We start from the raw sequence: 46,432 nt of genomic DNA on the forward strand, positions 1-46,432 counted from the left end.
CGATAACGCCTGGTAGGTGGCGCATATATTCTTGAACGCCCCACAGGCAACCACCTGCAAAATAGATTTCTTCCACACTTATTCTCCGGATAGCGATGCAAACATCGGGCTTGATGGCACTGAGGGGTGACAGTAACGCTGAAAAAGAATGAAAGTCAAATTTGGGGTAGGGGAGTACGAAATGAAACAGGCAGGACAGACCTGCCTGTGGAAGGGCATGTCGGAGTTACATCACCTTTTGGACCAAGATAGCTTCCTTAGCCACGACCTTATCCTGATAGATCACTTCGAACAGCCACTTGCCTTCAACTAACTCCCAATTTTCGGTGAATTGCCACATCGCCAAATTGTAGTCGTTGAGGTACATATTATCGCCCCAGCTACTGACGGTAAAAGGCTTGCCACCATTGGGTGGGGTGATAGTCGGGTGGGTCACACGAACCGTGATGGCGAACTGGCGAGGCAGTTGTTTTTTGCCATCAGCATTTTGGGGCAAGCGTACCGAGTACTGCATGCCGACATAGTCACCGATATCAGCCAGAACCAAGGCTGGGCCTACGACTTCAAACCGCCCGTTGTGTTGGGAGATAAAACCTGCCCCTAGTACTTCAATTTCAGGGTTTTCTGCGGGCGCGACAGCATGGTGTTGTGCCCACGGTGTATTGTCAGCAGACAGCGTATTGCGGTTGAAGTCGATAGGTAGCTTGATGGTTTCCAATGGGTTGTTGAACAGCACAATGGATTCTGGATTGGTGAGTGAACTAAGATCCAGCTGGGTTAACTGGTTGTGATTCAGGCTGATTGTTTTCAGGTTATCGGCCGTGCCGAGGTTGACGCTGGACAGCTTGTTCTGGCCGGCATGGAGCTCAGTCAAGGCGCTGACGGTACTTGTATCAAGTGCGGTAAGGTTGTTCTTCTGCACATTGATATAACGTAGGGATGCGCTTGTAGGTAACGTGATGCTGTCGAGGGTGTTGTTTGACGCTCGAAGATCCAACAGTTTTGGATTATGGCTAAGATCCAGTGCCTGCAATTCACCGGTTGTCACATTGAGTGAGCGCAAGTGTGGATTATGACTGAGATCCAGCTCTGTGAGGTGATGGCGGCTGATCCCAAGATCTTTTAACGCAGTATTGCCCGAAACATCCAATGCCGAAATTGGATTTTTGTAGGCATACATTGCGGTGAGTTGGTCTAGCCCTTTCAGGTTCACCGATGTGATTTTATTATCGTCGATGTTAAGTCGTTTCAGGCGCAAATTGTTTGAAACGTCTATTTCGGTTAAATCATTATTGCCCACCATAAGCGCTTCAAGCAGAGGATTGTGGGAAACATCCACGCTGGTCAGCCTAGCATTAGACAAAAAGAGCTTTGTGAGCTGGTGGTTGTGCGATACATCAATGTCCGTGATCGGGTTATCAGACAGTACCAGTTCTTGTAGGTTTTGGTTAGCCGAGGTATCGATAGATTTAATGCGGTTGTTGCTAAGACGCAGTATTTGCAAATTAGGCATCAGGCGAATTTCATCTACCGAATGAATACCCCAGCTACTACAGTCAAGTTGGGTAATATCAGTCAGATCTTTGGCGTTACTGTGAGATATACACTGGGCAAAAGTAGGATCAGTGAACTCGATATCGGAAATAAATGATGGGGAATGCGGAGTCTGGGCGCTGCTACAGCCTTGCAGTAGTGCTGGAATCAGGGCGACAAGGCTTGAGTTTAATAATGGGCGTTTCATTTTTAATTTTTGTTTTAGCAGGAGCAATTTTGGGCGCTGGCTCTCTGATAAGAAGCCAACATGCCCAATCATCTACGCAATGCTAAATTTAACCTATTGTTTTTAGCAAATTGATAAGAGAGTTATTCGCTTCTTATCTCAATAAACAAGCGGGGTATTATTCATTCACCGCTTTAGAATCATGCTTTTTGCTTGAGGCTTTTGAAGCCACTTTATCTTTAGGCGTTAATTCAACCACTGGTTTCTGTTCTGCTGGGTGAGTGCTACCGAAGAACTTACCACCGCGTTCAATGCTCAAATTGTCACTGTAAATAGTGCCAGATACGACCCCTTTCTCTAGGATTTCAATCGTATTGGCATAGCAAGTCCCTTCAACATTACCGTTGACTACGATTTTGTCGGCATAGATTTCGCCTTTCACTTGACCCGTATTGCTGACTACCAGGTTTTTCTCAATACGAAGTTTGCCTTCAATAACGCCATCAACCTGAATATCGCAAGTTAGTTGGAGTTCGCCAGTGATATCGCATCCCTTTGCGATGACAGTTGTAGTTGCATGCTGACTCGCTGTTCCACCTTGTTTATTAAAGATGCCCATTTAATTTTCCTCTCTTTTTCGAAAATATGTTCAAAATTATCCACGCCCCAGTCAACAAAAGAGCTAGGGTTCAGCGCTCGGCCCACGAAGCGAATTTCATAATGTAAATGCGGCCCTGATGACAGTCCGGAATTGCCCGAATAACCAATTAGTTCGCCTTTGTTTACAAAGTCACCGCTGCGAACAGCGAACTTTTGCAGATGGGAGTATGAGGATGTGAACCCGAAAGAGTGCTGAAGCCGCAAAAAGTTACCTGACCCTTTGTTGCTTGGTCGTACAGTTTCAACTACGCCATCCGCAGGTGCATAAATCGGCGTTCCGATATTTACGGCAAAATCGAGTCCTCGGTGCATACGCTTTTCACGTGTAATTGGGTGTATGCGCACGCCGTACAATGATGAACGCCTTGCATCTTTGACCGGGGAGCCGTTTGGTAGACTATCGAGAATTGTTAACCTGACAGCTGAGTTTATTGCAGCAACATCAAGACGTACTTCCAGTCGTGTATCTGCATCGGTGCTGACGCCAAGTAAAGATTCAAGTTCCCCCAAACGGTCGGAAACCGTACTTAAACGTAACTCTCGCTCATCCAAATCACTTTCTAGATCGGATTTAAGTAGTTTGAGTGCGTCAAGCTCTTCATTCATAGAAGAGGACTGTTTTTCCAGCTCTTCTTGTTTTACTTTGGCGAAATCGACCTCATTTACCAGGTACCACATGGTGCCGCCGGTCAGTAACGATGCGATAACGACGATAGAGCACGCCCAACGCAAACCGTTTTGCGATTTTCTTCCTAAGCTAAACTGTCTAGAACCGTTTATCGAGGATACCGAAATTGTGATACGTTCCTTCATGGCACTACATTTATAAGCAAGTTTCTTAAACACAAGGCGACCGTTTGCGTGTTTTCCTTAAGGCAGATCTCGAGTTGTTTTCTGCAATGTTGAAATATTGCTTATGCTGAAGCAGGCTGTAACAGCGTCATATTTTTGTCAGGGATGGATAAGTAGATCAAATATAGTCTAATGCTTTGACTTTAAATGGAATTGGTAAGAGAGTTATTAAGAATAATGGCTTTCAGCGAGATGTAGAGAATGTTGGGGTTGCTTGGCGTTGTAGTTGTTAATGTGTTATTGGCATTGGCCTGTTTTCTTTGTGTTGGTCTCTGGGGCCTTGGTGTTCCTGGGGTAATAAATTATCAATCGCTTTATTTTTGGTTGTGGTTGTCGGCCGGGATGATACTTGGCTGTTATTTTTTATTTTCTCTTTCTTTGTCTTGGTGTGGTATTTCTGCTTTGTTTGCAGCTAATGATGGACAATCATTGTCTGTATCCGAATTATATATTCGTACAGTGGTAGGTCTCGGTGTGTTTGTTGTACTTGAGGCGATAGTTTATAAAATGATCAAGGTTTTCACATCATGATTTTACGGTGTTAGGGGCGGTGTTGAGTTCGATGAGGGCGATAATGAAAAAAATAGCAATATTGTTTTTTAGTATCATCATGCTGGTTGGTTGCAGTAAACCACTGCCTAGTGATAAGTGGTCTTATATCGGGGAGTGGGTCAGTGATGATATGTATTTGTTGATCCTTCCTGATGGCTCTGTGTCTTACGAGCGAGTAAAAGAGGGGGCAAGCACGTCAATAAATGCGCCGTTGCAAGAATTTATCGGTGACGACTTTACGGTTGGTTTTGGCTTTTTGAATACCAAGTTTATTGTTTACTCTCCGCCTTATGAATCTGGTGGTGAGTGGTTCATGGTGGTTGACGGTGTCAAGTTAGTTAAGGTTGATGGCTAGATGGTGATTAACCACCGCGATATGGCACTGGCGGCGTGATTCTGTTCTGGATAGGCATTGACTGACGGGGATAGTGTGCGGGGATGCGAAATTACTTTGGAATAACCCGCATAGTACGAATCAGTTTGGGGTATGATGGACAATTGCGTTTATTGTAGATAGCCATGAATATACCAGTCAAAAATGAAACACCCTCTGAGGTTTTATGCTCTAACTGTAAGGCTTGCTGTTGTCGGTTAGAAGTGATGCTGATTTCTGATACCGGTGTGCCAGAAGAACACATCAAGCGTGATCAGTGGGGGGGAGAAACCATGCTCAGGTTGTCAGATGGGTGGTGCTCGGCGTTAGACCGCGAGACTTTCATGTGTACCATTTATGAAAATCGCCCGTGGATATGCCGCGAGTTTGAAATGGGCTCATACGAGTGCCGTGATGAGCGTGCTGAATTTTTATAGGTTCAGCCAGTAAGTCACATGTAGTGGCCCAATTACCCAAGAGTTTCCGTGTTTATTATCGGAAATGTCAGCTCGGGTATGAGCCACTATAAGTGATGCTTTTGGTTTTTACTTAATAGTGACTTTTTCGATCACAATGGCTTCGCGCGGAACATCGTCGTGGCCGTGTTTTGATGTGGTTTTTGCTCGGCCAATTTTCTTCACAACATCCATACCCGCCGTTACTTTACCAAATACCGCATAGCCCCAGCCATCGTTGGTGGTTGCGGTAAAATCCAAGAAACTGTTGTTTGCCAAGTTAATGAAAAACTGTGCTGTTGCAGAGTGCGGGGCATCAGTACGCGCCATCGCAATAGAGCCGATAACGTTCTTTAGGCCACGGTTGGCTTCATTTACGATAGGATCGTGAGTTGGCTTTTCTGTCATATCAGCAGTATGGCCACCGCCTTGGATCATGAAGCCCTTAATGACACGATGGAAAATGGTGCCTTCATAGAAGCCTTCTTGACAATATTTGATAAAGTTCTTTGATGTGACAGGGGCTTTGTCCATGTCCAGTTCAATTTCGATATCGCCAAAGTTAGTGGTAAAAATAATCATATTGCAATGACACCGTTAAGAGGGATGAATTAAGCGGTGCAGTATACGCAAACCAATGAAAAAAGCGACGGCTATAAAAAAGCTGCTCATAGTGAGCAGCTTTTGGAGAGTATCGGATTAGCAAGGCATCAGCCGCACTTGGAATCACCGCAGTTAAGACAGGTTTGGCAACCGTCTTTGATGATGACCGATTTATTGTGACACTTATAGCAAAGCGTCGCGCTTGGTGGGAAGTTGCCGGTCTCTTCTTCTTTAGCTTCTTCCTGCTGAGCGGCAAGTTCGGCTTTCTTGGCGTCAAGAAATGCCTGCTGGTGTTCGTCAACTTCAGGTTTGCCCAGCATGCCGATTTCAGTGAGGTGCTGTTCGATAACATTGCCGATCTCAGCAATCAGCGAAGGCACATACTTGCCTTTGTTCCAGTAACCACCGCGTGGGTCGAAGACTGAGCGTAGCTCTTCAACAAGGAAGGTACAGTCACCACCTTTGCGGAATACCGCAGACATAATACGGGTGAGGGCGACGATCCACTGATAGTGCTCTAGGCTCTTGGAGTTGATGAATACCTCGAACGGGCGGCGAGTTTCATACTCGGTACCTTCATTAAGCACAACGTCGTTGATGGTAATGAACAGCGAGTGCTCTGAGATGTGCTCAGGTGTTTTTAACTTATAGGTTGTACCCAGCAATTTTTCGGGACGCTGGATATCTTCGTGCATTTGCTCGACTTTTACCTCTGGCTGGGCCGGAGCTGCCTGAGGGGGCTGTTCTTTGCTTTTTACGCTGAAGGCGACAATCTTGCTGTCAATTTTCTTAGCCATGTTTTAAAACCTATCTCGCTTAAAATTTACCGTAGTAGCCTTCTTTTAGGGCATCGTAGAGGTTGGCGGCAGAGTGCATTTCGCCGTCGTATTCGATCTCCTCATTACCCTTGGCTTCAATGGTTGTACCGTCTTCCAGCGTGAACACATAGGTTGTGTTCTCCAAATCTTTTTCTTTAACTAGCACGCCTTGGAACACTTCCGGGTTGAAACGGAATGTAGTGCAGCCTTTCAGGCCTTTGTCGTAGGCATCCATATAGATGTCTTTGAAGTCTTCGAACGGGAAGTCGGTCGGTACGTTGGCTGTTTTTGAGATTGACGAGTCAATCCAGCGTTGTGCCGCGGCTTGCACCTCGACGTGTTGGCTAGGGGTAATATCATCGGCAGTGATGAAGTATTCCGGTAGCTGGCACTCGGCATCGGTGGTGTATGGCATAGCTTTTTGGTTGATCAGCTCACGGTAGGCTAATAGCTCGAAGCTGTATACATCGACACTCTCTTTGGATTTCTTACCCGGTACGATAACGTTACGGGTGTAGTGATGGGCAAAGCTAGGTTCAATCCCGTTACTGGCATTATTGGCCAGAGACAGCGAAATCGTCCCCGTAGGGGCAATGGAACTGTGGTGGGTGAATCGCCCGCCGTGTTCGGCCAGTTGTGCAACGAGCTCTGGTTCGATCTCGGCGACCTGCTGCATGTAACGGCTATATTTGGCGTGCAGCACTTTGCCTTTCACCTTGTCACCAATTTTGATGCCGTCTTGGGCCATTTCCGGGCGCAGGCGCAGCATCTTGGCAGTGATCTCGAACTCTTCGTCCATGATCGGCGCGATGCCTTTTTCCTTGGCAAGACTTAGAGATTCTTTCCAGCCGGTTAATGCCATTTCCTGAGCGACTTGCTCGGTGAAAGCGACAGATGTCGCGCTGCCGTATTTGTGCTTGAGCATGGTGATGGTTGAGCCCAGACCCAAAAAGCCCATGCCATGGCGTCGTTTGTTGATGATTTCGTGGCGTTGCTTTTCAAGCGGCAGCTGGTTGATTTCTACCACGTTGTCGAGCATCCGGGTAAAGATAGCGACAACGCGACGGAATGCCTCCCAGTCGAAACGGGCTTCATCGGTAAATGGATCGCGAACAAACTTGGTTAGATTCACCGAGCCCAGCAAACATGCGCCATATGGCGGAAGTGGCTGCTCACCGCATGGGTTGGTTGCGCGGATTTCTTCGCAGAACCAGTTGTTGTTCATTTGGTTGACTTTGTCGATCAGGATAAACCCGGGTTCAGCGTAGTCGTAGGTAGACGTCATGATGACGTTCCATAGGTTGCGGGCAGGCAAAGTGCGGTAAACCTTGCACGCAACACGGCCTTCACTGTCTTCAACCAGATTTTCCTTAGTTGGCCAGTCGGCCCAGACAATGCTGGCGTCATTATCCAGATCGAGTTTGTCCTGTTTGGCTTCCTTTGCCGTGATCGGGAAAATTAATTGCCACTCTTGATCGTTTTTAACGGCTTCAATGAAATCTTCGGTGATCAGTAGTGATAGGTTGAATTGACGCAAGCGGCCATCTTCTCGCTTGGCGCGAATGAAGTCGATGATATCGGGATGGCGGATATCCATGGTACCCATTTGTGCCCCGCGGCGACCGCCCGCAGACGAGACGGTAAAGCACATCTTGTCATAGATATCCATGAAAGAGAGCGGGCCAGAGGTATATGCCCCGGCTCCCGATACGAAAGCACCGCGAGGGCGTAGTGTCGAGAAATCGTAACCGATACCGCAGCCGGCTTTAAGAGTCAGGCCTGCCTCATGGACTTTGTTCAGGATGTCATCCATCGAGTCATCGATAGTACCGGAAACAGTACAGTTGATGGTAGAGGTAGCCGGTTTGTGCTCAAAGGCACCCGCATTGGATGTAATACGGCCTGCGGGGATTGCACCGTTACGCAGTGCCCACAGGAATTCATTATACCAGTGATCTTTGGCGTTTTTTTGTTCTAGGTCTGCCAATGCACGGGCAACGCGTTTGAAGGTATCGTCAAGCGTGATATCAATAGCTTCTCCATGCTTTGATTTAAGACGATATTTGCTGTCCCAGATTTCCATAGAGGTTGGCTGGTAAGCAATATCAGATGCTTGAGATACGTTCGAAGCCGTTGGGGTTTTCGCCATTATGAATGCACCTTAATGTTGTCGTGTTGTATTGCCGCCGCCGACAGCAGACAGAAAAGCCAAGCTGGTTACAACATGTCTACTTGTTGAGCAAGAAGTTGAGCGGTGGCAGCAAGGCGCTGATCAAACCACTAACCATGATGATCTTCAAGTCTTGACATGGTGATATTCTGACAATGTAACGATTTGGTAATAGCAACATATTTGATAGACGAAATAGTTGTATGACTTGCATCTTTTCGCCATGTGGACGTTGGATGCTTGTGTCAGCATCGGTATTTGAGGTGCGGGTATTGTTTTGTAAATACTGTGATGCGGAGCTGAATGGAAAAAAAAGCAGCTAGAATTAGCTGCTTTTTGAAGGGATGAAACAACGCGATTATTTGTTGTCGATGAGGTAGCGAATAGTGGTAGCAATCTCTTCAACACTTTCGTGCTTGTCGCTTTGAATCATGTACTTACCTTTAACGATAAATACTGGTACGGACGTTACACGGGCATTGTTTTCAAACTCGTTGGCAGTTTTCATCAGGTTGTAGACGGTTTGCTGCTCAGTTTCTGTAAGATCAAACGGGCTCTTGATGTTGTACTTACTGAAAATCTCTTTGATTTTGGCTTCGCGCTGGGTGGCATCTAAGCCCTCAGAACCGCCTTGAATAAAGGCAAACAGATCTTCTTTGATTTCAGGTGATGGCTTGCCGTCCATCTGGAAAGCCGCGGTATAGAACATATAAGCAGCGATTTGCGCACTCTCATTGAAGGTCACGTGCATTTGCTCGACGTCTGTTTTCGCCAACTCTTTTAGTGTCGGCAGTACCTGCTCCATATTACGACAGTGGCCGCAACCGAGCGAAAAGACCTCAATGACATCGGCCACGTTTTCTGTCGGAGTAGGAACAACGGTGTACTGTTCGCCTTCTTTTGGCACATTGCTATCGGAGCAACCGCCAAGCAGGGCGGCAACAAGAGTCAGGGGCGCAAGGAAAGTTAGTAATTTTTTCATCATTCTCATCATGATAAGTCTAAAAGTTCAAGTATGGACGATAAACCTAGTTATGTTGTCATGCCAAATCAAATTTTCAGATGCTAGCGATGCAGTTTCTGAATCAGAAGCGCATCTTTGGCATTTTTCTAATGATGAATGAGCGATTTTAGCTGCTTATTTGTGCGAATAAACGGGTAATCGACAGTGGCTTTGATTTTGTTGGGGAGGGGGACAATCGCGACTTGGCTCGCCATTTAAGTTTCAGTAAGATGGTCGGTTTCGTTGTGAAACAGCGGCTACGGGCTGCGCTCTAACTTAATCCCCGGAGGGAAAATGTTTATCGGCTTTGATTATGGAACGGCGAATTGCTCGGTGGCTGTGATGGAGCAAGGGCAGCCTCGTCACTTGCAGCTTGAAGGTAACAATACCATGATACCTTCCACGTTGTGCGCGCCGACGCGTGAGGCGGTGAGCGAATACCTATTTAAGTTCATGGGGGTTAAGCCAACGGATCAACTTGGCGAGCAAGTGCTGCGCCGGGCAATTGCGGCTAACCGTGATGAAGACATTGAATTGGCAAAAGGCGATATGCTATTTGGCCAGGCCGCGTTGGATTTGTACTTGAGCGATCCGGAAGAGGTGTATTACGTTAAGTCGCCTAAATCTTTCTTGGGAGCCAATGGATTACATGAAGTGCAGATCAGCTTTTTTGAAGATCTGGTCACAGCCATGATGTCTAATATTAAAACTCAGGCAGAGGGTGCGCTTCAACAGTCTATTGAACACACCATGATTGGTCGCCCTATTAACTTTCAGGGTTCTGGTGGTGAAAGGGCGAATGAGCAAGCCGAATCGATTCTGCGCCGTTCGGCGGTAAGGGCGGGTTTTAAGTCGGTTGAGTTTCAGTTTGAGCCGGTTGCTGCCGGGTTGGAGTTTGAGAGTACGCTGACAGAAGATAAAACGGTGCTGGTGGTTGATATCGGTGGTGGTACGACTGACTGTTCGATGATTCAAATGGGGCCAAGCTGGTTTAAGCGAATTGATCGCCAGTCAAGCCTATTGGGTCATAGTGGTTTGCGTGTCGGCGGTAATGATTTGGATATCCATCTGGCCTTTCGCCAATTAATGCCTGAATTGGGGTTTGGGACTCAGACCCAAAAGGGGATTGATATGCCCATTAGTCAGTTCTGGAATCCGATTGCCATTAATAATGTGGTTGCACAAGGTGACTTCTACGCGAATGCCAACCTTGCGGTACTTGACCAGTTGCGCCGTGACGCGGCACAGCCTGAGAAGCTGGCGCGATTGATTAAGGTTTACCACGAAAAGCTGGGTTATCAATTGGTACGCAAAGCCGAAGAGTGCAAGATAGCGCTCTCTGAGCGAACAGCGCAGCAAGTTACATTGCATGAGCTGGCAGATGCACTGTCGGTGGATATTTCGCAGTCGGAGATGGCAGCAGCGATCGAGTCGCCACGGGTTCAGATCAGCCAACTTATTACCGAGGCGGTGGAGCAAAGCGGGGTGCGCCCTGATATGGTCTACATGACTGGCGGTACAGCAAAGTCTCCGGTGCTGCGTGAGACGGTTGAAGCGCTGCTACCAGGTATTCCTGTTGTTAGTGGTAGCTATTTTGGTTCAGTGACTGCTGGTCTAGCTCGTTGGGCTGAGGTCGCATTTAAGTAGTGACGTTATAGTCTAATGATCCCAAGGTTTCGATGAATTGACTGGGGTCGCTAACGATAATGCTGAATGGGGCTCAAAGAGAGCCCCTTTTTTGTTTGCATTTTGGATGTTAGCGAGGAAATTATGGTTTTTTCGCCCATGCACTACACCAACCTTTGGCGTTTACGGCTTTGCCTGGGAAGATGGCGCATGGTCGCCATTCTTTACCATCTTCACCTTGGATGAGTGCGCAGTTCGCACAATTTTTTTCTGCATCTGGTGATTCATGGACATATTGAAGCGCTTTTGCTTGCGGGTCATCCTCACTTAATTGTGGAAGCTCTGCCGCATGAACGGGCTGAGTTAACAGTGTTTTTCCGGCTGTCATCCCAATCAGGCTCGCGAGGGATAGTTTGAGGAATGTTCTGCGGTTCTTATTGTCTTTCATTATTACTTCCTTTTAGTGTCATGACATTGCTTGAATGTATTGTTTTTATCTGGGTATCTTCCCATGATCGATTTTAGTCAAACTATTTGTTATCTACCGTTTGTGTTTACGTTGGCTCAATTCTGGGCGATCAGTTTATGCATCGATAGATATAGCAATATTCCGACATTGATGTTTTTTATTGGCTTGTGAAATATTTCAGAATAAAGCGTCAAAACTAGATGTTTTTATCATTTCGTATTAGTGATCTAAGGCAGGGTTTTGCTGTTTGGGTTCAAGCGGTGCTTGAAACACGCGTGTTACAAGCGCATTATCGCCCCGCACGAAGAAACCATAGGTATATGAAATGACGGATTTATTTTTGATTGATATAGACGGCGCGCTGGTTGAATCTAAAGCGCTTGAGCTGGAGTGCTATTTTCGTGCGGTAGAAGAGGTACTCGGGATAACAGTGGATATCGATCGCAGCCAATTCAAACATTCAACGGATGCTGGCGTGTTGGATGAACTGCTCACTCGTTACCAGACAGCAGGAAATCGCATGCTTAATCACCGCAAGGTTGAGCAACGCTATTTGGCATTGATGAATGAAGCATTGGCCATCACCCCGGAGAAGGTGAAAGTTGCTCCGGGCGTACATGATTTTCTTGCCAATATTGCACCAAGTGAAGATTGTTACTTAGCTATCGCTACATCTGGTTGGGAATCTGCGGCTAGAGTTAAGCTGCGCGCAGTTGGTTTGGATATTAGTACCTTTACGTTTGCCACATCGTCAGATGCGATGAGCCGAACAGAGATCATGGCATTGGCAGCTTTTCGTGCCAAGCAAGATAGCGGCTTGACGTTTGAACGTTGCATTGTGTTGGGCGAGGGGGCACAAAACCGCGATGCGTCGAAAGAGCTGGGTTACGAATATATTGAAATTGGCGGTAGCGATATTAATCAGTCTCATTTGCCAAACTTGTCACATTTCAAGCAAGTATACTCTGAATTAACCGTGCATTGATGGTGAGCTGAAAATACACACGAGATGCACTGATTTTATTTCAGACAACACGAGATCATAATAGGCAAATGGTGAGCGAGAGTGTGAAAGCGCTTCCAGTTTATGGGTGATGACACGGCTCGCTTCCGAGAAATCGATATAGTCACAGGACATATTTATTCATAGATCGGCCAATATCGCTATGCGCGCTCGCCACTTACTGTTTTCTGCTATTGCTGGTTGTTGTTCTGTTTTTTTTGCTGGGCAAGTGACTGCCGCCCAGGAAGATGTTCCATATTGTCATCGCTATATGGATTTCAACTTCCCTGATTACATGGCACTGTGGAACTATGATGATCCGCAGACTACCGCGACGACTTTCTTTGCGATGTTAGATATGGCTGCCGTCAGTGTCGATAAGACATTTTTCAGCGAGCTACTGAGCCAAATTGCCCGTACTTACGTGATGCGCAATGACTTTACTCAGGCCGAGTATTATCTTGCTCAGGCCAAGGCATTTTTGGGCAATGCAGAGCCTCGTGCCGAGGTGTATTACATGCGCGAAAAAGCGCGTATGTTAGCGGCTCAACATGATCGCGAAGGTGCGAAAACACTTCTGGTTGAGGCTTGGACATTGGCAGAGAAAGAACGATACGACCAGTTGGTTCTTGAAACGGCTCTGGATTTAGCTGATGATACTTGGGTGAATCTTCCTGAGCAGGAAAAGCAGCAATGGTTGGAAAAAGCTCGCCAGACCGCTGCAACCACACAAGACGAACGAACCAAGCGCTGGATGCTGGAAAACCCGTCAAGATTGCAATAATTCAAAGGCGCTGATAATCAGCGCCTTTTTTGATCCTCTTCGCTTTTGATGTCATTTCTAAAATCTTCCACAACATGACCGTTATTCTGTGGCACTGTTTATATTTTTGAGTGGTTAGATAGTAGTGTCTAGTATATTTATGTTACTTGTATTTGTGGTTTGTAGCCCAATTGCGCCGGTAGCTGCCAGAAGGGTTTAACCAACATGGATGAAGTAGGAGTTGTTGCACTATGAACAATCAGCAATGGATTTATGATTGGTTTAATAAGGTCTGGGCACAGGCTGACTTAAGTGTGCTGACACAACTGGCCGCAGAACCGTTGAATTTTCACCTACCTGGCGGGAAAATCTACCCGTTATCCCATACTGACTACCTGAATTTTGTTTCTATTTGGTGCCAGCGCTTTCGTGATGTTGCATTTCGTATTGTCGATGTGGTGCAAGAGGGCCATAAGACGGTGGTAATTTATGAGTGCGAGGCAACTTACAGTGGTGGTTGGGCTCGTATTCCGGCAAAGAAGCAGAAAGTGCACATGACCGGGATGCTGTATTTTGTACAGCAGGAAGATGGGAAAATCTGTGATTGCAGGCTTGAAGACAGTAGTTTCGATCTTTACCAGCAGTTAACGCGCTATCTTGATTAAAAAAGCCCCACACCGTTATGGAGTGGGGCTTTGTGCTATTTGCTACTGGCTATTAGAAGCGAGTCGAGCTGCTAGGCTGTTTGCATGTTCGTGTTGTCTGAGCGAAGTTGCTCAAAGTACTGGCGCGTTTCGCTAACAACCACATCACGAAGCAAGATCAGGCCGATCAGATTCGGAATCGCCATTAGGCCGTTGACGATATCGGCAATGAGCCAAATCATATCCAGCTTCATGAACGCACCACCGGCAATCAATGCAAGGAAGAACAGCTTGTAAGGCAAAATAGCCTTTACACCGAATAGGTAGGTAATGCAGCGTTCACCGTAGTAGTTCCAGCCCAAAATGGTGGTAAAGGCGAAGAACATTAGACCGACGGTAACTAGGATTGGGCCAAGGCTTGACTCAAGACCAGAGGCAAAAGCATAGCTCGTCATGGCAGCACCGGCGAGATCACCTTGCCAAGCTCCTGTAACCACCAATGTCAGACCTGTCATGGTACAGATGATAATGGTATCGAAGAAGGTACCTGTCATCGAGATCAAGCCTTGACGTACGCATGAGTCGGTTTTTGCGGCTGCGGCGGCCATTGGAGCACTGCCCAGACCTGATTCGTTAGAGAATACACCTCGCGCAATACCAGACTGGATAGCCAGCATAATACCCGCACCGACAAAGCCGCCAGTTGCAGCATGGCCGGTAAAGGCAGAGCTGATCACTGTATTAATGGCAGCCGGAATAGCGCTGTATTGTGCTCCCAATACCATGACACAGGCAAAGATGTAGAAGAGAGCCATGAATGGCACCACTTTACTGGCTACAGCTGCGATTGACTTCACGCCACCGAGGGTAACGGTTGCAACCAAGCCAGTGAGTACAACAACTGTAATTTCGCGAGAAATACCAAATGACAGTTGTGCGGCATCCACGATCGCATTTGCCTGAGGGAATGTACCGATACCGAAACAGGCTACGCCCAGTGCAAAGATGGCAAACAGTTTTGCTAGCCATTTTTGGCCGGCACCATTTTGCAGGTAGTACATAGGACCACCGATCATCTGGCCGTTGGCATCAGTTTCGCGGTATTTTACGGCAAGCAGGCATTCTGCATACTTTGTTGCCATACCAAACAGGGCAGCAAGCCACATCCAGAATAGGGCACCCGGGCCACCGAGTTTAATTGCTGTAGCAACACCGACAATATTACCTGTACCGATGGTGGCAGAAAGGGCTGTGCAGAGAGCTGCAAAACTAGAAACATCACCACGGGATTTGCTTTTGTTTTCGTCATCTTTGAACAGGTAACGTAACGCAAGCGGTAAGTAGCGGATCTGGATAACACCCAGACGGAACGTCAGGTAAGCACCAGTACCAACAAGTAGAATCAGGAGCGGGGGACCCCAAACAAGGTTATCAATAGTTTGTAGAAAGTTATAAAACGGATTCATTCTCTTTACCTTTAAACATCAAAGTAAGAGATAAAGAACAACAGATCTCTACCGTTGTCGGCTGTAACAGAAGTTAAGGGTACTTCATACTGTTGTCTTATATCTCCTCTGTCCTTTTGCCTGAGAGTTTCACCCTGTGATAACACGGGGTTTGCTCCTTCGGCGCCCGATTTAACGGATCTCTCCAGAGGCTCCTCCAACAACAGTCCATACCTTGTTGAACACAATGTTCAAAAAGGTGCCTGAAAGATTTACTGCTATTGCCCGGACAGACCCGGACGGGATAGGCAGCTTACTTCTTCGGCGGGCGGTGTTTCTCTTATTTGGGTTACCCCAAAAAGTGAGACTTGCCACTCTCCTGCTGTCTTCATAGGAACACGAACAGGGCTAGTGTAAAGGATAAAAATGAGATTGTCCTCAAATTTATGCTGGCTAAATTTAAATATTTAGTGCAATTATTCCGCACTTGCGATCTGAACCGTATCTTTTGTACGAATTTGCAGCAACTTCTAGTGTAATAGAGTCGTTGGTTGGTAGAAAACATAGAGATGAGGAATACGTCGGTGCGAGGCTTACCTATGCCACAAGTTCAAATACATGCCTGTTGAAATGAGCATTGTGGTGGCAGTGAGGAGGCATCTCGGTTCTTGTGATTGTTTTGATGCGACAAGATTATTAGTAACAAGACACATATAAAGTTGTTGAATACTCAGCATCACTTCTAATACCCTTCTTTTTATAGAATATTAAAGAATAAAAAATTTTTTTATATTCCATTGAATTGTCTGTTAGTGCTGTTTTTTTGCCGCAAATAAATGAAATAAATCGCTGAATTAGTGGTATTAGCAGATATATATACTTTGAGTGCATCACAACTGCAACAGTTTGGCTATCTGGATTTATTTGGGTTTATAGGTATTAATTACTGGTGAGTCGTCACTTTTTTGACTGTTTTGTTAAGCAAGTGGCTGCGAGCAACAAGGATCGTTCAAGTATATCTATTAATACGTAATACAGAAGGTAGATGCTTGTGATTTGGGTGAGTTGTAGTCATTTCGATAAGTTGGCAGAAGCAAAGGAAAACTTGAAGCTGTCCCATGATGTGGTTGACGTTTCACCTTTTGAATTACTGTCGACGATGACCGGGCAGGAATTGATCTTTCTTGAGGTGATAGATTCCACCTCTAATGGATTTGAATTGCTTCGCTCGGTAAAGAGCCGGTTTCCACAAACAAAAGTCGTTGTGGTTTACCATAATTTGGATGCTGATTTGGCGCTTAATGTACTGCGTGCCGGAGGGGAAGATGTGATAGCGGCATCTGCGAGCAAGCCTGAAATCGATGAGTGTTTCAGCCGACTGCATACTCATACGATCAGGCCGGAACCCGTGCAAGGTTTCGAGCAACGTGAAGTGTCAATTCGTCCGGCTCTAAAAATTATCGATGAGAATATCAGTGCTCCCCTTAGAGAAGAAGATCTGGCTAATGCCTGCCATTATTCCCCAACGTATTTCTCTCGTTTGTTTCATAGCGTCATGGGGGTAACCCTGAAGCAGTATATCATCAAGAAACGACTCGATTTGGCTTGTGGCTTGTTGAGCTCGGATAAAGAGAAGATTTCCCATATTGCTCACTCGGCGGGGTTTAAAGATGTCTCCTATTTTTCGCGGGTATTTAAGAAGCATATGGGATGTTCTCCCGGTGAATTCAGAATGCGGAAGTTGAACCTTCATGCGCCTTGATGACAACGGATGTGTATTATTTAGAAAGTATGGATTGATCTCAAAAGACGCAAAGGTTCCGATATGATTGGGCATTATTAGTACCAAATACCTCACAGATGTTACATCGCGGGACCTCATAGTTGGTTTTGCAGGTAAGGGGGCTGCTAAGGTGTACAGATACGTCGGGTAGTCTCGAGTAGGAGAATATCTGCGTTGGAAGAGATAATAATCTTACGGCTGGATGCTAAAGCATTCAGCTGCTGTGTCTGTTGTGCAATATAAGGATGATTGGGTGATGGAGCCACTAATGGAAAAGGACGTGATCAGTGCAGAGCAAAAGCTTAAGGCATCGATGATTGCTTCTGATGTTGCGCTGCTTGATGAATTGCTCTCTGATGACCTCGTTTTTATTAATTACTTCGGGTATCGGCTTACTAAGCAAGACGACATAGAGGCTCACCGATCTGGCCTGTTGTCTATTGAGTCGATAGTGTTTAGTGATCTGCAGATAAAACCCCATGGAGATTGCGCTATGGTTTACGTCAATGCTGAAATCAAAGGGCAATATGATGGGGTAAAGGCCAATGGTTGCTTTGCGTTTACCCGGCTTTGGCAGAAGCTGGGCCAAAATTTACAAGTCGTGTCCGCGCATTCGACGCTTCTGTCCAAGCTCCCTTAGGCGAGGGGGCTAGCGCGTTCCTCGCATATTGAATCCTTGTGGTGCTTGGTACAAATTTATATCTAGTTAGTCATTTTGTTAGCCTATTCAATATCCTGCCAAGCAGGTAGTATTAGCTATTGAGCAAAAGTTGTGCTCGTAGGTAAAGTTAAGGATATATGAATGAAACAGGCCCCAATCAAAGATGAAATTACATTTGATGATTTCGCAAAAATTGATATTCGCGTCGGGACGATTCAAGAAGTTAGCGAAGTGGCTAAATCAGATAAGCTAATGAAGCTGACTGTTGATTTTGGCGATCACACTCGAACTATTCTAGCGGGTATTAAACAAGAGCGAGAAAATCCGAAAGAAATAGAAGGTAAGCAGGCTCTGTTCGTTGTTAATTTGCCTGAGAGAAAGATGGCCGGGGAGATCTCTCAGGGAATGCTGTTTGATATTGGCTATGAAGATAAGTTGCAGCCATGCTTAGCATGTCCAGAAACAGCGATGCCAAATGGTGCAAGGGCGGGGTAATAAAATAAGGCGTGACTTATTTTATAGTTATGGCGGTATTGGGCGAATAAATTGTCGGCCTGATACCGTCCTCTCTTCCTCTCTTCCTCTCTTCTTTTCTGCCTCTCATTCTATCATTTTATCCATATTATTGGCTCTTAACGGGCTTTTGCTAACAAGATATTGTTTTGTTCATCATGGTTTTACATTTAGTATGCACAGCTTTGGGTGAGTTTATCTTTCTTACAAAAGGTTATAAATGAAAAAGCTGGTGATGGCCTTTGGTGTACTCGTTGTTTTGGGTGCAGGTGCTTACAATTTGGTGACGAAGGTTAATTTAAATACAGAGATAGAAATAGGCACAGTTGTTGATTCTTTTAATGGTGTCGACGTCTATTTCAATGGTGGGGTTAATCATGTGCTGGAGCGAAATGTTTCTGTGGATGGTTATAATCTCGGTTTGAAATATCAATGTGTCGAGTTTGTTAAACGCTATTACTATGAGCTATTTCAACACAAAATGCCTGACAGTTATGGGCACGCCAAAGATTTTTTTGATGCGGATGTCATTTCTGGAAGCGTTAATCTAAAGCGAGGATTGCTTCAGTTTACCAATGGACAGGGTGAGCTACCTCAAGTGAGTGATATTCTGGTTTATCAGCCAACGCTATATAACCCATACGGGCATGTTGCAATTGTGGCCCATGTCGATTTGGAAGGACAAAAAGTCGAAATCATTCAGCAGAACCCAGGGCCATTTTCTGAATCCAGAGAAGTCTATGCGATTGCTAAGAACGATGATGGCTATTTTATCGATCATCGGCCTATCCTAGGTTGGTTGCGTAAAATGTCAGGGGTGTAGTCGCAAGGTGATTGTTGCGGGTGCTGTCGGAAATGATACTGTGGTGAAATAATCGTTAAGAAATTTCGTCATTGGCCGATATATCTGAAGAGACACATTTAGTGAGTTCGCATTGGCCGTTTTTTATGCAGTTCGCCCTGAGCCGTAAGTGATTTTCCGCAGTATGGATTTTAATTCGCATGACCACTTTTCATGACATTTTAGGTACCAATAGTTCAACACCGATTGAAGAGGTGAAGCGACAGTACAAGTTGCTCTGTAGCCGAAATCATCCTGATAAAGGTGGTTCTAACGCATTGATGCAATTGGTTGTTAACGCTTATGAACAGGTCATTGCCGGAAAAGGGGATGGTGATGCTCTACAAAAAGTGGCTGCTGCAACAGCGGCTCCTCAGGGGCAAGGTCAAGATAACAATGAGCTTTGGCAGAAGCGTTGCAAATTGCTGGAGCTGAAATATACCCAGTGTATGCATGAGAAAAAGCAGCTAGAGGCGAAATTGCAAACCATGGCCGGTGAGCTTGAGGCTGCTCGTCGGCAGGTTGAGTCAAGCAGCCCAAAGAAGGGGGCTAGCGATGGTGAGCTGCAGACGTTGCGCAATGAAAACAGACGCTTGCAAAGTCAGGTGTCCTCTTTGAATGCTGAGCTTGCTGAGTGTAACGCTACGATGCGGATGGGGAATGAGTTTAAGACTGATGAAGACACTAAGCAGACAGAGAACAAAGAGAACAACCGAGAACCTCGACGAGACTCAGCAGCTAAACGAAAAGTATTTGTAGTGTTGGTCGTGTTGCTGGTGGTTAGTGCTTTGGGCTTTTTGAATAAAGACACCTTGTCAGCATGGTTATTCCCATCTCCTGAGTCAAATCAAGAAAAACCGTTGGTAAAAGTAGAGCCTAATCCCGAGGATCTCGCGCGTGAGTTAGCCGAACGGCAGAGATTGGCTGCCAAGAAAGTGGTTGAAAAACCGATTGAGCCTCGTATTCGCCTTGCTAATTCAGTTGGGGTATGGACATTGGCTGAGTTTGAAAATGTGTCGAAGCCGTACATCAGTGTAAGAAGTGAAGATGGTTCGTATATTGTTAAGAGTTGTACGGAAGACTTTAAGTATTATAAAAGTATGACTCGTCGCTCAAGCCGGATGCCATCGAATTTGATTTTTGAACGCCGTGATAGGCATTTTGAAATTTATGGTATTCCTTATGGCAACGGGGCCGCGGCATCAAATTGGACTAACAGTAAGAGTTTGATGGTGAACAACGAATATTTTGCCAATACGGATTTTGAAGCCGTTTATTACGAGCTACAAATGGCGTGTATGTAACTTGTTTGGTTAGCTATTCACATGAAAAGGACGGGTCCCCCCCGTCCTTTTTTATGAGCGGTGATCGGAGCTATCAGCTAGGTTGCTCAACAGTGTTGGCACATGATCGCCAAGGTTTGAATGTTATTGCCAACCGGAACGCCCCGGGGACGAAATAGAATGAAATGATGGTGGTCAGTAATGTTCCTCCGGCGATGGTAATGGCAAAGGGGGGCCAAAAGCCACCGCCAGCAAGAATGAGAGGCAGAAAGCCACCAACGGTTGTGATAGTTGTTGATGTAATATGCCGAGTACAACTCATTACCGCATCGACAATCGCCTCGATATCACCGTGACATGCTCGAGGGCTCGCCTTGAGTTCGGCCAAAATGACAATCGCTGCGTTGATTGCCAAGCCCACGAGACCCAACAGGGCGATAATAACGGTAAAGCCAAACGGGTAGTTGAAGAGCCCGACGGAAAACAGGCCAAGCCCGGCCGCCAAAAAGCCAACGGTAAAGATGATGCCGCTGAGCCTGAAAGAGTTGAATGCCAGCACAACGACCATGAGAAGCAAAGTGAAGACCATGGTGAGATTGGCCATGAGATTAGAGACTGACTCATTGCGCTCTTCCGATTCCCCGCCAAATTCGATGCTGTACCCTGCGGGTAACGTACGTCGATAGTCTACGAGCCGCGTTTCGAAATGATCCAATGCGGTTTGTGGTAATACGCCAGCCCGGAGATAGCCTTCAATCACATTAACTCGTTGCCCATTTCGGTGAGGTATGGCTCCACGGCTAGGTGATAGGCTCAGATCGGCCAGAGCAAATACCGGAAGGCCGATAAGGCTTTGATCAGAGATGACAGGCAGGGGAAGGCTGCTCAGGTGAGTCATATTCTCCCTCTGCTTGTCACCGACTCGGACTCGTACGGGGATCGATTCACTGGCCTCGATCAGGCTGCCGTTTAGCCTTCCTGTAAACGAGGCTTGCAGCAGATCCGCTACGCCACTGAGACTCAGGCCGCTGAGTTGACTGGCTTCTTCATTGACGTTGACCCATATCTTGGGGGTGCCGGGCTGAAGAGTCTCTCGGGTGTGGGTGACATTGGGGGTTTCCGCCATGATAAGCCGGATATCTTCGCCAATGGCTTTGAGCCGATCAAGGTTGGGGCCGGACAAGCGAACCTCAAGCGGTGCATTGAATGGTGGACCTTGTTCAAGTTTTCGTACCAGAACTTGGGCTTCAGGGAGTATTTGATCAAATTGTTGTTGTAATTTAGGGATTAACGCACTGGCTGCGTTGAAGTTGCTGACTTTTACCATGGCTTGGGCGAAATAGGCAGCGCCTTGCTGACGGCTGACCATGTTGTAATAAAACGATGGGAAATTGCTACCAACAATCCAATTTAGCTGCTCTACCTCTGGGTATTGCGCCATGATTGCATCAATCTTCTGGGTTGTTTGTGCCGTTGCGTAAATACTGGATTGGGGAGCAAGGAATACCTGCAGTTCAAACATATCCCGATCCGACGGCGGGAAAAATTGTTCGGTAAGTTGTCCTGCCCCCCAGAATCCCGTAATGGGAAGAAGGCAGACGAGCGCAGTTGATTTAACACGGTGGCGAATAGCAAGGGCAATACTCTTGGCAAAGAGTGTGCTCAGAGCAGGTATTGTTATGCCGGTATTATACCATTGGCTGTTTTGCTTCTCTGCTGGCGTTCCCCGTTGGGAAGGGGCGGGGAGTATACGGGAAGCGAAGCTGGCGATAATGGTATGGGAGATGATATAGGAGCCAATGAGTGAGAAGCAGACCGTGATTGCGATTGCTCCAACAAATTCCCCTGCAGGTCCTGGCATCAGGAATATTGGGGCGAAGGCCAGTACCGTGGTCAGGGTTGATCCTAGAAGTGGGATCCAGAGATGGTTAACCGATTTTATAGCGGATTCCAGTTTACCGTGACCTTGCTGGCGGTGCGACTGGATGCTGTCGACCATGACAATGGCATTATCGACCATGATGCCCAACGCGACAATCAGTCCGGTAATTGACATTTGGTTGATTGGTAATCCGGTGAACTTCATCATAGCCAAGGTGACAAGGCTGGTGAGCGGAAGGGATAGAGCTACCAGCAAGGCTGATCTGAATCCGAGGGTGAGCAATAGGACCACAAGGATAATAGAGAACCCCATAACTAGATTGGCATTAAGTTCCGATAGTCTCGATGCCGTGTACCCTTGTTGCTCAAAAATCGTATCGAGTTGGATATTGGCGGGTATTTCGGCTTGGTAGTTGGCCATAAATTGGTGGATACGAGCTGTCCATTGGTCAACACGCAATTCCGGCTGCATCCGGACCGCAACAATGACGGCGGGTTTGCCATTGACAAAGGCCAGCTCGGCAGGTGGTGTCGCCATAGTCCGGCTCACCTGTGCAATATCTTCAAGCCGGATTTGGTAACCGTTGCTATCAATGGCTACGGGGACTTTGCGAACGCGATCCAGTGAGTCAAGGGAGTCGGCTACCTCAAGAGTAAAGCGGGTCGTGCCATTGACCAACTCCCCGGCGGCGTTCTTGGCATCTGCGGCACCAATGGATTGCGAGAGCGATAATGCTGAACGGCCCAATGCACTGGTTGCTGCCGGGTCGAGTCTTACTAGAATTTCTTCATCAGGCAGCCCATAACTATCGACAAACTCTACGCCGCTTTGTACACGTAGGCGGTTGGCGAGCTCAATGGCGTAGCGTCGCAGGATAAGCAGATCAGGCTCGGACGTGTCATTCCAGGTTAATGCCGTAATCATAGTGAATGCATAACCGTGATCGCTATCTAGCTCAGGTGTTGAGCTTCCTTGCGGTAGTACTGGTTCAACGTCAGTGAGTTTATCGCGTACCCGGGACCATATCGGATCGGCGTCTGTGACGGTATCGATCAATTCAAGCTGGATAACCGATATTCCCGGACGAGAGACCGATTCAATCAGTTTTATTTCATCTAACTGGCGTAACTTGTTTTCTATCTTTTCCGTTATCAATGCCTCGACACGTTCTGCTGTGGCCCCAGGGAAATGGGTGATAACACTGGCAAAACGGTTATGGATAATTGGGTCTTCTGCCCTAGGTAGCGAGCTTAGCGAAGAGAAGCCCGCAACAATGAGAAAGACAGCGGCAAGTACCATGAGCCGGGTATTGCTCAGAATAGCGTGCATTTTCATCATTCTGCCTTATTCTCAGCCGCTGTGATAGGGTGGGGTAATTCAGTTCGATCGGGATGATGAATCAGTGATACCGGTGGCGTTACGATAGGGGTTACCTGTTGGCCGGGGACAAGTCGGTGGAGGCCGCTGGCGACGATGAGGTCACCACTTGCAATGGCCCCTGTTATAAATGCATTGTCATTATTGGCATAGAGAACCTGAATGGAGCGCCGTTCGATACGTTGCTCGTTATTATTGTCTTTATTAACGATAAAGACATTCCATACCCCTCGGAGACCATCTGTCATCGCCGATAATGGGATCCAATAGCCTGTCGAGTTATGGCGATCATTAAATTGAAGGTAAGCCAGCTCGCCATCAATAGCCTGAACATCCTCAGGCAGAGCAAATCGGAGTTTTACCGTTCGTGAACCCAGATCAACACGAGCTCCCGGGTTAAGTAATGTGACAGGGTAACTAGACTGGCCGATTCTGATCACCCAATTTCCGTCAGTGACAAGTTTTGCCAGCTGTTTGGCAGGAATACCGATATGAGCTTCTTTGTTTGTTGAAGCGAGCAGGGTGACTGTCGGTGAGCCGGTGCCAACGACATCTCCCTTCGAGACATACCTTGCGCTGACAGTGCCATCATAGGGGGCATATACCGTTGATTTGTCACGCTGAAGCTGATTGGCCGCCAGTGATGCATCAAGCTGGCGTAGGTTTGCCTTGAGGGCATTACGCTGGCTGCTGAGATTGTCAATTTCAGCATCGGCACTGAACCCTTTTGTTTTGAGCGCATTCTGCCGCTTTAGATTGGCTTCGATGAGTACCAACTGGGCTTTTATCTGGGCTTTCTGTGCTCGTAATTGATCGGCCTGTGTGAGTAATAACTGGGTATCAAGCCTGACGATAGGTTCTCCGGCTTTGATGTTGTCGCCGACATCAACAAACAGTTGTGCGATTTTTCCACCGAGCTCTACCCCGAGGTTTGCTTGCTGCCCCGCTTGCACCATTCCAACATACTCGCGTTGAACAGTGTAAGAATCGGAAGACGTGAGGCTAAAGGTCTGGATCGCGGGATGTGGATCGGTTGTGGCTTGATGTGTACGATCCGAAGAGGAGCTATTACAGCCAGTGACAGTATACGATAATATTGATAATACAATCACTTGTGCGGCTTTGCATACCTTTAGCCTGTTCATTGAGTATGTCCCTGAGATGATGTTGTTGTTGATGTAGGCGATATGGTCTACGTTTAAAAAATAATCCAATAAAACTAGACTGTCTAGTTTGATTGTATTAAAAACGTTTCATTAATTCGATAAAGGTTACTACGTGTTAAATTCAAGAAGTGCGCAGAAGCGCCAACAAATTTTAGATGCGGCCTCAGAATTATTTGGCGAGCAGGGGTATGGAATCAGTATGGATGCCATCGCCAATAAGGCTAAAGTATCTAAGCAAACGGTATATGCTCATTTCAAAACGAAAGATGAACTGTTTGATACCTGTATTCGGGCAAGTTGTGCGGCTAATAAGATTGATACAACATTGGTTGATGATTGTCGCTCACCAGAAGATGTTTTATTTGATTTTGCCTGTCGTTTTCAATCTATGTTGTTATCAGATGAAGCGAGATATACATACCGAACTGCAGTCAGCCAAAGTGAGACGCATCCTGAACTTGCCAAGGTGTATATTAATGCCGGCCCGCAATATACGGCGGATATGGTGGCTGAATATTGTCAGATTTTGGTTGAACGAGGTGTATTACAGCCAGAGATGGATTGCCAGCAGGCGGCATTTCAGTTGTTACTGATGCTGCACGGTCGTTCAGTGTATTGGGCCTATCTCGGCCAGGATGCGGAAGAGGATACCGCTCAACGCTATGCGTACCTGCGCTCGAGTGTTGAGTTGTTTCTGAAGGGGTACATGGTCAGATCCTGACAATCTTAATTGCGAGATTAACTATTCATAGGGCTGTGGATGATAGAAAAGGACAAATGAGTAAGATAAATAACTGCTATCTTTAAATCGGATATACTCGTGGGCCTTGTCAGGGGGTGTTATGCAGAAAAGACCGTCCCGATTTACTTTTATTTGTTTGGTTATCTTAACTTTTTTTGTTTCAAGTGCGAGCGTCGCAGCGAGTCGGTTGAGTGAAATTATTGATCGTGGCACCTTGCGTGTAGGTACAACGGGTGACTGGCAACCTATGACGATGCGAGACCCTGCCACAAATTTTTACCGCGGGTTTGATATTGATGTCACCACAGAGTTGGCCAAAGATCTCGGTGTTACCGTTGAGTATGTGCCGACAACATGGAAAACCTTGGTCAATGGTATTATTACTAACAAATATGATATGACCGGGAGTGCATCGCTGAATATGCAGCGGGCCAAGGTGGCGGGATATAGCGATACGTATTTTTACTTGGCGTTTGTGCCAGTCATTAAAAAGAGTAATCAGAGTCGTTTTCGCAAGTGGTCTGATTTCAATAGCAAGTCAGTGGTGCTGACGTCTGTACCGGGAACGGTGCAGCATATGATTATCAGCGAGCTGCTGCCTAATGCTCGTCAGCACAGCACCGATAATCCAACACTGGTCAAACAGTACTTGTTAGATAACAAGACAACGGCCATTGTTACTTCCAATATCGAGGCCGCTATACTTGTTAGCCGTTATCCTGAACTAGCGATTGCGAGGGTAGATGGTATGCGCCGTCCGTCCCCAGTGGCGATGATTCTTCCTAAAGAGGATCAGGTGTGGATTAACTATGTTAATCACTGGATTGAGCTAAAAAGGACACAAGGTTTCTTTGATCGTATTGCAAAAAAATGGGGGTTGGCACGCCTTGAGGTTAAGTAGCCATCGCTTGGTGTATTTTGATGTGGGCAGGGATTGCTGTTAGTTGCTGAAAACGACACAATAGAAAAGTAAGTCGTAATATATTAGCAAAGGAAAAACATGGATTTATCTGCATATAAAGGCATTATTTTTGATATGGACGGAACATTGGTGGATTCAATGCCGGCCCATTTGGATGCATGGGAAAAGACCTGCGCAATCCACGAGATTCCGTTTGATCGCGAGTGGATGTATAGCTTAGGCGGTAAGCCGAGTTTTCGCATTGCAGAGGAAATTAATAGTTATTTCCAGCAGAATTTCGATGTACAGCGATTAGCCCGAACAAAATATGCCTTTTATGAGCAAATCGAACATAAGGGTGATGTTATCACATCGACCTATCAAATCCTGCTCGATAACAAGGACAGCAAAAAGATAGCCGTAGGCACAGGATCTCGAATGATACATGCCGAGCCATTATTGGCCGAAACGGGTATTTTGTCTTTGCTAGATGCTTTGGTCACGGCCGATGACGTAGAGAAGCATAAGCCTAATCCTGATACCTTTTTAGAGGCAGCTCGCCGTCTTGGTCTGCAACCGGAAGAATGTGTGGTATTTGAAGATACGCCAATGGGCGTGCAGGCAGCCTCAGCGGCTGGTATGGATTGCTATTTTGTCAAAGATGGCGAGATCATCGAGCTTATAGCGGCTTCACGTTAACAGGCTCAAAATATACATGCATGGTAGCGCAGGCGACTGATTGCTTGAGCAACCTTATCGAGAAGGGTATGCTTGCCGTCCGATTCAAGCATACCCTGATGACATCATGAAAAAATCCTCAAAGCACCATTCTTCAGAATCAAATCATCGTTCCCTTGGCAATGAGCAATTCGGCATGTCTGAAACGCGGTTTTGGATCCAGCGATTAAGCAAGACTGCGGTACGGGCGTTTCATATTTTGGGGATTGCGGGTAGCGCTGGTGGCATTTTCTATGGTGTGGATAAAACACTATGGCTGCATTGGTGGATAATGGCGATGGTCACGGGGTGCCTTATGGTGATCTTTGAGATTCGTCAGTCGCGCTTGTGGCTGATTCAGCTCAAAGGCGTCTTGACCTTCGTAAAATTGGCGATGATTGCAAGTTTTGCCTTGGTACCGCAATGGAAGCCTGAACTGTTTATTTTCGTATTACTGATGTCGGTTGTTATCGCCCATGGCCCGGCTGGCTTGCGCCATTATTCGATCTGGCACCGACGTCGGATTGAAGATGGTAAGGGCAAGAAAAAGCCTATGAACGGGTAAAATTCTTCTGTAATGGCACGATCAGTTTTCTGTGACTAGACTCAATGTATTGATAACAAAAATAAGTTGGGGTGTCTGTGAAGAATCTGCTGAGTATTTTGTTATTGCCATTATTTGCCGTTGGTTGTAGTAAATCGGTTGATGAGCGGGCAGACGAGTATGTAGAGGCGAGTTTCACGCTGTGTGGGGCAAAAGTGCAATCCTACTCGCTGGGGGATGATGGAAAGATCCGAATTGTTTGTGAAAATGACAGCTACTTTTTGGTAAAAGATCAAGGAACCCTCGCTTATATGCAAGAGTTAAATGGCGCGTATTGCCAAGGCAAGGGATTCAATGCGTTTCACGAACGTAAGAGCTATTACACTTTTATTTGTAGTGGCGATAAAAGCTTTAATGTCCCGAAATAGTCGCGGGTAGGCTGAGTAAATGAGCCAATAAACAAGTCAAAAAAAGAGGCTAAATGCCTCTTTTTTAGTTTTACAAGGGAGCGTTTACTCTTCTCGATAGCCAGGGGCTAGGCAGGCACTGGTTACTTGGTAGAGCGCCTGAGGATTTGCTAGGGCAAGCTGGTAACCGACAGTGTGGTGGAGGCTGCCATCTTGGCTGCAATCGACCTCCCACTTGCGTAGCAGGTAGCCAGCAAGTGCCGCCCGTGCTTCAATAATCTTTTTGCCATTTTTCATTTCAAAATCAAGCTCTATGGCTTCTGGATTGTTCTGTTTTGGGTGTGGAATCAATTCCAGTTCAATAAACTTTTGCCATTGTCTATCTGACTCAATGCGTTCGTGGCTTTGTGGAGAATCCTCCAGTAAGAGGGCAGAGATAACGCGGTTGCACACAACATCCATAAACTGGTTGTTTTTTCGATCGAAAGAGCGCACATGCCAGCGGTTGCCAGAGTTAACCAAACTGTGTGGTGCAATCACACGTGTGCTTTTGCCGCTGGAGGTTGAGAAATACGCAATTTCAATGAGCTTGTTACGGTAAATCCCTTCGCATAGCGCTGCCATGATAGGCGTGCGAGGTACAGTCAGGGACTTAGGCGATTCGCAGCTGATAGGAAAATCCTGATGACCAGAGAAGCCATCACCATAACCAAGGGCGATAGTTGCCAATGTTTTGCTGAGGTCGAGCTCGAACAGTGGCGTGAACTCTGGCTGCTTGTAATACTTTTTTGATCGCATATCAAGCTTGAGGTTATTGGGGATAATTTCTTTGTACAGTGCAAAGTCGCGGGTTGTGGCTGCATGACCTACTGCAAACCGATCAATGAGATCTTTCCGTGTGACTTCGCCAAGAAAGTAGAGCGCAAAATCAATGAACGCCAAGCGCTCGCGCTGGGCAGAGCCAATGCTGTTGAGTTTCAGTTCTTTTTCTTTGTCGTTAGCCGCATTCTGCTGGTCGGTTTGTAAAGTCATGTTTATTTATCCAGTAGTTTTATGTGCCTAATATATACCGAAAATAAGTAGTTGCAACCCCCAATTTGTTATCATCTCTATCAATGAGACTCTTAACGAGTATACCTAAGTGACGCTACAAAGCAGAATTTCACCTGATTGTGTGTATTTACTATGGCGAACCGAGTGAATCTCGGGTGTTTTGTGAGAGTTTTGATAAGTTGTTAGAAATGCAGTTAAAAGGCCTAAAAGATGGCGGTGCTCACCTTGATATATAGGATGATGGAAAATCTTTTGTAAGTGATCTGATTTATAGTGGAGATTGTGATGCCGTTTGTGGTGTGCTGGGCCTATCATTAGGTGGGGAAGAGCTTTGAGTGAGTTATTGCCTTTAAACTGACAACAAGGGAGTGTTTGTTATCAGCCAGCTTTGTATTGTTGATTTGGTGCAGTCTAAACAGTGGTTATCGGCAACGATAAGGGATTCGCTGCGGCAGATTGTATGTGCGAGTTTTTTACAGATAGACGCCGATGAGTATTTAGCCAAATACTTTGACGATCCTGCACCGTACCAAAAACGGTTACGGCTATACCTGCATCATGAAAAAGTAGTTGGGTATTGCCTGCTGTCTTTTACGGATATAGACAATTGCACCGTTATCAAAGCGTCAGCAGCTTTTTTGCCTAATTATCGTCAAGGAAGCAATACGTTTGCTTTTTCCTTGAAGGAAAGCGTGAAATGTTGGCTTAAGCGCCCGTGGCGCAAACACTATTATGCTGACACTATGCTAAGTCCTGCTATGTATCGTGCGATCGCCAAGAATACGGCAATCATCTGGCCGCATTTTGCCCTCCAGGCGCCCGTCGATCTTTTTGCTCAGTTTAATCCTGATGGCATTGAGTGCGAAAAAAACCATCTTCGTTGTTTAGCCGCAGTCGACAGAAAGAGTAATTACAGTGCGCAAGAGTTAGCGATGTTGCGCAGCAGTGATAAGCCCGAAATTCGTTATTATTGTGAACTCAATCCCCACTTTGATCGTGGTACAGCACTCTTTGTTATTATTCCCGTACATTTTTATCAGCTAGTACGCACGTTTTTGAAAAAAATAAAGTGGTGATGGGAATAGTTGGAAGGGGAAGAAATGATAAGGCAAGGATCTTTCTCCGAATTGGATGAAGACATTTTTTCGAGAAGTTATCTTGTTACTCTGGGGGGACTATTTGCCGTTATCTCGGTATTTGTAGTTAGCCTTTTAGATTCGTCACAACATATAGAATATGTGATTATGTCGGCCATCATATCACTTGGTCTGATCTGTATTTGTGTTGGCGTATTTTGTTCTTCGCAAAAAGTTAAGGCATTTGCTGAAAGCGCTTCAAAGCACGAAGTGTGTGTGGTGATACTTTTTCTTTCAATGCCTTTATATTGGATCTGGACAAAATTAAGACGTATGACATCGAGGTAGGCGTGCAGTATCAAGAAATCAAGACAAGTGACGTACCGTTGCCGCTATTGTTGGAGGCAGACCCGTCAGAGGCGAGCATTAATACCTATCTTAAAGACTCATGGTGTTTTGCTGCGATATATGGTGGGCGGGTTGTTGGCGTTTGTGTGGCAACCTTGAAAGACGAGGGTATTGCTGAAATTGTGAATGTTTCCGTTTATCCCGATTTTCAACAAAAGGGGATTGGATCGGATATGCTGCGTTTTGCCCTGGCTCAGCTAGCGACAAAAAATGTAAAACGTGTCGAGCTGGGGACGGGAACCTTTGGGTATCAACTTACGTATTATCAACGTTTAGGGTTTCGGGTTGATGCCGTAGTCAAAGACTATTTTATTGAGCATTATCCTAAGCCTATTTTTGAACATGGTATTCAACATCAGGATATGTTGCGTCTCTACCGGGATCTATAAGTTGGCTACTTAGCCGATAGTAACCGTGCTGCTACAGACTATTATTCCCCCACAATCAATAGAGTGAGTGGAGTGTGCGGCTTCTTTGCCTTCAAATAATACCAAAGGAGAGCCTTCTTTAATTTTCCTGGGATGGGGCGGGTTATCTGGTTTTGCGTGAGGGAATAGTGGATCACTTTTGCGTGCCGCAGGTAAACCGTCAACAAAGACCGTAGCGGCTCCAGTCATAATTTTTGTTGGATGAAATCCATCATGCTGGGGCCGAGATCGCCTACTTTTGCCGCATTGCCCATTATTATTCCCTCATTACCCATACGCCTTCAAGACAGGATGGATTGGTGCTTTCACAAATTAGCCTACATGCTAGTGGTAGATAAAATGCTAGCAAGTACTTCAAGGTCTGTATTTCTTTTGGCTTCCAATTTCGACGGGTATTTCTGGTTTATTTGCATCCTACCCGCGATGTTGGTCACGATGATTTCTTAACGGTGAGCATAAACAGCCTCAAGCTGTTTCTGGGCGGTTTCCAAAGAACAGAGTAGTTGTTCTACTTCATTGAATTGGCCGGCAATGACGGCCGCACGTACTTTACCTTGGTAGCGTTTGACACGATCAACACAGGCTTTGCGAGAAAAGAGTTTTTTAAGAGTCTTTGTCTGGGTCATAACGGCTCTCTCAGTGCTTCAAATAATGGTTTGTTGTGTGATTGTCCTATTTGTACCACGTAAAATCCGGAGAAATTTCAGGGTAATGTCAAATTCAGAAGGGATATAGTGTTGAAATTGCGCGGTTTGTGAGGTTTATTTTGCTGTTAAAGAGCCATTGTTACCTTGGTTTTATGAGCTAATTCAGATTTTTATTGAGTTGAATGGCTGGGCGAGTAGAATCGAATCAATGTCGATTAAGTAGTAGTGACTCATGAAAGCAGCAATAAATACCCTTTATGAACAGAAGCTCGCAGAGCTAAAAGCACAAATAGAGGCAGATAAGCTGCCTGTCGCCCTGACTATTGTCACTGTTGGTGATGATCCTGCCAGTAAAGTATATGTTCGCAATAAGCTCCGTTTGTTTGAAGAGCTAGGCCTTCCTTGCCATCATATCGTGATGCCTGAGGTTGGGACAATGCAGTCTGATCTCGATGTCCTTGCCGCTAATGCCACTCATCCAATTCTATTCCAACTACCGTTACCAAATGGTTTGGTTGCGCCTGATTTGCCAGCCAAGGTTGACGTTGATGGTTTCGGCAGTGAAGCGCTTGGTTTGTTGGTCCTTGGCCACGCACCAGTGCTGCCGTGCACAGTTCAGGCGGCCATCGATATTATCGAATCGCATTGTGGCGAGAATGCTTTTTCAGGATTGAAAGTGGCAGTGGTTGGTCGTAGTAATATTGTCGGCAAACCTTTGGTGATTGAGCTGATTAACCGCCAGAGTACCGTGTCGAGTTTTAATAGTCGCTCGGATATGGCAGCCGTTGACTGGAGCAGTTTTGACGTTGTTGTTGTTGCAACGGGCTACCACGGAACGCTTAATAGCGATCAATTTGTTGAAGGCCAACTGATTATCGATGTGGGTATCAACCGTATCGAAGGTAAGCTGGTGGGGGATATTCACCACCATAATGAACAGACTACTGCCGCTATTACCCCAGTGCCGGGTGGCGTTGGTCGTTTGACATGCCTGAACGTACTGGGTAATGCCGTGAAACTTGCAGCGTTATAATGTAGCCAGTGAGGGTAATCAAGAGTATTGAATCGCCATCTCTAAGCGACGAGATACTTTTGTATGACTGTTTGCATGAGCCAGAGTAGGGGAAACCTTGCTCTGGCTTTATTGTTTTTGTTAATTACGGCTGTTGCAGAACTCTTTATCAAGCGCCCACGATGGGTGCTTTTTTATGAATTGTATAAATTCTCAGCCATTTTATTGGCAATACGTTCAAACTCGGTAAGTTCTTCAGGGGTTATGCCTTGGGTCATTTGCTCGATGAGCTGCGTATCAATATTTGCCATCTGCTTGATGATTTCATTGCCGGCTGGTGTGAGTAGCAAGCGTTGGCTGCGTTTGTCTTCTGGGTTAGGGGCTTTGGTGATCAGTGATTGATCAAGCAGAGTGTTGAGCAGGCGTGTTACCTGAGCTTTGTCGCGATTCAGAAACGAAGCGATATCGACCGCGGAGCAGTTGGATTTTCGATGGATAATTTTCATTACCCTCACATGCATTGGAGTGATATTAAGCTCAAGATTTTCAACATGATCGTGAAGTTTTCGTTTTATAAGGTGAACCAGATGATGCATCGATTCCATTGATTTTGTTTCTTTCATGATATTTACCTGCTGATAAATTGGTTGACATTATCAACCAAGTCAATATAGTTGACATTATCAACCTTATTCATGGGTATTTCAAGTGATGGATAAGGTTATGAAGAAGCTGGCCTAGGTAGATACTTTTGGTCGAGAAGCTTCTAATCAATAGGAATCAGAGGTCGAAGATGAAAACGAGCACTAAAAAATCACGCGGGTATCGCATTACCATTGAAAATATGGATACAGAGAATCCAAAAAGTATGCAGCTTGATGTAGAAGATCGAGAGGATATTTTTGCAATTGTTGAAAAGCTCAAGCAGGGTAGTGGGCTGGATGAAAAATCAGCAACCCAAATGGGGATCGGCTTGCGTCTGCTTGGGCCACTCATGATGCAGAACCGTAAGCATCCATTGTTTACCGACTTTATGCCTCACTTCAAAACATTCATGCTTAATCTGAAGAAAAAAGTCAAAGGAGGCGTTGAGCAGTAGGTTTGAAGTTTGTAAGCATGAAAGAGGTAATATAAATCCTTTTTTAGAATAAAACTGTTGATTATTCATTGAAATAGGCGCTTAATCTCGCAGGTTGTAACAAAATGTAAATGGTGAAAACATGGAAAATTCGTCTTCAAAGGGTACGGCATTGTCAACAATGGCGATTTCGGTAGTTGCGTTCTCCGTTGTCGCGTTGCCGAATACCGCGATGGCATGGAACTACCAAGGCCATGTGGCAGTAGGGGAGATCGCCTATCAAAACCTTAATGATACCGCTCGCCATCAAGTAGACATACTTGCTGAGAAAGCGTATGAATCATTGCCTGCTGATGTACAGAAGAAGATGGACAGCTTCGAAGGTGCGAGCCGTTTTGCTGCCTTGGCGATGGTGCCTGATATGATTCGCAAGCAGCCCGCTTCCGAGGTATGGGAAGAGATGGGAGAAACGATTCCTGCCCCGCTTAACCAGTGGGACGAGAAGCAAACGGGTCAGTGGCATTATATTAATCTGACGTATCCCGCGACAAGCCAGTGTAACTTTGTTAAAGAGCCTAATATTCGCCAGGTTGGTACCTACCTTTATAGTGAATTTCAGCAACAACCTCAGGCGGCTAGCTTGATGTTTTTAAGCCATATTGCCGGTGACTCCCATCAGCCAATGCACTCTGTGGCCTATAGTCTTAGTAAGTGGCGTTGTAAGAGTGATTTTGGCGGTAACTTGTATACGCTGGATGTGCCGGAGAAAGATCTTCACCATTTATGGGATAGTGGAATGGGGCTGTTGGAAAAGCCACATAATATTCATGAATTTGCCGCTTCTCTTCAAGAAGCGTATCCGCGTGCTGACATGATGCTGGGTGATACGGGTGATGTGTCGCTATGGGTGGAAGAAAGCTATGATCTTGCCGATTTTGCCTACCAGCCTAAGATCGATAGCAAACCGTCCCAAGCCTATATTGAGCAGGGGCAGGAGAAGATTAAGCAACGTCTTGCTAAGGCCGGCTATCGTCTTGCCGATGAGCTCAATACGGTGTTCCCACAACAGTAATTCAGGCTGTTTTTGATTAGCGAATAAAAAAGCACAACATATCGTTGTGCTTTTTTGTTGGTGGCGAAATTGTTAGCCATCAAGACCAAGCAATTCACTTACATCGCTGCCAGCTTCGATCATTCGGCGCTCTTGGTTTAGCTTGAACCAGTGTAGAGGCTTACCGTTCGCTGCTTCGTAAGTCATGGTCTTGCCGGATACTGCTAGCCATGACCCTTCAGGAATACCGATCACTGATTGGTGAGGGTTCACAATGAGGTATTCCTCAATACGCTCATCACGGGTTTCACCGTTGTGGCCTTCAATGGTTGCATCAATGTAATGCGCATTGATTTGGAAGGGCACCAAGTTCAGCGATGGCGTGATTGCCGCGCTAACAATGCACATATCGTTTGTTGTGCGAATGGTTGGCGCGCTGATTACGGCACCGGCGCTCCAGCCAACATATGGAACCCCACGATTGGCGATAGCATGTTGAATAGGGCCAATAAGGCCGAGATCATGAAGGGTTTTATTCAATACCCAGGTGTTACCGCCACTGCATACGATAGCATCGGCCTCACGGATAGCTTTCACAGGATCTTCCGCACGGTGCAAGCCGGTAACATTCACATCAAGATGGCTTAGCGTATCTGCGACCATAGCGGTACGATCATCATGGCTGCTACGGATAACGGCGTAAGGAATAACAACCACGTTTTTCACTTGTTTGCGAGTGAATAGTTCAGTGATTGCTGGAAGAGCAAATTCCATCACTTTGTCATTGCCTGCAATTTTACCGTTGCTAAGAAGTAAGAGATCCATCATTTACACTCTGTTTTATTGAAGAGCAAACATGGTATAGCAATCAGTTGCATCAAAGTTTGAACGGGAGCACAAAAAACTTGCTGTGTAATAATTATTTGAATTTTGTGGCGGTTATGGCAATAAAATTCAAGACAATGCATTGAAATATAACTATTTATAAGTTTTATATTTTGCCATGGATGTTGCGGGGGAAGGGAATGCCCAAGTTGTTGGTCTGAACGGTATATTCGTAACTCGTTGGGCACCTTTTACCTATTATTTTGCTGATGGCTTGAGGATTTCACCGAGGTAGCGAACGACATGGGCTGCATCTTGTGCCGTCGTGTTGATCTTTTTAATGATGGCTTCTGCTTTCTGAGGGTCGTCAGCCAATGCCAATTCGATTTTTTTGATCATCGCATGGGCATGTTCTAGCTTCTGTTTGCAGTCTTCAAACAAGTTATTGAGAAGCGATAGCTCTACAGCCCCACCTTTGAGAAATAACTCGGCAGCGATGCGGTAGACAGTATGAAATTTGGTGGCAGTATCTTTTTGGGAAGGGTCGCTCTCTTTTGCCCAGTCGTCAGCCCAGCCTTTGAAAATAATCGCAATTTGTGGGTTAGGGATAAGGTTTACTTGTTGCATTAGGTATCCTTCGGCGTTAAGGCAAATTGAGTGTGGTTGCAGTCTAAACGAGAGCGGCGGTGGGATAAAGCTATCACTTCTCTATGGCGCTCGAAGTGGGTAAAAAATGATCATCAATCGCTTTCTTGACGTACTTGCAGTGTCTTAATAGGTTTGCTCAGTAGGGCAAGGCAGGAGGGAAAATGCATAATAGTGTGGATATGAACAAGAGGTGGCTGCCGCGATGTGGTGCGGCTCTGTGGGCCAGTTTGATGATACTGAGTGTTTTTGTTAGCAAGGCGGCATGGGGGAGTGACGGGAAGAGTTCCGACTGCCCGTTATTGCTCCAGCATTCTTTCACGCAGCTAAATTCGTCGAAGCAATTGGATATGTGTGGGCTGTTTAAGGGGAAAGTACTGCTGATTGTTAATACGGCCAGCCAATGTGGCTTTACGCCGCAATATAAACAATTGGAAGCCTTGCATCAGGCTTATAGCAGTCGTGGATTTGCTGTTATTGGTTTTCCGTCGAATGATTTTCGCCAAGATCGAGGAAGTGAAGCAGACACGGCTAAAGTGTGTTATCTGGATTACGGTGTAACATTTCCGATGGCGGGTAGAACGGCTGTAACAGGTTCGCAGGCTAATCCTGTCTTCAAGCAATTGGCTGCGGAATCAGGAGTTGAACCCAATTGGAATTTTTTCAAGTACTTAATCGATCGCAAAGGCAATGTGGTTGCTGTATTTGCTAGTAGAACACAGCCGACAGATGCGTTGCTTACAGGGCAATTAGAGCAGTTGTTGCGGTAATACTATGAGGAATACGAAAAAGGGCTTTGGATATCCAAAGCCCTTTGTTTGTTATAGGCGGTAGCGCTTATTTAGCTGCACGCTCAAAAGTAACCACTTCGTAGCTCAGAGGCTTAAGAGTCGGTTTTTGATCGGCAATATAGTCAATAACAGCTTGTGCATCTGTATTACAGCGAGTGTTGGCTGCTTTACAGTTAGGTGCCTGACCTTCGTAACGGACTTTGTATTTACCGTTCACTTCATCGATCTTCTGCACTGGGAAGCCTGTGATTTTGCCATTTACGTAAGCAAGGTCAACACGGTCTGATGAGTCTTTCTGCGCGTTGTACAGTGCCGTCCAGCCATCGTTACCTGTCGCATTGTAGTTGTTGATCGCAACATTGTAGATCTTGTTGTCGTCAATTGGCGTCCATACTGGGTTGGCTTCTGTACCAGTCATCACTTCAACAAAATCCACTTTACCGGCTTTGTGTGGTGTGGTTTCTGTGTACTGGTAACGGATGTGCCCGCCGTATGGGAATTTACCTGCGTGAGCGCCTTCTGGTAGGGTTGCAGTAATCGTCTCTTGGATCAGAGACTTCACAACTGAACCTTTCAACGGTACGACAGACATGAAGTTTGAGAAAGGCAGCATTTCTAGCGAAACATTACCTTCACGGTATTCACCAGCTTCAAAGTTGGTACGAATACCACCAGCGCCGATTAGCGAGAAGTCCACTTTCATGCCTGTCGCTGCTTGTACGGCAGGGGTATTTGCCCAGTAGTATTGGCCTTCAGCGATAATAGTTGCTACATCAGAACCATGTTTGTCTGTACCACGGTCACCCGGACGGCGCTCGTGGTTAATCTCTACTGGCACCTGAGAAATAACTTTGCCGTATGCCTTAACAACCGCTGGCTTGTACTTGCTGTCGATGAGCTGGCGCATAGCGGCTTCTTCCGCTGTGATCGCAATATTCTCTTCGCCTTCGACAAAGTCAACAACGGCAGCTGTTTCTTCAGCGTTGAATTTGCTGCTGGCTTCGCGCATTGGTGAGTGGAAGTATTCATCGTTGGTCAGCAGCGTGTTAAGGCCTGCACAGTTGCTAACATTGCCTTTGCTGTCGAAAGTAACATCTAGTTGGCCGATAGCTTGTGCATATTCACCAGCCTGGACAACACAGGTTTGGCTCTGGCCATTCGGGTTATTGACCATTTGTGCATAGATGCCGGCATTGTCGTGGCCGATGTTGGTGAAATCGCCCAATAGGGTATGCGAGTGGCCGCCAACAATAAGGTCGATACCATTTACCTTAGAGGCGACATCCAAATCAACTGCATTGCCGATATGGGTTAGGGCGATGATGTTGTTGATGCCTTTTGACTTCAGGAAGTCGACAGTCTGCTGGGAAGAGGTCACCATGTCTTCGAATTCGACCTTGCCAGTGTTTGGTGCAAGGTTTGGCATATCATCAAGGGCAATACCGAAAACGGCAACGATGTCTTTGTCTTTAGGAAGGTTATTGAGGTCGTTGACTTGAACTTTGTTGTTACCGTCGAATGCGAAAACAATATAAGGCTTGAGGTTTGCTTGGTCTTTCAGGTCAGGATCGTTGCTGGTGTCGATGTTAGCAGCTAGAACAGGGAAGTTGATGTCACTAATGAAGGCGTTGAGCTTGGCATTGTTGAGGTCGAACTCATGGTTACCAAGCGCCATTGCATCAAGTCCCATGCGGCTTAGCAATTCGGCATTCATTGCGCCTTCGTTAATTTTGAAGTAAGCGCTGCCTTGCCATGCGTCACCACCATGAAGGAACAAGAAGCTGCGGTTTTCATCGGCGGCGGCTTTCTTGTATTCCTCAGCCATGGTCTGTAGTCGAGGGTAACCACCAAATTCGTTATATACCAAGGTATCGTTGGCCTTGAAGCTTGACTTCACCGGATCAAAGTTAGAGTGGGTGTCGTTGATATGGGCAACGGTAAGGGTAAAACTATCATCGGTAGCGAAAGGAGACTGCGCACAACCAGTTAGGGCCATGGCTACGGACAATGCTACTAGAGGCTTTGAAATGTTCATTATTTTACCTTGGGCTTGACCTGTTGGACCTTCTTCCTGTCACAGCGAAAAAGGACACAGTGTCATTTTTATAGTGTGATAAACCGGGTTTACCAGTGAAAAAGCCAGAGATATATGAGGCGGGGGGACTATATCCGAGATGATTTTTACAGGCAATTGCAAAAAAACAAAACTGAGATCACTATTATATTATTCGGTTGCGCAAACGATTGGTTTTCGTTTTTTATAACTTATTGAGAGAAAAAGACTTTCAATATCATCGTCTTTAAACATCACTTTTTATATCGTGGATATTCCCTTGTCTCTGGGCAATCAGAAAACATGTAACTGGTGTATTTTTCAACACGTCACTGGTTGTAAAATGGGCAGTGACAGAGCTGGGAAAAATTTCCTGTGAAATTTAGATCTGAGTAGACTTGGAAATTGACGCATATTTGCCCTGTTTCAGGAAAAACCGTAAGTGGACTTTGTTTTGATAAAAATTAGATTAAATTCAGCGATAAGTGATGCTTTTGCGGTATAGATTGTTGCGCTTGTGTGGCGATTTTTGTCATTCATCATTAATGAATTGCTCTTTCATGTGTCAGGTAAGGGAATGATCACAAATTAATAATGGGAAAAATGTATTCCCTTGCATCATTTTGTCATGAATGGAAAAATTTCCCACATAGAGTGCTGGGCGGGAATTAATACCCACGACGTCGGAGTGGCAGCTCCAGCCAAGAACAGGAAAGTTATGGCCGTCTATGAGGAGGAAAGCGACTCTTAGTAGGCTGAAAATGCGAATGGATGTGTAATGAATAAGCAAGAGTTCATCAATGCAGTTAATCGGTTTGATTCACATACGGATGCTGAAAAACGGATAGCCCAGTATTTTATGGATCACTATACTGTTTTGCCCTTTGCCAAAATTGATGAGCTGTGCAGGCAGATCGGAATAGGCAAGGCTACCTTGGGACGTTTTCTTCAACGGTTGGGTTTCTCAGGTTTTATCCAATTCAAAAAGCAAGTTACCGAGGATTTAACCCAAACGTTAACGACGCCTATCGAGCGCTACGAATATCACACTACCGATCCTGCCCGTGAAGGGAATGCCGAAACGCTGTTATCCAGCCATTACGCAGAAATTATGGATAACATGGAAAAAACATTTGATGCGCTTTCGGATCAGGATTTTGAAAATGCTGTCAATATTATGCGAGATCAAAGAGGTAAGTTGTATGTTATTGGTAGTGCGTCATCTGAAGCACTTGCAAGTTATTTTTACATGCTTGCACGTTATTTACGCAAGGATGTTGTTTTATTAAAAGCAGATATATCAACATTACCTCATCAGTTAGTTGATGTCGGTAAAGAAGATATATTATTAGCTATTTCCTATCATCGTTATTCAAATATTACTGTAAAACTTGTCCATTGGTTTCATGAGTGTGGCGGGAAAATCGTTGTGATTACCGATCAAGCAGTGAATCCTTTCGTTTCATTTTGTGATGTGCTCTTTAATGTTGAAAGTGCTGGGACGGGATTTTTCAATAACCGTGCTGCAGGTTTTGCGCTTATCGAGGCGCTGATCAAGGGGTTATCCCACCATCAAGAAAAAGACTATCGATTCAAACGTATCGAAAATCTCTTTGATGAGTTTGGGGTGTTTAAAAGTTAACTAGATTTTCAAATTATTCTGTTCCTGTTTTTAAAGACGGGTGGCTTCATTCACCCTGAAATTATTGATTTATTAATTTAAGATCGAAGAGGTCGATAATGATTACGTATTTAGCTTTGCCATCAATATTTGGTGTGGGGTATTTTATTGTTAAAAAATATAATACCCAGGCCGTTTTGTTCCTTGCTGGTTTAATGATGATCATGCTTGGTGTGATCAACGGTAACACAGATTTCTTACCGAAAGGTGGTACACATACCGGCTCTATTGTTGTCGACTTTTTCGAAGTAATTAAAGTTATTTCTTCTGGTACTCTAGCTAAGCTCGGCCTGATTATCATGGCTGTAGGTGGCTTCTCTAAATATATGGGGCATATTGGTGCGGCAAATGCGATGGTGCAGATTGCAACTAAGCCGCTTTCTCATATCAAGAATCCATATTTGGTGTTAGCAATGGCCTATATTATCGGCCAGTTGATTAATATTTTCATTCCTAGTGCGACGGGCTTGGCATTGCTTCTATTGGTTGCGATGTATCCGGTACTTGTTGGTGTTGGTTGTAACCCCGCGGCAGCGGCGGCGGTTGTTGCTACCACCGGGTGTTTGGATTTGGGACCTGCCTCATCGGCTGCAAACAAAGCGGCGGAAGTGTCTGGCATTGATGTTGCGACTTATTTTGCGAGTTACCAGTTGCCAGTCGCGATTGCTGCGATGATCGTGATTGCCGCTCTTCATTTTGTCAGCCAGCGTTATTTTGACCGTAAAGATGAAGAAAATGGTGTTGTGCATGAGTTTAACCTGGAAGCGAAAGAGCAGCGTAAAGCGCCGAAGTGGTTTGCTTTCCTACCTGTATTGCCTCTGTTGCTACTTCTTACTTTCAGTAAGTTTGCCATCACCACGATTAAAATGGACGTGGTAACAGCAATGTTTATCGCGCTATTTGTTTCGATGGTATGTGATTTCATTTACAGCCGTGACGGCAAAGAAGTGGCGGCATCACTGAAAGTGTATCTAGAAGGTATGGGCAACGTATTCTCTGGCGTAGTGACCCTGATTATTGCTGCCCAGGTTTTCGTTGTTGGCCTAAAAGCAATTGGTTTTATTGATCTTCTTCTTAACTCTGCGTCAAACCTTGGTTTGGGATACAGCGCGATGATTGTGATGCTGGTGGGTATCATCGTTACTATCACCATGTTGTCAGGTTCTGGTAATGCTGCGTTCTTTAGTTTCTCTAACCTTGCACCAGATGTTGCGGCTCAGGTGGGTACGGCCGCTGCGCATGTCGCACTGCCTATGCAGTTGGCTGCGGGCTTGATGCGCTCAGCATCACCGGTTGCCGGTGTGGTTATTGCCTGTGCGGCAGTTGCTAATGTCTCTCCAATTGAATTGGCTAAGCGTACGGCGATCCCTATGTTGGGTGGTTTGGTGACTATCATGATCTGTTCACAAATTCTTGTTTAATGTGAGCTGAAGATCATACAGCGGGCATATCGCCCGCTGTATTTTATTAAGCGGCGAGTTTTGTTATTAGGTGTTCAGCCGTGAGTACTTTGATTGCAAAGTACTGACGATTGAATCCCTCCTACCGATAGGCTTGGTTATTGTCTTGTTTTCATGGCCGAGGTATTAACGGTAAGGTGAATTAGAAGGAAGGTTGCATGACAATTGTTGAACGCTTTTTGAATTATACCCGGATTAATACAACCACAGACAGGAATAAAGGTGCTGCTGGCATTATGCCTTCATCACCGGGGCAGATGGAGTTGGCTCAGTTGTTGGCTCGTGAGCTGACGGAATTGGGTTTAGAAGATATTCGTTTGCGTGATACGGCGATCCTGACGGCAACACTGCCGAGCAATACCTCTAAATGCGTTCCTACGGTATCGTTTTTTGCTCACTTAGATACCAGTGCCGAGCAGGTTAATGATACACAGGCGCAGATTGTAGCTTATAACGGTGGCGATATCGTTCTGAATTCAGCGCTGGATATTGTATTGAAAGAAGCGGAATTTCCTGAAATTGCACAATATCGTGGACAGGAAATTATTGTTACCGACGGAACAAGCCTGTTGGGTGCCGACGACAAGGCTGCCATTGCTGCCATTATGCACGCAGTGAAAGTGCTGGTGGAGAACCCATCTATTGAGCATGGCCCGGTGAAGGTGGCTTTTGTCCCTGATGAAGAGCAGGGGCTGCGAGGTGCTAAGGCATTTGATGTAGAGGAATTCGGTGCTGACTTTGGCTATACCTTAGATTGCTGTGGCATTGGCGAATTTGTTCATGAGAACTGGAATGCAGGCAATGCCGTGGTGACGTTTACCGGTCAGTCTGCCCATCCGATGTCGGCGAAAGGTAAGCTGAAGAACTCTTTGTTGATGGCTCATAAATTCATTGCGATGTTGCCGCCGGGGGAAGCGCCAGAATATACCGATGGCCGCGAGGGTTACTATTGGGTGAAAGAGCTGGCTGGTAACAGTGCAAAAACCGTGTTGAAGATGGATATTCGTGATTTCAGCAAGCAAGGCTATGCTGATCGTATGGCATTTTTGCAAAAGCTTGCCGACAGTTGTCAAGTGTTGTGGGGGGAGCAGGCCGTTCACATTGATTTGTCTGACCGTTATGAAAACGTTGCTAATAGTCTAGAAGGCGAAGCGAGTTTCCCTATTGATATAGCCAAAGAGGCGTATTCACGTAATGGGATCGAGATGAATGCGATTCCGATGCGTGGCGGTTATGATGGTGCGGTGTTGTCGCAAAAAGGGTTGCCATGCCCGAACATCTTTACCGGAGCCCATAATTTCCACTCTATTTATGAATACTTGCCTGTGAGCTCGCTTGAGGCTGCCAGCAATGTAGTTGTTGATGTGATTCGTATAACGGCTGAGCGCATTGATGCCTAATAAATAATGCCCATCTGATATCAACTGTATTAAATCCCCATTCTTGATGGGGATTTTTTTATGGTCAATTTCTTTAATCATCGATTTAGATGCTCAATGTTCTTTGTATCTATACGGCATAAATAGTGTCGGATAGCTGGGCGATGGAGGGGGTGCTAGGTATACCTGGTATGTGGTATGCAGCGGAGGAGGGGGGGGAGAGAAAATAAGCCAGCTTGAAAAAAAGAGCCAGCATATTGCTGGCTCTTGGGGTTGGGTAACGAAGCTTATTTGCTAGATGCAATCGGCTCTGCGTTATCTTCCGGATGCCATGCGCCGTCAAGTTCGTCAAGTTCTGGGAACTTAGAGCGGTCAAACTCAGGCATCTTGCCTTGTTTCAGCTGTAGTTCGTAGTCTTTGATGACTTTGATTGCCAGTTTTGAAAGCAAAACTAGTGCGACGATGTTGATCAAGGCCATCATGCCCATTGATGCATCGGCGAGGTTCCAAACCACAGGCAAAGAAGCTACAGAGCCGAACATAACCATTGCCAGTACGCACAGGCGGAATGCAAGTAGGCCTTTCTTTGTGTTGCCGTTTAGGAACATCACGTTTGTTTCCGCGTAGCTATAGTTAGCAATAATTGATGAGAAACAAAACAATAGAATAGCCGCTGCCATGAAGTATGTTGTCCAGCTACCCAGTTCGTTGGTCAAGGCTTGCTGTAGCAGGCTGATACCGGTTGCAGCATCAGGCTGGTCCATTACGCCACTCAACATGATCATGGCCGCAGATGCTGTACAAATCACGATGGTATCAACGAATACACCTAGCATTTGAACGAAGCCCTGAGAGGCAGGGTGGTTCGGGTTTGGTGTCGCACTGGCGGCTACGTTGGCTGCTGAGCCCATACCCGCTTCGTTCGAGAACAGACCACGGGCAATACCGCTCTGCATGGCTTGCGCAATGGTGTAGGCCACACCACCGGCTGCCGCTTCCTGCCAGCCAAACGCACTCTTCACGATCAGAGACAGTACAGCTGGAAGTTCTGTGATGTTCATAATCACAATCACAATTGCAATGGCCAGGTAGCCGATTGCCATGACAGGTACGATGCGGGATGATGCCTGAGCAATTTTCTGTAGGCCGCCCATGATAAAGAAGCCAGAGAAAGCAACGATGACCACACCCATGATAGTTTCATCGAAACCAAAAGAGTGGCTCAGTGCATCGGTAATGGTATTTGCCTGTACGGCGTTGAAAACCAAACCGAAGGCAATGATCAAGAAGACAGAGAACAAAGACCCCATCCAGCGCTGGCCAAGACCTTTTTCCATGTAGTAGGCAGGGCCGCCACGGTATTGACCGTCGACATCTTTGGTTTTGTAGATTTGGGCCAATGTGGATTCAATAAACGCCGTTGACATACCGAACAGGGCAATCAGCCACATCCAGAATATGGCGCCAGGGCCACCTACCGTTAGTGCAACAGCAACACCGGCCATGTTACCCGTACCCACGCGAGCTGCCATAGAGGTACAGAATACCTGATAGGAACTCAGGCCATTGTCGACATCACGACCACTTTTTAGCACTTCGACAGCATGTTTGAATTGGCGAATTTGAATGAAGCCGAGACGAAAAGTGAAGTAGATACCTACTGCAACCAGTAAGTAAACAAGTAGCTGGCCCCATAGTACTCCGTTAATGGCTCCAATGACGGAATTTAGCCCATCATTTAGTGTGGTCAGCCAAGATTCATTCGTAACACTCATACTTTATATCCTGTAAATGGTGTCCTACTAATCATTTGCTAATAGAACAAACGGGAACGTCCTTATACGACAGTTCATGAATATGATTCTGAAATAATTATTGTTTTGTCTTGCCAAACGGCATGATTGCGCAACCAAGAAAGGTTACAAATATGAAACAATGAATCAGATATTTCATCTGTAGACGGGAAGGTAAGTTAGCACGAAATTTGCCACAGTCAGCGTGATCTAAGTCACACTGTGTGAAAGGAAAACATGCAAATTAGCGTTGCAGTATTTCATGTTGTAAAATAAATAATTTTAAATCAGTGTCTTATATTTAATTGAAGTGTTGTCAGCTAGGTCGGTAATGAGCGCTGTTCAATTGAAATTAATTTCGAATTTAACGTTGATTTAACGAGTTTGCGCGCGTTTTTTAACTGAAAGGGTGGGTGTGAAATTAATTTATTCTTAACATGTGAGATAGAGTGACTCTCGACTTAATTGAAAATGTTATGAATAAATATTCCAAGGGTTAAATGTAAACGTATTTTTAACAATATTTTCTTAAATTGCGGGACGCGCAATCGATAAAATGGGGTTTCTATTTTTATAATGTGAGAATGTTGGTGCCGGTAAAAGAGAATGAATTAACCGGCACTGCAGATGTGGGTTGATCAATGGATAGGGATTAGTGCTGAAAATTGCCAAGGTTCTTGTTTCGGTTTCTCAGGCAGTGTGTTGATGCGAGTATCGAAATTAGGGCGGAATTGATGGCCGCAGACACAAATATATTGCTCATCCTCACTTACCATAAACTCTTCTGATTGGCCGCATTTTGTACACATCGGTAATCGTAGCATAGTGTCTCCAAAGAATTATTATTATTACCGTACAAGATTTTGTTTGAATGTAATCATATACATAATTTTGCAACAGTATAAATAGGTTGAGAAATTTCTGGGATTCATTGCAAAGATATACAATTAAAGTTTATTTTTATCTTGATTTTGAATCCTGTAATGCAATATGGCGCATTTATATATGCAATAAAGTGCTTCAATAGGATAACTATGGCAGAATTCGCCTGACGTATAGCTGAATAATGGCTATAAAAA

General features: G+C 45.7%; 47 protein-coding genes and 1 riboswitch (1 of these 48 running past the window's edge). Of the genes, 27 read left to right on the forward strand and 20 right to left on the reverse strand.

Annotation, left to right across the window (positions count from 1 at the left end):
• The 4 genes from ABT56_RS12520 to ABT56_RS12535 all read right to left on the reverse strand — a co-directional run.
• A protein-coding gene (locus ABT56_RS12520) for a peptide-methionine (S)-S-oxide reductase (protein WP_047879219.1) crosses the window boundary here: on the reverse strand, positions 1–76 show its 5' portion. The gene continues 410 nt to the left of window position 1, outside the view; only the first 76 of its 486 coding nucleotides appear in the window; its start codon is at positions 74–76; its stop codon lies beyond the left edge, outside the window.
• A gap of 150 nt (positions 77–226) precedes the next feature.
• Positions 227–1,741 (reverse strand): leucine-rich repeat domain-containing protein, encoded by a 1,515-nt coding sequence (locus tag ABT56_RS12525; RefSeq protein ID WP_169753912.1) that lies wholly within the window; start codon positions 1,739–1,741, stop codon positions 227–229.
• A 157-nt stretch (positions 1,742–1,898) separates the two neighbouring features.
• The gene (locus ABT56_RS12530; protein WP_084722255.1) at positions 1,899–2,339 is read right to left on the reverse strand and encodes a bactofilin family protein; all 441 of its coding nucleotides are present in this window, start codon (positions 2,337–2,339) and stop codon (positions 1,899–1,901) included.
• The gene (locus ABT56_RS12535) at positions 2,243–3,193 is read right to left on the reverse strand and encodes a M23 family metallopeptidase (protein WP_047879264.1); all 951 of its coding nucleotides are present in this window, start codon (positions 3,191–3,193) and stop codon (positions 2,243–2,245) included. The genes ABT56_RS12530 and ABT56_RS12535 overlap by 97 nt, the downstream gene beginning before the upstream one ends.
• A gap of 240 nt (positions 3,194–3,433) precedes the next feature.
• Between ABT56_RS12535 and ABT56_RS23935 the strand changes: the two genes are divergently transcribed.
• The 3 genes from ABT56_RS23935 to ABT56_RS12545 all read left to right on the forward strand — a co-directional run bounded on the left by ABT56_RS23935 (position 3,434) and on the right by ABT56_RS12545 (position 4,594).
• Positions 3,434–3,763 (forward strand): hypothetical protein, encoded by a 330-nt coding sequence (locus ABT56_RS23935; protein ID WP_157037844.1) that lies wholly within the window; start codon positions 3,434–3,436, stop codon positions 3,761–3,763.
• 43 nt (positions 3,764–3,806) lie between these two features.
• Positions 3,807–4,139 carry a hypothetical protein gene (locus tag ABT56_RS12540; RefSeq protein WP_053062477.1) on the forward strand — a complete coding sequence of 111 codons (333 nt, stop codon included), beginning with the start codon at positions 3,807–3,809 and terminating at the stop codon, positions 4,137–4,139.
• Positions 4,140–4,303: 164 nt separating this feature from the next.
• Positions 4,304–4,594, forward strand: a complete 291-nt coding sequence (locus ABT56_RS12545; protein ID WP_084722257.1) for a YkgJ family cysteine cluster protein — start codon at positions 4,304–4,306, stop codon at positions 4,592–4,594.
• A 108-nt stretch (positions 4,595–4,702) separates the two neighbouring features.
• On the opposite strand, the gene ABT56_RS12550 is transcribed toward ABT56_RS12545, so the two are convergent.
• The 3 genes from ABT56_RS12550 to ABT56_RS12560 all read right to left on the reverse strand — a co-directional run bounded on the left by ABT56_RS12550 (position 4,703) and on the right by ABT56_RS12560 (position 8,182).
• The gene (locus ABT56_RS12550) at positions 4,703–5,194 is read right to left on the reverse strand and encodes a peptidylprolyl isomerase (protein ID WP_047879222.1); all 492 of its coding nucleotides are present in this window, start codon (positions 5,192–5,194) and stop codon (positions 4,703–4,705) included.
• Between the two features lie 128 nt (positions 5,195–5,322).
• The gene (locus tag ABT56_RS12555) at positions 5,323–6,012 is read right to left on the reverse strand and encodes a TSCPD domain-containing protein (RefSeq protein WP_047879223.1); all 690 of its coding nucleotides are present in this window, start codon (positions 6,010–6,012) and stop codon (positions 5,323–5,325) included.
• 19 nt (positions 6,013–6,031) lie between these two features.
• Complete coding sequence (locus ABT56_RS12560; RefSeq protein ID WP_047879224.1) at positions 6,032–8,182, reverse strand: adenosylcobalamin-dependent ribonucleoside-diphosphate reductase; 2,151 nt, start codon at positions 8,180–8,182, stop codon at positions 6,032–6,034.
• Between the two features lie 5 nt (positions 8,183–8,187).
• Between ABT56_RS12560 and ABT56_RS23940 the strand changes: the two genes are divergently transcribed.
• Complete coding sequence (locus ABT56_RS23940) at positions 8,188–8,340, forward strand: hypothetical protein (RefSeq protein ID WP_157037845.1); 153 nt, start codon at positions 8,188–8,190, stop codon at positions 8,338–8,340.
• 221 nt (positions 8,341–8,561) lie between these two features.
• Here the strand turns inward: ABT56_RS23940 and ABT56_RS12565 are convergent, their stop codons facing one another.
• Complete coding sequence (locus ABT56_RS12565) at positions 8,562–9,185, reverse strand: thiol:disulfide interchange protein DsbA/DsbL (RefSeq protein ID WP_047879225.1); 624 nt, start codon at positions 9,183–9,185, stop codon at positions 8,562–8,564.
• A 315-nt stretch (positions 9,186–9,500) separates the two neighbouring features.
• Between ABT56_RS12565 and yegD the strand changes: the two genes are divergently transcribed.
• Positions 9,501–10,853, forward strand: a complete 1,353-nt coding sequence (gene yegD, locus ABT56_RS12570) for a molecular chaperone (protein WP_047879226.1) — start codon at positions 9,501–9,503, stop codon at positions 10,851–10,853.
• 121 nt (positions 10,854–10,974) lie between these two features.
• Here yegD and ABT56_RS12575 read toward each other — a convergent pair whose 3' ends face one another.
• On the reverse strand, positions 10,975–11,280 hold the full coding sequence (locus ABT56_RS12575; RefSeq protein ID WP_047879227.1) for a high-potential iron-sulfur protein: 306 nt from the start codon (positions 11,278–11,280) through the stop codon (positions 10,975–10,977).
• Positions 11,281–11,626: 346 nt separating this feature from the next.
• On the opposite strand from ABT56_RS12575, the gene ABT56_RS12580 reads away from it, so the two are divergent.
• The 3 genes from ABT56_RS12580 to ABT56_RS12590 all read left to right on the forward strand — a co-directional run bounded on the left by ABT56_RS12580 (position 11,627) and on the right by ABT56_RS12590 (position 13,732).
• On the forward strand, positions 11,627–12,286 hold the full coding sequence (locus ABT56_RS12580) for an HAD family hydrolase (protein WP_047879228.1): 660 nt from the start codon (positions 11,627–11,629) through the stop codon (positions 12,284–12,286).
• A gap of 247 nt (positions 12,287–12,533) precedes the next feature.
• Positions 12,534–13,088 carry a hypothetical protein gene (locus ABT56_RS12585; protein ID WP_157037846.1) on the forward strand — a complete coding sequence of 185 codons (555 nt, stop codon included), beginning with the start codon at positions 12,534–12,536 and terminating at the stop codon, positions 13,086–13,088.
• 230 nt (positions 13,089–13,318) lie between these two features.
• A complete protein-coding gene (locus ABT56_RS12590; RefSeq protein WP_047879230.1) occupies positions 13,319–13,732 on the forward strand; it encodes a nuclear transport factor 2 family protein in 414 nt (137 codons plus the stop codon).
• Positions 13,733–13,803: 71 nt separating this feature from the next.
• Here the strand turns inward: ABT56_RS12590 and ABT56_RS12595 are convergent, their stop codons facing one another.
• A complete protein-coding gene (locus tag ABT56_RS12595; protein WP_047879231.1) occupies positions 13,804–15,177 on the reverse strand; it encodes an alanine/glycine:cation symporter family protein in 1,374 nt (457 codons plus the stop codon).
• Between the two features lie 98 nt (positions 15,178–15,275).
• Positions 15,276–15,375: riboswitch (glycine riboswitch) on the reverse strand.
• 826 nt (positions 15,376–16,201) lie between these two features.
• Here ABT56_RS12595 and ABT56_RS12600 point away from each other — a divergent pair.
• From ABT56_RS12600 to ABT56_RS12620, 5 genes are all read left to right on the forward strand, one after another.
• Positions 16,202–16,918 carry a helix-turn-helix transcriptional regulator gene (locus ABT56_RS12600; protein ID WP_240478309.1) on the forward strand — a complete coding sequence of 239 codons (717 nt, stop codon included), beginning with the start codon at positions 16,202–16,204 and terminating at the stop codon, positions 16,916–16,918.
• Between the two features lie 289 nt (positions 16,919–17,207).
• The gene (locus ABT56_RS12605) at positions 17,208–17,579 is read left to right on the forward strand and encodes a nuclear transport factor 2 family protein (protein WP_240478310.1); all 372 of its coding nucleotides are present in this window, start codon (positions 17,208–17,210) and stop codon (positions 17,577–17,579) included.
• A 162-nt stretch (positions 17,580–17,741) separates the two neighbouring features.
• The gene (locus ABT56_RS12610; RefSeq protein ID WP_047879232.1) at positions 17,742–18,095 is read left to right on the forward strand and encodes a tRNA-binding protein; all 354 of its coding nucleotides are present in this window, start codon (positions 17,742–17,744) and stop codon (positions 18,093–18,095) included.
• A gap of 238 nt (positions 18,096–18,333) precedes the next feature.
• Positions 18,334–18,936 carry a CHAP domain-containing protein gene (locus ABT56_RS12615; RefSeq protein ID WP_047879233.1) on the forward strand — a complete coding sequence of 201 codons (603 nt, stop codon included), beginning with the start codon at positions 18,334–18,336 and terminating at the stop codon, positions 18,934–18,936.
• Between the two features lie 179 nt (positions 18,937–19,115).
• The gene (locus ABT56_RS12620) at positions 19,116–20,258 is read left to right on the forward strand and encodes a J domain-containing protein (RefSeq protein ID WP_047879234.1); all 1,143 of its coding nucleotides are present in this window, start codon (positions 19,116–19,118) and stop codon (positions 20,256–20,258) included.
• Positions 20,259–20,331: 73 nt separating this feature from the next.
• Here the strand turns inward: ABT56_RS12620 and ABT56_RS12625 are convergent, their stop codons facing one another.
• Both ABT56_RS12625 and ABT56_RS12630 read right to left on the reverse strand, forming a co-directional pair.
• Entirely contained in the window at positions 20,332–23,448 is a 3,117-nt protein-coding gene (locus ABT56_RS12625) for an efflux RND transporter permease subunit (protein WP_047879268.1), read from the reverse strand.
• A 5-nt stretch (positions 23,449–23,453) separates the two neighbouring features.
• Positions 23,454–24,641, reverse strand: coding sequence for an efflux RND transporter periplasmic adaptor subunit (locus tag ABT56_RS12630; RefSeq protein ID WP_047879235.1), 1,188 nt, complete (start codon positions 24,639–24,641; stop codon positions 23,454–23,456).
• A 133-nt stretch (positions 24,642–24,774) separates the two neighbouring features.
• Here ABT56_RS12630 and ABT56_RS12635 point away from each other — a divergent pair, with 133 nt between their 5' ends.
• From ABT56_RS12635 to ABT56_RS12655, 5 genes are all read left to right on the forward strand, one after another.
• Positions 24,775–25,383: a TetR/AcrR family transcriptional regulator gene (locus ABT56_RS12635; protein WP_047879236.1), complete on the forward strand. Its 609-nt coding sequence runs from the start codon at positions 24,775–24,777 to the stop codon at positions 25,381–25,383.
• Between the two features lie 121 nt (positions 25,384–25,504).
• On the forward strand, positions 25,505–26,305 hold the full coding sequence (locus ABT56_RS12640) for a transporter substrate-binding domain-containing protein (protein ID WP_047879237.1): 801 nt from the start codon (positions 25,505–25,507) through the stop codon (positions 26,303–26,305).
• A gap of 99 nt (positions 26,306–26,404) precedes the next feature.
• Positions 26,405–27,004 (forward strand): beta-phosphoglucomutase family hydrolase, encoded by a 600-nt coding sequence (locus ABT56_RS12645; RefSeq protein ID WP_047879238.1) that lies wholly within the window; start codon positions 26,405–26,407, stop codon positions 27,002–27,004.
• A 106-nt stretch (positions 27,005–27,110) separates the two neighbouring features.
• Positions 27,111–27,587 (forward strand): hypothetical protein, encoded by a 477-nt coding sequence (locus ABT56_RS12650; RefSeq protein ID WP_205626082.1) that lies wholly within the window; start codon positions 27,111–27,113, stop codon positions 27,585–27,587.
• Positions 27,588–27,664: 77 nt separating this feature from the next.
• Positions 27,665–27,994, forward strand: a complete 330-nt coding sequence (locus ABT56_RS12655; RefSeq protein WP_047879240.1) for a hypothetical protein — start codon at positions 27,665–27,667, stop codon at positions 27,992–27,994.
• Between the two features lie 84 nt (positions 27,995–28,078).
• Here ABT56_RS12655 and ABT56_RS12660 read toward each other — a convergent pair whose 3' ends face one another.
• Entirely contained in the window at positions 28,079–29,005 is a 927-nt protein-coding gene (locus tag ABT56_RS12660) for a WYL domain-containing protein (RefSeq protein WP_047879241.1), read from the reverse strand.
• A 389-nt stretch (positions 29,006–29,394) separates the two neighbouring features.
• On the opposite strand from ABT56_RS12660, the gene ABT56_RS12665 reads away from it, so the two are divergent.
• Together ABT56_RS12665 and ABT56_RS12670 are read left to right on the forward strand one after the other, a co-directional pair.
• Positions 29,395–30,102, forward strand: coding sequence for a hypothetical protein (locus tag ABT56_RS12665; protein ID WP_240478312.1), 708 nt, complete (start codon positions 29,395–29,397; stop codon positions 30,100–30,102).
• A 350-nt stretch (positions 30,103–30,452) separates the two neighbouring features.
• Positions 30,453–30,899, forward strand: a complete 447-nt coding sequence (locus ABT56_RS12670) for a GNAT family N-acetyltransferase (protein WP_047879270.1) — start codon at positions 30,453–30,455, stop codon at positions 30,897–30,899.
• A gap of 9 nt (positions 30,900–30,908) precedes the next feature.
• Here ABT56_RS12670 and ABT56_RS23600 read toward each other — a convergent pair whose 3' ends face one another.
• Both ABT56_RS23600 and ABT56_RS12680 read right to left on the reverse strand, forming a co-directional pair.
• Positions 30,909–31,130, reverse strand: a complete 222-nt coding sequence (locus ABT56_RS23600) for a PAAR domain-containing protein (protein WP_420835127.1) — start codon at positions 31,128–31,130, stop codon at positions 30,909–30,911.
• A gap of 251 nt (positions 31,131–31,381) precedes the next feature.
• Positions 31,382–31,564 carry a hypothetical protein gene (locus tag ABT56_RS12680; protein WP_047879242.1) on the reverse strand — a complete coding sequence of 61 codons (183 nt, stop codon included), beginning with the start codon at positions 31,562–31,564 and terminating at the stop codon, positions 31,382–31,384.
• Between the two features lie 253 nt (positions 31,565–31,817).
• On the opposite strand from ABT56_RS12680, the gene ABT56_RS12685 reads away from it, so the two are divergent.
• Entirely contained in the window at positions 31,818–32,618 is an 801-nt protein-coding gene (locus ABT56_RS12685; RefSeq protein ID WP_047879243.1) for a bifunctional 5,10-methylenetetrahydrofolate dehydrogenase/5,10-methenyltetrahydrofolate cyclohydrolase, read from the forward strand.
• Between the two features lie 173 nt (positions 32,619–32,791).
• On the opposite strand, the gene ABT56_RS12690 is transcribed toward ABT56_RS12685, so the two are convergent.
• A complete protein-coding gene (locus ABT56_RS12690; protein ID WP_047879244.1) occupies positions 32,792–33,220 on the reverse strand; it encodes a MarR family winged helix-turn-helix transcriptional regulator in 429 nt (142 codons plus the stop codon).
• Positions 33,221–33,390: 170 nt separating this feature from the next.
• Here ABT56_RS12690 and ABT56_RS12695 point away from each other — a divergent pair, with 170 nt between their 5' ends.
• Both ABT56_RS12695 and ABT56_RS12700 read left to right on the forward strand, forming a co-directional pair.
• Positions 33,391–33,696: a DUF3861 domain-containing protein gene (locus tag ABT56_RS12695; RefSeq protein WP_047879245.1), complete on the forward strand. Its 306-nt coding sequence runs from the start codon at positions 33,391–33,393 to the stop codon at positions 33,694–33,696.
• Positions 33,697–33,817: 121 nt separating this feature from the next.
• Positions 33,818–34,747 carry a S1/P1 nuclease gene (locus ABT56_RS12700; RefSeq protein WP_047879246.1) on the forward strand — a complete coding sequence of 310 codons (930 nt, stop codon included), beginning with the start codon at positions 33,818–33,820 and terminating at the stop codon, positions 34,745–34,747.
• Positions 34,748–34,819: 72 nt separating this feature from the next.
• Here ABT56_RS12700 and pepE read toward each other — a convergent pair whose 3' ends face one another.
• Positions 34,820–35,551, reverse strand: coding sequence for a dipeptidase PepE (gene pepE / locus ABT56_RS12705; protein ID WP_047879271.1), 732 nt, complete (start codon positions 35,549–35,551; stop codon positions 34,820–34,822).
• A 258-nt stretch (positions 35,552–35,809) separates the two neighbouring features.
• Positions 35,810–36,178, reverse strand: coding sequence for a hypothetical protein (locus ABT56_RS12710; RefSeq protein ID WP_047879247.1), 369 nt, complete (start codon positions 36,176–36,178; stop codon positions 35,810–35,812).
• A gap of 251 nt (positions 36,179–36,429) precedes the next feature.
• Between ABT56_RS12710 and ABT56_RS12715 the strand changes: the two genes are divergently transcribed.
• Positions 36,430–36,966, forward strand: coding sequence for a glutathione peroxidase (locus ABT56_RS12715; protein WP_047879272.1), 537 nt, complete (start codon positions 36,430–36,432; stop codon positions 36,964–36,966).
• Between the two features lie 67 nt (positions 36,967–37,033).
• On the opposite strand, the gene ABT56_RS12720 is transcribed toward ABT56_RS12715, so the two are convergent.
• Positions 37,034–39,022 carry a bifunctional metallophosphatase/5'-nucleotidase gene (locus ABT56_RS12720; RefSeq protein ID WP_047879248.1) on the reverse strand — a complete coding sequence of 663 codons (1,989 nt, stop codon included), beginning with the start codon at positions 39,020–39,022 and terminating at the stop codon, positions 37,034–37,036.
• A 796-nt stretch (positions 39,023–39,818) separates the two neighbouring features.
• Here ABT56_RS12720 and ABT56_RS12725 point away from each other — a divergent pair.
• The 3 genes from ABT56_RS12725 to pepT all read left to right on the forward strand — a co-directional run bounded on the left by ABT56_RS12725 (position 39,819) and on the right by pepT (position 43,581).
• Positions 39,819–40,682, forward strand: a complete 864-nt coding sequence (locus ABT56_RS12725; RefSeq protein WP_047879249.1) for a MurR/RpiR family transcriptional regulator — start codon at positions 39,819–39,821, stop codon at positions 40,680–40,682.
• Between the two features lie 98 nt (positions 40,683–40,780).
• Positions 40,781–42,142: a C4-dicarboxylate transporter DcuC gene (gene dcuC / locus ABT56_RS12730; RefSeq protein ID WP_047879250.1), complete on the forward strand. Its 1,362-nt coding sequence runs from the start codon at positions 40,781–40,783 to the stop codon at positions 42,140–42,142.
• Between the two features lie 197 nt (positions 42,143–42,339).
• The gene (gene pepT, locus ABT56_RS12735; RefSeq protein WP_047879251.1) at positions 42,340–43,581 is read left to right on the forward strand and encodes a peptidase T; all 1,242 of its coding nucleotides are present in this window, start codon (positions 42,340–42,342) and stop codon (positions 43,579–43,581) included.
• Between the two features lie 266 nt (positions 43,582–43,847).
• Here the strand turns inward: pepT and ABT56_RS12740 are convergent, their stop codons facing one another.
• Complete coding sequence (locus ABT56_RS12740; protein WP_047879252.1) at positions 43,848–45,335, reverse strand: alanine/glycine:cation symporter family protein; 1,488 nt, start codon at positions 45,333–45,335, stop codon at positions 43,848–43,850.
• Positions 45,336–46,432 lie beyond the last annotated feature (1,097 nt).

The sequence above is a fragment of the Photobacterium aquae genome, assembly GCF_001029445.1.
GTDB classification, from domain to species: domain Bacteria; phylum Pseudomonadota; class Gammaproteobacteria; order Enterobacterales; family Vibrionaceae; genus Photobacterium; species Photobacterium aquae.

Bases quoted from the DNA above. Each gene is read 5' to 3' on its own strand.
- ABT56_RS12525 (WP_169753912.1), bottom strand. From the start codon at position 1,741: ATGAAACGCCCATTATTAAACTCAAGCCTTGTCGCCCTGATTCCAGCA.
- ABT56_RS12530 (WP_084722255.1), bottom strand. From the start codon at position 2,339: ATGGGCATCTTTAATAAACAAGGTGGAACAGCGAGTCAGCATGCAACT.
- ABT56_RS12535 (WP_047879264.1), bottom strand. From the start codon at position 3,193: ATGAAGGAACGTATCACAATTTCGGTATCCTCGATAAACGGTTCTAGA.
- ABT56_RS23935 (WP_157037844.1), top strand. From the start codon at position 3,434: ATGTTGGGGTTGCTTGGCGTTGTAGTTGTTAATGTGTTATTGGCATTG.
- ABT56_RS12540 (WP_053062477.1), top strand. From the start codon at position 3,807: ATGAAAAAAATAGCAATATTGTTTTTTAGTATCATCATGCTGGTTGGT.
- ABT56_RS12545 (WP_084722257.1), top strand. From the start codon at position 4,304: ATGAATATACCAGTCAAAAATGAAACACCCTCTGAGGTTTTATGCTCT.
- ABT56_RS12550 (WP_047879222.1), bottom strand. From the start codon at position 5,194: ATGATTATTTTTACCACTAACTTTGGCGATATCGAAATTGAACTGGAC.
- ABT56_RS12555 (WP_047879223.1), bottom strand. From the start codon at position 6,012: ATGGCTAAGAAAATTGACAGCAAGATTGTCGCCTTCAGCGTAAAAAGC.
- ABT56_RS12560 (WP_047879224.1), bottom strand. From the start codon at position 8,182: ATGGCGAAAACCCCAACGGCTTCGAACGTATCTCAAGCATCTGATATT.
- ABT56_RS23940 (WP_157037845.1), top strand. From the start codon at position 8,188: ATGCACCTTAATGTTGTCGTGTTGTATTGCCGCCGCCGACAGCAGACA.
- ABT56_RS12565 (WP_047879225.1), bottom strand. From the start codon at position 9,185: ATGAAAAAATTACTAACTTTCCTTGCGCCCCTGACTCTTGTTGCCGCC.
- yegD (WP_047879226.1), top strand. From the start codon at position 9,501: ATGTTTATCGGCTTTGATTATGGAACGGCGAATTGCTCGGTGGCTGTG.
- ABT56_RS12575 (WP_047879227.1), bottom strand. From the start codon at position 11,280: ATGAAAGACAATAAGAACCGCAGAACATTCCTCAAACTATCCCTCGCG.
- ABT56_RS12580 (WP_047879228.1), top strand. From the start codon at position 11,627: ATGACGGATTTATTTTTGATTGATATAGACGGCGCGCTGGTTGAATCT.
- ABT56_RS12590 (WP_047879230.1), top strand. From the start codon at position 13,319: ATGAACAATCAGCAATGGATTTATGATTGGTTTAATAAGGTCTGGGCA.
- ABT56_RS12595 (WP_047879231.1), bottom strand. From the start codon at position 15,177: ATGAATCCGTTTTATAACTTTCTACAAACTATTGATAACCTTGTTTGG.
- ABT56_RS12600 (WP_240478309.1), top strand. From the start codon at position 16,202: ATGCTTGTGATTTGGGTGAGTTGTAGTCATTTCGATAAGTTGGCAGAA.
- ABT56_RS12605 (WP_240478310.1), top strand. From the start codon at position 17,208: ATGGAAAAGGACGTGATCAGTGCAGAGCAAAAGCTTAAGGCATCGATG.
- ABT56_RS12610 (WP_047879232.1), top strand. From the start codon at position 17,742: ATGAAACAGGCCCCAATCAAAGATGAAATTACATTTGATGATTTCGCA.
- ABT56_RS12615 (WP_047879233.1), top strand. From the start codon at position 18,334: ATGAAAAAGCTGGTGATGGCCTTTGGTGTACTCGTTGTTTTGGGTGCA.
- ABT56_RS12620 (WP_047879234.1), top strand. From the start codon at position 19,116: ATGACCACTTTTCATGACATTTTAGGTACCAATAGTTCAACACCGATT.
- ABT56_RS12625 (WP_047879268.1), bottom strand. From the start codon at position 23,448: ATGCACGCTATTCTGAGCAATACCCGGCTCATGGTACTTGCCGCTGTC.
- ABT56_RS12630 (WP_047879235.1), bottom strand. From the start codon at position 24,641: ATGAACAGGCTAAAGGTATGCAAAGCCGCACAAGTGATTGTATTATCA.
- ABT56_RS12640 (WP_047879237.1), top strand. From the start codon at position 25,505: ATGCAGAAAAGACCGTCCCGATTTACTTTTATTTGTTTGGTTATCTTA.
- ABT56_RS12645 (WP_047879238.1), top strand. From the start codon at position 26,405: ATGGATTTATCTGCATATAAAGGCATTATTTTTGATATGGACGGAACA.
- ABT56_RS12650 (WP_205626082.1), top strand. From the start codon at position 27,111: ATGAAAAAATCCTCAAAGCACCATTCTTCAGAATCAAATCATCGTTCC.
- ABT56_RS12660 (WP_047879241.1), bottom strand. From the start codon at position 29,005: ATGACTTTACAAACCGACCAGCAGAATGCGGCTAACGACAAAGAAAAA.
- ABT56_RS12680 (WP_047879242.1), bottom strand. From the start codon at position 31,564: ATGACCCAGACAAAGACTCTTAAAAAACTCTTTTCTCGCAAAGCCTGT.
- ABT56_RS12685 (WP_047879243.1), top strand. From the start codon at position 31,818: ATGAAAGCAGCAATAAATACCCTTTATGAACAGAAGCTCGCAGAGCTA.
- ABT56_RS12690 (WP_047879244.1), bottom strand. From the start codon at position 33,220: ATGAAAGAAACAAAATCAATGGAATCGATGCATCATCTGGTTCACCTT.
- ABT56_RS12695 (WP_047879245.1), top strand. From the start codon at position 33,391: ATGAAAACGAGCACTAAAAAATCACGCGGGTATCGCATTACCATTGAA.
- ABT56_RS12700 (WP_047879246.1), top strand. From the start codon at position 33,818: ATGGAAAATTCGTCTTCAAAGGGTACGGCATTGTCAACAATGGCGATT.
- pepE (WP_047879271.1), bottom strand. From the start codon at position 35,551: ATGGATCTCTTACTTCTTAGCAACGGTAAAATTGCAGGCAATGACAAA.
- ABT56_RS12710 (WP_047879247.1), bottom strand. From the start codon at position 36,178: ATGCAACAAGTAAACCTTATCCCTAACCCACAAATTGCGATTATTTTC.
- ABT56_RS12715 (WP_047879272.1), top strand. From the start codon at position 36,430: ATGATACTGAGTGTTTTTGTTAGCAAGGCGGCATGGGGGAGTGACGGG.
- ABT56_RS12720 (WP_047879248.1), bottom strand. From the start codon at position 39,022: ATGAACATTTCAAAGCCTCTAGTAGCATTGTCCGTAGCCATGGCCCTA.
- ABT56_RS12725 (WP_047879249.1), top strand. From the start codon at position 39,819: ATGAATAAGCAAGAGTTCATCAATGCAGTTAATCGGTTTGATTCACAT.
- dcuC (WP_047879250.1), top strand. From the start codon at position 40,781: ATGATTACGTATTTAGCTTTGCCATCAATATTTGGTGTGGGGTATTTT.
- pepT (WP_047879251.1), top strand. From the start codon at position 42,340: ATGACAATTGTTGAACGCTTTTTGAATTATACCCGGATTAATACAACC.
- ABT56_RS12740 (WP_047879252.1), bottom strand. From the start codon at position 45,335: ATGAGTGTTACGAATGAATCTTGGCTGACCACACTAAATGATGGGCTA.